The 55,028-nt window shown below is 67.2% G+C and carries 55 protein-coding genes (2 of these 55 only partly in view); 34 read left to right on the top strand and 21 right to left on the bottom strand.

The window, feature by feature from the left end; all coding sequences use genetic code 11:
* Nucleotides 1-351 carry the beginning of a haloacid dehalogenase-like hydrolase gene (locus ACP693_RS01715; protein ID WP_426019430.1) on the bottom strand. 504 nt of this gene lie to the left of the window's left edge, so only the first 351 of its 855 coding nucleotides appear in the window; it begins with the start codon at nucleotides 349-351; its stop codon lies off the left edge, out of view.
* 35 nt (nucleotides 352-386) lie between these two features.
* On the bottom strand, nucleotides 387-896 hold the full coding sequence (locus ACP693_RS01710; RefSeq protein ID WP_426019432.1) for an S-type pyocin family protein: 510 nt from the start codon (nucleotides 894-896) through the stop codon (nucleotides 387-389).
* Between the two features lie 102 nt (nucleotides 897-998).
* Between ACP693_RS01710 and coaBC the strand changes: the two genes are divergently transcribed.
* Together coaBC and dut are read left to right on the top strand one after the other, a co-directional pair.
* A complete protein-coding gene (gene coaBC / locus ACP693_RS01705; protein WP_426019433.1) occupies nucleotides 999-2,228 on the top strand; it encodes a bifunctional phosphopantothenoylcysteine decarboxylase/phosphopantothenate--cysteine ligase CoaBC in 1,230 nt (409 codons plus the stop codon).
* A complete protein-coding gene (gene dut / locus ACP693_RS01700) occupies nucleotides 2,225-2,680 on the top strand; it encodes a dUTP diphosphatase (protein ID WP_426019435.1) in 456 nt (151 codons plus the stop codon). Before coaBC ends, dut begins: the two co-directional genes overlap by 4 nt.
* 132 nt (nucleotides 2,681-2,812) lie before the next feature.
* Here the strand turns inward: dut and ACP693_RS01695 are convergent, their stop codons facing one another.
* The 3 genes from ACP693_RS01695 to secB form a co-directional block, all read right to left on the bottom strand.
* Nucleotides 2,813-3,655: a DUF3800 domain-containing protein gene (locus ACP693_RS01695; RefSeq protein WP_426019436.1), complete on the bottom strand. Its 843-nt coding sequence runs from the start codon at nucleotides 3,653-3,655 to the stop codon at nucleotides 2,813-2,815.
* A gap of 79 nt (nucleotides 3,656-3,734) precedes the next feature.
* Nucleotides 3,735-4,661, bottom strand: a complete 927-nt coding sequence (locus ACP693_RS01690; protein ID WP_426019437.1) for a DMT family transporter — start codon at nucleotides 4,659-4,661, stop codon at nucleotides 3,735-3,737.
* Nucleotides 4,662-4,721: 60 nt separating this feature from the next.
* Complete coding sequence (gene secB, locus ACP693_RS01685; protein WP_135194281.1) at nucleotides 4,722-5,234, bottom strand: protein-export chaperone SecB; 513 nt, start codon at nucleotides 5,232-5,234, stop codon at nucleotides 4,722-4,724.
* Nucleotides 5,235-5,434: 200 nt separating this feature from the next.
* Here secB and timA point away from each other — a divergent pair, with 200 nt between their 5' ends.
* A complete protein-coding gene (gene timA, locus ACP693_RS01680) occupies nucleotides 5,435-6,073 on the top strand; it encodes a TIM44-related membrane protein TimA (protein ID WP_426019646.1) in 639 nt (212 codons plus the stop codon).
* A complete protein-coding gene (locus tag ACP693_RS01675; protein WP_426019439.1) occupies nucleotides 6,073-7,194 on the top strand; it encodes an MltA domain-containing protein in 1,122 nt (373 codons plus the stop codon). The genes timA and ACP693_RS01675 overlap by 1 nt, the downstream gene beginning before the upstream one ends.
* Before the next feature lie 10 nt (nucleotides 7,195-7,204).
* Here the strand turns inward: ACP693_RS01675 and ACP693_RS01670 are convergent, their stop codons facing one another.
* Nucleotides 7,205-7,672 (bottom strand): universal stress protein, encoded by a 468-nt coding sequence (locus ACP693_RS01670; RefSeq protein ID WP_409717046.1) that lies wholly within the window; start codon nucleotides 7,670-7,672, stop codon nucleotides 7,205-7,207.
* Nucleotides 7,673-7,751: 79 nt separating this feature from the next.
* Entirely contained in the window at nucleotides 7,752-12,611 is a 4,860-nt protein-coding gene (locus ACP693_RS01665; protein WP_426019440.1) for an NAD-glutamate dehydrogenase, read from the bottom strand.
* Between the two features lie 438 nt (nucleotides 12,612-13,049).
* On the opposite strand from ACP693_RS01665, the gene ACP693_RS01660 reads away from it, so the two are divergent.
* Nucleotides 13,050-13,958: a hypothetical protein gene (locus ACP693_RS01660; RefSeq protein WP_426019441.1), complete on the top strand. Its 909-nt coding sequence runs from the start codon at nucleotides 13,050-13,052 to the stop codon at nucleotides 13,956-13,958.
* Here the strand turns inward: ACP693_RS01660 and ACP693_RS01655 are convergent, their stop codons facing one another.
* Both ACP693_RS01655 and secA read right to left on the bottom strand, forming a co-directional pair.
* Nucleotides 13,959-15,119 (bottom strand): aminotransferase class V-fold PLP-dependent enzyme, encoded by a 1,161-nt coding sequence (locus tag ACP693_RS01655; RefSeq protein WP_426019442.1) that lies wholly within the window; start codon nucleotides 15,117-15,119, stop codon nucleotides 13,959-13,961.
* A 92-nt stretch (nucleotides 15,120-15,211) separates the two neighbouring features.
* Entirely contained in the window at nucleotides 15,212-18,061 is a 2,850-nt protein-coding gene (gene secA, locus ACP693_RS01650) for a preprotein translocase subunit SecA (RefSeq protein ID WP_426019444.1), read from the bottom strand.
* A gap of 243 nt (nucleotides 18,062-18,304) precedes the next feature.
* Here secA and ACP693_RS01645 point away from each other — a divergent pair, with 243 nt between their 5' ends.
* From ACP693_RS01645 to ACP693_RS01630, 4 genes are read left to right on the top strand one after another with little or no spacing between them, the layout of a single operon-like run.
* Nucleotides 18,305-19,219: a peptidylprolyl isomerase gene (locus ACP693_RS01645; protein WP_426019445.1), complete on the top strand. Its 915-nt coding sequence runs from the start codon at nucleotides 18,305-18,307 to the stop codon at nucleotides 19,217-19,219.
* Nucleotide 19,220: 1 nt separating this feature from the next.
* On the top strand, nucleotides 19,221-20,615 hold the full coding sequence (argJ, locus tag ACP693_RS01640; protein WP_426019446.1) for a bifunctional glutamate N-acetyltransferase/amino-acid acetyltransferase ArgJ: 1,395 nt from the start codon (nucleotides 19,221-19,223) through the stop codon (nucleotides 20,613-20,615).
* Entirely contained in the window at nucleotides 20,612-21,025 is a 414-nt protein-coding gene (locus ACP693_RS01635) for a (deoxy)nucleoside triphosphate pyrophosphohydrolase (RefSeq protein ID WP_426019447.1), read from the top strand. Before argJ ends, ACP693_RS01635 begins: the two co-directional genes overlap by 4 nt.
* 25 nt (nucleotides 21,026-21,050) lie before the next feature.
* Nucleotides 21,051-21,242, top strand: a complete 192-nt coding sequence (locus ACP693_RS01630) for a Flp family type IVb pilin (protein ID WP_426019449.1) — start codon at nucleotides 21,051-21,053, stop codon at nucleotides 21,240-21,242.
* Here ACP693_RS01630 and ACP693_RS01625 read toward each other — a convergent pair.
* A complete protein-coding gene (locus ACP693_RS01625) occupies nucleotides 21,239-22,141 on the bottom strand; it encodes a methyltransferase domain-containing protein (RefSeq protein WP_426019450.1) in 903 nt (300 codons plus the stop codon). The genes ACP693_RS01630 and ACP693_RS01625 overlap by 4 nt on opposite strands.
* On the opposite strand from ACP693_RS01625, the gene ACP693_RS01620 reads away from it, so the two are divergent.
* From ACP693_RS01620 to ACP693_RS01590, 7 genes are all read left to right on the top strand, one after another.
* Nucleotides 22,140-22,934 (top strand): ComF family protein, encoded by a 795-nt coding sequence (locus tag ACP693_RS01620; RefSeq protein ID WP_426019452.1) that lies wholly within the window; start codon nucleotides 22,140-22,142, stop codon nucleotides 22,932-22,934. The genes ACP693_RS01625 and ACP693_RS01620 overlap by 2 nt on opposite strands.
* A 62-nt stretch (nucleotides 22,935-22,996) precedes the next feature.
* A complete protein-coding gene (grxC, locus tag ACP693_RS01615; protein ID WP_409717067.1) occupies nucleotides 22,997-23,254 on the top strand; it encodes a glutaredoxin 3 in 258 nt (85 codons plus the stop codon).
* Nucleotides 23,255-23,258: 4 nt separating this feature from the next.
* The gene (locus ACP693_RS01610) at nucleotides 23,259-24,098 is read left to right on the top strand and encodes a carbon-nitrogen hydrolase family protein (protein WP_426019454.1); all 840 of its coding nucleotides are present in this window, start codon (nucleotides 23,259-23,261) and stop codon (nucleotides 24,096-24,098) included.
* A 7-nt stretch (nucleotides 24,099-24,105) separates the two neighbouring features.
* Nucleotides 24,106-24,540 carry a DUF1178 family protein gene (locus ACP693_RS01605; protein WP_426019456.1) on the top strand — a complete coding sequence of 145 codons (435 nt, stop codon included), beginning with the start codon at nucleotides 24,106-24,108 and terminating at the stop codon, nucleotides 24,538-24,540.
* 1 nt (nucleotide 24,541) lies between these two features.
* Nucleotides 24,542-25,363 (top strand): DUF6597 domain-containing transcriptional factor, encoded by an 822-nt coding sequence (locus ACP693_RS01600; RefSeq protein ID WP_426019458.1) that lies wholly within the window; start codon nucleotides 24,542-24,544, stop codon nucleotides 25,361-25,363.
* Between the two features lie 33 nt (nucleotides 25,364-25,396).
* Nucleotides 25,397-25,873, top strand: a complete 477-nt coding sequence (locus ACP693_RS01595) for a DUF6265 family protein (RefSeq protein ID WP_426019460.1) — start codon at nucleotides 25,397-25,399, stop codon at nucleotides 25,871-25,873.
* The gene (locus ACP693_RS01590) at nucleotides 25,816-26,361 is read left to right on the top strand and encodes a GNAT family N-acetyltransferase (protein ID WP_426019461.1); all 546 of its coding nucleotides are present in this window, start codon (nucleotides 25,816-25,818) and stop codon (nucleotides 26,359-26,361) included. The genes ACP693_RS01595 and ACP693_RS01590 overlap by 58 nt, the downstream gene beginning before the upstream one ends.
* Here ACP693_RS01590 and ACP693_RS01585 read toward each other — a convergent pair.
* Nucleotides 26,358-26,657: a hypothetical protein gene (locus ACP693_RS01585; protein WP_426019463.1), complete on the bottom strand. Its 300-nt coding sequence runs from the start codon at nucleotides 26,655-26,657 to the stop codon at nucleotides 26,358-26,360. The genes ACP693_RS01590 and ACP693_RS01585 overlap by 4 nt on opposite strands.
* A 231-nt stretch (nucleotides 26,658-26,888) precedes the next feature.
* Here ACP693_RS01585 and typA point away from each other — a divergent pair, with 231 nt between their 5' ends.
* The 6 genes from typA to ACP693_RS01555 all read left to right on the top strand — a co-directional run bounded on the left by typA (nucleotide 26,889) and on the right by ACP693_RS01555 (nucleotide 35,245).
* Entirely contained in the window at nucleotides 26,889-28,721 is a 1,833-nt protein-coding gene (gene typA / locus ACP693_RS01580) for a translational GTPase TypA (RefSeq protein WP_135194301.1), read from the top strand.
* 44 nt (nucleotides 28,722-28,765) lie between these two features.
* Complete coding sequence (gene glnD, locus ACP693_RS01575; RefSeq protein WP_426019465.1) at nucleotides 28,766-31,468, top strand: [protein-PII] uridylyltransferase; 2,703 nt, start codon at nucleotides 28,766-28,768, stop codon at nucleotides 31,466-31,468.
* A gap of 36 nt (nucleotides 31,469-31,504) precedes the next feature.
* Nucleotides 31,505-33,100 carry a murein biosynthesis integral membrane protein MurJ gene (gene murJ, locus ACP693_RS01570; protein ID WP_426019467.1) on the top strand — a complete coding sequence of 532 codons (1,596 nt, stop codon included), beginning with the start codon at nucleotides 31,505-31,507 and terminating at the stop codon, nucleotides 33,098-33,100.
* A 125-nt stretch (nucleotides 33,101-33,225) separates the two neighbouring features.
* Nucleotides 33,226-34,269 (top strand): tryptophan--tRNA ligase, encoded by a 1,044-nt coding sequence (gene trpS, locus ACP693_RS01565; protein WP_426019469.1) that lies wholly within the window; start codon nucleotides 33,226-33,228, stop codon nucleotides 34,267-34,269.
* The gene (locus ACP693_RS01560) at nucleotides 34,269-34,733 is read left to right on the top strand and encodes an OsmC family protein (protein ID WP_426019470.1); all 465 of its coding nucleotides are present in this window, start codon (nucleotides 34,269-34,271) and stop codon (nucleotides 34,731-34,733) included. The genes trpS and ACP693_RS01560 overlap by 1 nt, the downstream gene beginning before the upstream one ends.
* A gap of 74 nt (nucleotides 34,734-34,807) precedes the next feature.
* A complete protein-coding gene (locus ACP693_RS01555; RefSeq protein WP_426019471.1) occupies nucleotides 34,808-35,245 on the top strand; it encodes an NINE protein in 438 nt (145 codons plus the stop codon).
* 3 nt (nucleotides 35,246-35,248) lie between these two features.
* Here the strand turns inward: ACP693_RS01555 and ACP693_RS01550 are convergent, their stop codons facing one another.
* The 3 genes from ACP693_RS01550 to ACP693_RS01540 are packed head-to-tail and all read right to left on the bottom strand — an operon-like array spanning nucleotide 35,249 to nucleotide 37,403.
* On the bottom strand, nucleotides 35,249-36,181 hold the full coding sequence (locus ACP693_RS01550) for an NAD(P)/FAD-dependent oxidoreductase (protein WP_426019473.1): 933 nt from the start codon (nucleotides 36,179-36,181) through the stop codon (nucleotides 35,249-35,251).
* A complete protein-coding gene (locus ACP693_RS01545; RefSeq protein ID WP_426019475.1) occupies nucleotides 36,159-36,638 on the bottom strand; it encodes an Rrf2 family transcriptional regulator in 480 nt (159 codons plus the stop codon). Before ACP693_RS01545 ends, ACP693_RS01550 begins: the two co-directional genes overlap by 23 nt.
* 57 nt (nucleotides 36,639-36,695) lie before the next feature.
* Nucleotides 36,696-37,403: a dienelactone hydrolase family protein gene (locus tag ACP693_RS01540; protein ID WP_426019476.1), complete on the bottom strand. Its 708-nt coding sequence runs from the start codon at nucleotides 37,401-37,403 to the stop codon at nucleotides 36,696-36,698.
* Nucleotides 37,404-37,553: 150 nt separating this feature from the next.
* Here ACP693_RS01540 and ACP693_RS01535 point away from each other — a divergent pair, with 150 nt between their 5' ends.
* Nucleotides 37,554-38,183, top strand: a complete 630-nt coding sequence (locus tag ACP693_RS01535; RefSeq protein ID WP_426019478.1) for a PadR family transcriptional regulator — start codon at nucleotides 37,554-37,556, stop codon at nucleotides 38,181-38,183.
* Nucleotides 38,180-38,980, top strand: a complete 801-nt coding sequence (locus ACP693_RS01530; protein WP_426019480.1) for a siderophore-interacting protein — start codon at nucleotides 38,180-38,182, stop codon at nucleotides 38,978-38,980. The genes ACP693_RS01535 and ACP693_RS01530 overlap by 4 nt, the downstream gene beginning before the upstream one ends.
* Nucleotides 38,981-38,983: 3 nt before the next feature.
* On the opposite strand, the gene ACP693_RS01525 is transcribed toward ACP693_RS01530, so the two are convergent.
* A complete protein-coding gene (locus tag ACP693_RS01525) occupies nucleotides 38,984-39,625 on the bottom strand; it encodes an alpha-ketoglutarate-dependent dioxygenase AlkB (RefSeq protein ID WP_426019481.1) in 642 nt (213 codons plus the stop codon).
* Nucleotides 39,588-39,959 (bottom strand): hypothetical protein, encoded by a 372-nt coding sequence (locus ACP693_RS01520; protein ID WP_426019483.1) that lies wholly within the window; start codon nucleotides 39,957-39,959, stop codon nucleotides 39,588-39,590. Before ACP693_RS01520 ends, ACP693_RS01525 begins: the two co-directional genes overlap by 38 nt.
* A gap of 291 nt (nucleotides 39,960-40,250) precedes the next feature.
* On the opposite strand from ACP693_RS01520, the gene dnaK reads away from it, so the two are divergent.
* From dnaK to dapB, 3 genes are all read left to right on the top strand, one after another.
* Nucleotides 40,251-42,158: a molecular chaperone DnaK gene (dnaK, locus tag ACP693_RS01515; RefSeq protein ID WP_426019485.1), complete on the top strand. Its 1,908-nt coding sequence runs from the start codon at nucleotides 40,251-40,253 to the stop codon at nucleotides 42,156-42,158.
* 173 nt (nucleotides 42,159-42,331) lie between these two features.
* Nucleotides 42,332-43,534: a molecular chaperone DnaJ gene (gene dnaJ / locus ACP693_RS01510; protein ID WP_426019486.1), complete on the top strand. Its 1,203-nt coding sequence runs from the start codon at nucleotides 42,332-42,334 to the stop codon at nucleotides 43,532-43,534.
* Nucleotides 43,531-44,280: a 4-hydroxy-tetrahydrodipicolinate reductase gene (dapB, locus tag ACP693_RS01505; protein ID WP_425987009.1), complete on the top strand. Its 750-nt coding sequence runs from the start codon at nucleotides 43,531-43,533 to the stop codon at nucleotides 44,278-44,280. Before dnaJ ends, dapB begins: the two co-directional genes overlap by 4 nt.
* 84 nt (nucleotides 44,281-44,364) lie before the next feature.
* Here the strand turns inward: dapB and dnaQ are convergent, their stop codons facing one another.
* The 5 genes from dnaQ to ACP693_RS01480 are packed head-to-tail and all read right to left on the bottom strand — an operon-like array spanning nucleotide 44,365 to nucleotide 48,030.
* Nucleotides 44,365-45,087: a DNA polymerase III subunit epsilon gene (gene dnaQ / locus ACP693_RS01500; protein ID WP_425987010.1), complete on the bottom strand. Its 723-nt coding sequence runs from the start codon at nucleotides 45,085-45,087 to the stop codon at nucleotides 44,365-44,367.
* A 24-nt stretch (nucleotides 45,088-45,111) separates the two neighbouring features.
* Entirely contained in the window at nucleotides 45,112-45,744 is a 633-nt protein-coding gene (gene coaE, locus ACP693_RS01495) for a dephospho-CoA kinase (protein WP_426019488.1), read from the bottom strand.
* The gene (locus ACP693_RS01490; RefSeq protein WP_426019490.1) at nucleotides 45,741-46,571 is read right to left on the bottom strand and encodes a shikimate dehydrogenase family protein; all 831 of its coding nucleotides are present in this window, start codon (nucleotides 46,569-46,571) and stop codon (nucleotides 45,741-45,743) included. The genes coaE and ACP693_RS01490 overlap by 4 nt, the downstream gene beginning before the upstream one ends.
* On the bottom strand, nucleotides 46,568-47,164 hold the full coding sequence (locus ACP693_RS01485; RefSeq protein ID WP_426019492.1) for a Maf family protein: 597 nt from the start codon (nucleotides 47,162-47,164) through the stop codon (nucleotides 46,568-46,570). Before ACP693_RS01485 ends, ACP693_RS01490 begins: the two co-directional genes overlap by 4 nt.
* Complete coding sequence (locus tag ACP693_RS01480; RefSeq protein ID WP_426019494.1) at nucleotides 47,161-48,030, bottom strand: pyruvate, water dikinase regulatory protein; 870 nt, start codon at nucleotides 48,028-48,030, stop codon at nucleotides 47,161-47,163. Before ACP693_RS01480 ends, ACP693_RS01485 begins: the two co-directional genes overlap by 4 nt.
* A gap of 450 nt (nucleotides 48,031-48,480) precedes the next feature.
* On the opposite strand from ACP693_RS01480, the gene hemE reads away from it, so the two are divergent.
* The 7 genes from hemE to mnmG all read left to right on the top strand — a co-directional run.
* Nucleotides 48,481-49,539, top strand: coding sequence for a uroporphyrinogen decarboxylase (gene hemE, locus ACP693_RS01475; RefSeq protein ID WP_426019496.1), 1,059 nt, complete (start codon nucleotides 48,481-48,483; stop codon nucleotides 49,537-49,539).
* On the top strand, nucleotides 49,536-50,597 hold the full coding sequence (hemH, locus tag ACP693_RS01470) for a ferrochelatase (protein ID WP_426019498.1): 1,062 nt from the start codon (nucleotides 49,536-49,538) through the stop codon (nucleotides 50,595-50,597). Before hemE ends, hemH begins: the two co-directional genes overlap by 4 nt.
* A complete protein-coding gene (locus ACP693_RS01465; protein ID WP_426019499.1) occupies nucleotides 50,594-51,061 on the top strand; it encodes a CopD family protein in 468 nt (155 codons plus the stop codon). Before hemH ends, ACP693_RS01465 begins: the two co-directional genes overlap by 4 nt.
* Before the next feature lie 694 nt (nucleotides 51,062-51,755).
* Complete coding sequence (gene rho, locus ACP693_RS01460; RefSeq protein ID WP_426019501.1) at nucleotides 51,756-53,180, top strand: transcription termination factor Rho; 1,425 nt, start codon at nucleotides 51,756-51,758, stop codon at nucleotides 53,178-53,180.
* A gap of 40 nt (nucleotides 53,181-53,220) precedes the next feature.
* The gene (locus tag ACP693_RS01455; RefSeq protein ID WP_425987021.1) at nucleotides 53,221-53,448 is read left to right on the top strand and encodes a DUF6489 family protein; all 228 of its coding nucleotides are present in this window, start codon (nucleotides 53,221-53,223) and stop codon (nucleotides 53,446-53,448) included.
* 42 nt (nucleotides 53,449-53,490) lie between these two features.
* Nucleotides 53,491-54,798 (top strand): tRNA uridine-5-carboxymethylaminomethyl(34) synthesis GTPase MnmE, encoded by a 1,308-nt coding sequence (gene mnmE / locus ACP693_RS01450; protein WP_426019503.1) that lies wholly within the window; start codon nucleotides 53,491-53,493, stop codon nucleotides 54,796-54,798.
* Nucleotides 54,799-54,881: 83 nt separating this feature from the next.
* Nucleotides 54,882-55,028, top strand: the start of a protein-coding gene (mnmG, locus tag ACP693_RS01445; protein ID WP_426019504.1) for a tRNA uridine-5-carboxymethylaminomethyl(34) synthesis enzyme MnmG. 1,734 nt of this gene lie beyond the right edge of the window; 147 of the gene's 1,881 nt are visible here — the first part of the coding sequence; its start codon is at nucleotides 54,882-54,884; the stop codon falls past the right edge of the window.

Here is a 55,028-nt window from a genome sequence, read left to right as displayed (position 1 = left end):
GTAGTGCTCGATCTCCAGCCCGTATTTGGCGCCGAAGGCGTTCATCCGGTCGAACCAGCTGAGGTCCTTCAGACCCTCGAACAGGGCCACGGCCTCGCCGTGCTGGCGCAGGGTCTCGCGCGTCACCGGGGCGCCGTTCTGGCGGGCGTGATGCAGCATCAGCTGCATGTACATCAGGATGCCGTCGCCGTCGGCGTCCTTGGTCAGGCGCTCGGCCTCCTCCCAGAAGGCGCCGATGCCCATGCCCACCGAGGGGATGAACGACACCTCCTGCATGTTGCCGCGCGCCAGGGTGCCGTCGAAATCATAGATCAGGGCGGTCTTCAGCAACGGGGTCTTGGGGTCGGACATGAGGGCGAGATCCTTGGTGGAACCCGCCCTCTATATCAGCCTGCCGCGCCCGTCGATTGGCGACGCTGGCCGAAGGTGGGGGCGGCGGCCTTCTGCTCGGCCCAGTAGTCCGCGCCTGTGGTCGGCTTGAACATGGTGCGCGGCGACCCATTGCGGGCCACGACGGCGAAGGTGTTGGTCGAGGCCTGATAGATCAGGGTGTCGCCGTTGGGCCGTTTCACCGTCTCGGCGTCGCTGGGCGGGCTGGAGGTGAAGGCCTTCACCTTGGCAATATAGTCTTGGGGCGACCGGGCGTCGAAGTCGGCGCCGTTGCGCTGAAAAAGACGCGCCGTCTTGGCGTCCATCGTCTCTGTTCGGGTAACCGTCAGGCCCGGCTTGATCTCCTGCGTCGTGGTGGTTTCGACCGTTTCAGACACGAAACCCTCAGCTGGCGCGGCTTCCGCCGTCCGGTCCCGTGTCTGGACCGCCGAACTGTTGTCGCAGGCGCTCAGCCCCAGCAGTCCACACAGGGCCAGCGCGGCCCCTCCCCTCGTCAGCGTTTTCATTCTTCCCTCCAGATACCCGCTGGGCGCGACGAAAGCACAACTTTATTGTTCGTGCAATGTTCTCGTCTCGACGGCGTCACGCGGGGCGGCTAGACGAAGGACATGGACAATCGCTCCCTTTCGAACCGCAAGATCCTGCTGATCGTCGGCGGCGGCATCGCGGCCTATAAGGCGCTGGAGCTGGTGCGGCTGATCGCCAAGGCGGGCGGACAGACGCGGGCAGTCCTGACCGAATCCGGGGCCGAGTTCGTGACGCCCCTGTCGCTGGCGGCGTTGAGCGGCCATCCGGTGCGCTCGGGCCTGTTCCATCCCGACGACGAGACCAGCATGGGCCACATCGAGCTGTCGCGCTGGGCCGATCTGGTGGTCGTGGCGCCGGCGACGGCGGGTCTGATCGCCAAGGCGGCCAACGGGATAGCCGACGACCTGGCTTCGACGACCCTGATCGCGACGGACAAGCGGGTGCTGCTGGCGCCGGCCATGAATGTGCGGATGTGGGAGCATCCGGCGGTTCAGGCCAATATGGAACGACTGAAGGCCTTTCCCGGCTTCCACGGCGTGGCGGTGGTGGGGCCGGACGAGGGCGAGATGGCCTGCGGCGAATACGGCTTCGGCCGAATGGCGGAACCGGCGGCGATCCTGGAAGCCATCGAGGGCCTGTTGGCTGGGGCGGAGGGACGACCGTTGGCGGGCAAGCGCGCCGTCGTTACGGCCGGGCCGACGTTCGAGCCGATCGACCCGGTGCGGGGCCTGACCAATCGCTCCAGCGGCAAACAGGGCTACGCCATCGCCGCCGCTTTGGCCGAGCTGGGGGCGGAGGTGACGCTGGTGTCCGGGCCAACGGCCCTGGGGGCGCCCACGGGCGTGACGCGGATCGACGTGGAGAGCGCGCTGGAGATGCAGGCGGCGACGCGGAGCGCCCTGCCCGCCGACATCGCCGTGCTGTCGGCCGCCGTCGCCGACTGGCGCGTGGACACCATCGCCGGCGGCAAGATCAAGAAGGGGCCGGGCGGCCCGCCGACCCTGGCCCTGATCGAGAACCCCGACATCCTGGCCGGGATCGCAGCGCCGGGACCAAACCGGCCGACCCTGGTGATCGGCTTCGCCGCCGAAACCACGGACCTGGAGGCCAATGCGCGGGCCAAGCTGTCGAAGAAGGGCTGCGACTGGATCATCGGCAACGACGTGTCCGATGATGTCTTCGGCTCTGACGGCAACGCCGTGCTGCTGGTCACCGCCGACCGGACCGAAACCTGGCCGCGCCAGTCCAAAGCCGCCATCGCCCGGGCCGTCGCCGCCCGTATCGCCGACCATTTCCAGGCCCCCGAATGACCGAGACCACGATCCAGATCCTGCGCCTGCCGCACTCCGAGGGCCTGCCCCTGCCGGCCTATGAGACGGCCGGGTCGGCGGGCATGGACCTGCGCGCGGCGGTGCCGGAAGACCAGCCGATGACGCTGGAGCCCGGACAACGAGCCCTTGTGCCCACGGGGCTGAAGATCGCCCTGCCGCTGGGCTACGAAGCCCAGGTACGGGCGCGCTCGGGCCTGGCGCTGAAACACGGCATCATCTGCCCCAATGCGCCGGGCACCATCGACAGCGACTATCGTGGCGAGTGCGGGGTGATCCTGGCCAACATCGGCGCCGAGCCGTTCGTCATCCGGCGAGGCGAACGCATCGCCCAGTTGGTGATCGCGAAACATGAGCGCGCCGACTGGGTCGAGGTCGAGACTCTGGACGAAACGACGCGTGGAATGGGCGGCTTCGGGTCGACGGGGCGGTAGGCGAATCCGGTGCGGACTCACTAAATCTCCCGTTGCAATTTTTCAATTCATGAGTTATACGCAGAGTCAAGTGGATTGGGGGTTCCCGGTCGGCGTTATGGCCTCGGTGGGTTCACCGGGGCCTTTCGCTTTTCAGGCCTCCGGGTAGATCAGATGCCCCACGCCTTCGTAGTCTTTTCCAACATTGGCTCTGCCGCCTCGACAGAAGAATTTCTTCTTCAAAAGGTCAAAGGCCCGATTGGCCTGACCACGGCGAACGACGCTGAGGCCTATAGGTCTCGCCACCAAATCCGCCAGTTGAAGACCGGAAGAGTTGGCCTTCTTGTCCGCAAATACGACCGAGAAAGGCAAAGGCGCCGCAAACCTGTTGGCGCCATCGCAAATCCGCCTGAACTCCAGCTCAAGCTCGGCGTCTTCCTTCTTTCCCCGACACTCGACCACGACGTGCGTCGTCCCGTCGAGCTGCCCCTTCTCACTCAGAAAATCACGCAGCTGTTCCAGGCAGAATTTCAGCGCGACATGATACGGGTTGCTTGCCGTCTGGCCGGTATCGAGCATGCGGCGCTTGTCGATGACGCACGCAACGAGCACGAATTTGCTGGCCTCTATGATCCGAGAAAGAGCGCCAATGAAACGGTTCTTTCCGGCTGCGTTCAAAAACCGGAACTGGCCGACTTCTTTGCGGATGTCTCTCTCGTGGAGAATGACGATGTCGTGGCCGAATTGGGAGAATTTGAACGCCTCAAGTGATGGCACGACAGCCCGCGCGTAATAGGCCTTCTGGAATATGCAGAGAGACAGCACGAACACGGGATAGGCGTCGTCTATGGCGACCATGCTGTGATCACCGCTTTCATCGACATAGACGATGTAGTCACTGAACCTGGGCTTCTCTGCCGCAGCCTCGCCGCCGAGGGTCTCGACGCCGGCGAAAAGAGGGAGTTGGTCGGCGTCGGACGGTGCGGATGCGTTCATGGTTGGGCTTGGGTTGGATTTCGCCTAAGCTATATATCCGTGAACGTGAGATTTTCGCTACTCCACAGCGAAAGCTATCCTAAACCGGCGGCGCCGTCGGCTGGATCAGGGCGGCCTTGCGGCGGACGTGTTCGCGCCAGGCGGTGTAGAGGCCGCTGGATCCGATCAGGGCGGCGCCGGCCACGGTGCTGAGGGTCGGGGTGGTGGACATCAGCCACCAGCCGAAGACGATGGCGCCGACGATCTGGAGATAGTCGAAGGGCGCGACCACAGCGACCGGGGCCTTTTGCAGCGAGGCCGTCATGAACAGCTGGGCCAGGCCGCCGGTCAGGCCCGAGGCGATCAGCAGGGCGAAGGTCACGGGCGAATGCATCTGGCCCACGAAGGGCAACAGGATCGCCCCCACGATCGACGAGCCGACGAAGAACCAGAAGACGATGGCGGCGACATGTTCGGTGTCGCGCAACTGGCGCAGGGTGATGGTGACGCCGGCCGTCAGCAGGGCAGCGACCAGGCCAAAGGCGATCCCCTCGACCGGCACGGCGTGGTCCGTAGCGCCGGGCCGCATGACGATGATCACGCCGATGAAGCCCACGGCGACGGCGGCCCAGCGGCGCGGGCCGACCGCCTCCTTCAGGATCAGGAAGGACAGCAGGGTGGCGAAGATGGGGGCGGTGAAGCTGAGGGTCGTGGCGTCGGCCAGAGGCAACAGCGTCAGGGTCTGAAAGACGCACAGGATGGAGACGATGCCCAGGGCGCTGCGGCCGACATGGGCCAGGGGGCGGCGCGTGGTCAGGCCCGCCAGGCCGCCCGGCTGGGTCACCACCCAGGCCAGCACCACCGGCAGGCCGAAGAAGGCGCGGTAGAACAGCATCTCGGGCGCGACCACGCCGTCCAGCGACGCCAGTTTCAGCACCGCCGCCATGACCGAAAAACAGCCCGCCGCCGCGATGCGCAGGGCGATGCCGCGCGCAATATCCTCGCCTGACTTGGCCGTCGCCGTCACTACTCTATCCGCGCCTTTCGATGCGGCCGGAACGCCCGAGGCGCCTGGCCGCCGTTCGGCTTACGCCTGGCCGGTTTCGACCGGCTGTTGGGCGATCTGCTGCTGGCGGGCGATGTAGATGGCGGCGAAGTCGATGGGGTCGAGCTGGAACGGGGGATAGAAGCCGCCGTCGGCCGTGGCGCCCGAGATGATCTCGCGGGCGAACGGGAACAGGTAGCGCGGGCATTCGATCAGCAGCAGCGGCTCGATGTCCTGCTCGCTGACATTGGCCAGCTGGAACAGGCCGCCATAGACCAGTTCGACGTGGAAGACGGGCTGGTTCTCGTGGGTCGCCTTGATCGACAGCTTCAGGTCCAGTTCGAACAGGCCGTCGGGGCGGCCCTGGGCGGCCATTTCGACGCCCAGGTCGATGGCCGGCTTGCCGTCGATGCGCAGGGATTCCGGGGCGCGCGGGTTCTCGAACGAGAAGTCACGGACGTATTGCGCCAGGATGCGGAAGCCGGGGCCGGCGGGCTGGCCCTGTTGGGCCTCGCCTTGCTGGGGCTGTTCGGCGGAGGGTGCGACGTCGGTCATGAAAGCGGTCTTTGAACGGATTTGAGGGTGATCGGGCCGGAATGTGGCGCCGCGATTACCATGCCGGGACGCTTGGCCGCAACGTCGCGCGCGCGATTGGGGGGCGCGCTTCGCCTTGCCTCGTCCTATATGACCCCGTAATCACGCCAGACATAGGTTTGGCGCGCCCGTCGTTCGCTACAGGAAATCTCCCCTTGAACCTGCCGGTCCAGTTCCAGATCGTCGTCTTCGCCTTCATCGCGGCCTTCGTGCTGTTCCAGCTTTACAATGTGCTGGGCAAGCGGGTCGGCCGCCAGCCGCAGGAGGACGCCAAGGTCGTCGTACCCGGCCCGAACCCGGCCGAGACGCCCAAGATCGCGGCGATCGATCCCGTCACCCTGGCCTCCATCGCCAGCCTGAAGGCCCGCGACCCGGCCTTCGATCCGGCGCGGTTCCTGGACGGGGCCCGTCAGGCGTACGAGACCATCGTGCGGGGCTATGCCGCCGGCGACCGGGCCGCGCTGAAGCCGCTGCTGAAGCCGAACGTCTTCGCCTCGTTCGACGCCGGCATCGCGGCGCGCGAGACGCGTGGCGAGACCGAAACCGTCGAGTTCCTGTTTCCGCCCCGCGCCGATCTGGAAGGCGCTGTCGCCGAGGGCGACCGGGCCGTGGCCAAGGTTCGCTTCCTGGGTGAACTGCGCAGCCGCGTGACCAAGGTCTCGGGCGAGCCCGCCGACGTCGAGACCGGGGAGCCGGTGATCGAGGAGCGCCGCACCGCCGAACACTGGACCTTCGAGCGCACCCTGGGCGCAGCCGATCCCAACTGGGTCCTGGCCCGTGTCGAGCCGGCCAACGCCTGATGTCTATCCTGCGGCAGGTCGGAGCCTGGCCGCTGACGCTGGCGAGCGTGCTGGCCGTCGCAGCCTGTTCGACGGGGCCCATGACGCCGGTCGCGCCGGCGGCCCCCCAGACGGGACCTGTTCCCTATACGCCGTCACCGACGCCCGGCGTGCCACAGCCCGCGCCGTCCAACGCGCTTAGTCCCGCCGTCTTGCCGGGATGGAGCGCGGAGGATCACCTGGCGGCCTTCCGCGCCTATCTCGACGGCTGCGGCGCGGCGCGCGATACGGCCGCGCGCGCCGTCTGCGGGCGGGCCAAGGCCATGGCGACGACCACCACCGTCACCCCGTCCGACGCCCGCGCCTTCTTCGAGGCCAGCTTCAGCGCGGTCCCGGCCGCGACGGCGGACGGGCCGCCGGGCCTGCTCACCTCCTATTTCGCGCCAGAATATCCGGCGCGACGCCGCCCGGACGCCGAGTTTTCGGCCCCCGTCCTGCCCAAGCCCGCCAACCCGCGCGGCGCCGGCGACCGGGCCTATATCGAATCTGCCGCGCGACCGGATCAGGCCCTGGCCTGGATGCGGGCCGAGGATCTGTTCTTCCTGCAGATTCAGGGCTCGGGCTATCTGACGTTCGAGGATGGGACGCGCGGCCGGGCCGCCTACGCCGCCGACAACGGCAAGCCCTTCGTCGGCATCGCCAGACCCATGGCCCAGCAGGGCCTGCTGCCCCAGAACGGCACCTCGGGCGACGCCATCCGCGGCTGGCTGGCGACCCATCGGGGCTATGAGGCGCAGGCCGTCATGGCGCTGAACCCGCGCTACATCTTCTTCCGGCTGGACGGGGACGACGACGGCCATCCGGCCGGCGCGGCGGGGATACCCCTGACCGAGCGGCGCGCCATCGCGGTCGATCCCGCGCACTGGCGCTATGGCGAACTGGTCTGGCTGGAGGCGGACGGCGGCAATCTGCGCGGCGCCACGGCCAGCTATCGCGGCCTGGCCATGGCGCTGGACACCGGATCGGCCATTCGCGGACCTGTGCGCGCCGACCTCTATATGGGGCGCGGCGACGCGGCGGGGGCCGAGGCCGGGACCGTGCGCCACCCGTTGCGGATGTGGCGCCTGGTTCCGAAGGGTTAGGCCCCTCCCTTCAGGCCAGGTCCTCGATCTCGTCCTCGGTCAGTTCGCCGGGGACGATGGTGACGGGCAGCTTTCGCCCTCCCAGCTGGGCGCCCTGTTTGATGATGGCCGAGACCAGGGGACCGGGGCCGCGCGAGCCGGTTCCGGCGGCCAGAACCAGAATCTTGATGTCGGGGTCGGCGGCGACAACCTTCTTGATCGCGGCTTGGGCCTCGCCCCGTTCGATCAGGAAGATGGGGGCGGCGCCGGAGCGGGCCATGGCCTCTTCGCCGAGCCGGTTCAGCAGGATTTCCGCCTCTTCGCGCTGCTGGCGCTCGATCTCTTCGCGCACGCCCGACCAGTGGGCGTCGCTGTCGGTGGGCAGGACGCGCAGCATGACCACGCGCCCGCCCGTCGATTTCGCCCGGCGCGAGGCGAACCGCAGGGCGGCCTCGAACTCGGGACTGTCGTCGACGACGACGAGGAATTTTCTCGGCATGGCGGCCTCCCCAGCCAGATTAACGACTGAAGAGGCCGTGAGACGCCCGCTTCGTCAAGCGGCGAAGACGATCGCGCCTCTATCCGTTCACCGCCGCCGTCGCCAGGTCGCGGATCGTGGCGTTGGCGATGGTCAGTTTGGCGAAGGTCCAGCCGGAGCCGGACTGTTCGATCTCGTCCACCGAGGCGCGCACGCCCTCGACCGCCGCCTGTTTGGAGCCGATCCAGGCGTCCACGGCGCCCTCGGCCGCATCCTCGCTGACGCCGACCGACGGATCGGAGGCGCGGGCGACGGCGCGGGTCAGGGTCGCCTGCTCGTTCATCAGATCCTCGATCAGGCGACGGACGGCCAGGCGATCGAAATGATCCGCAGACGGAATGGAGCCGGCGGCGGCGCGCAGACGGTCGAAGTCGAAGGCCGCCCCGACCTGGTGATACAGGCGCGCCATGGCCGCGACGGGCCAGTTCGCTTCCTGGGCCAGGTCGCCGATGTCGGAGGCGGCGACCAGCGGGCGCATGATGGCGATGCTGCGGGTCAGATCCTCGGGCGCGCCATGGTCGGCGAAGGTCTTGACCCGCGCGTCCAGACGCCCCTGTTCGAAGCGCGACAGGACGGCCGAACCCTCCGCCTGAAGGGCGTCGGCGATCGGGCGATAGCGGTCGATCAACGCCTGGACTGACAGGCCGCCCTTGGCGCGGCGGGCCAGCCAGAAGGTCTGGCGACGCAGGACCACGGCGATTTCCTGATAGAGGGCCGTCTGGGCCTCGGCCGAGATCTTCAGGTCCAGGGCCGAGACGGCGTCCCAGGCCTGGTCCAGGCGGAAGACGCGGCGGGCGGCCTCGAAGGCGATGATCAGGGCGGTGGTGTCGCATTCCGCCGAGCCGCGCAGGCGGTCGGGGAAGGTCGGGCCGCACATGTTGACGACTTCGTTAGCCATGACGGTGGCGATGATCTCGCGCCGCAGCCGGTGGCTCTTCATCTCCGGCTCGAACCGGGCCAGGGCGTCGGGGAAGTAGCGGACCAGGATCTGTTCGAAGAAGGGATCCTCGGGTGCTTGCGAGGCGACGATGTCGTCCGACAGCTCCAGCTTGGCGTAGGCCATCAGGACCGCGAGCTCGGGCCGGGCCAGCGGAACGCCCGCCGCCATCAGCTCCTTGACGCGGGCGTCGTTGGGCAGGCCCTCGACCTTGCGGTCCAGCTTGCCGCGCGCCGACAGGGTCTGCATGAACCGCTGCTGGGCGTCCAGGGCGCCGACGCCTTCGGCCTGTTGCAGGGTCAGGGCCAGGGTCTGGTCGTAGTTGTGGGCCAGAACCTTGAGGCCCACCTCGTCGGTCATGGAGGCCAGCAGGGCCGGACGCTCCTCGACCGGCAGTTCGCCGTTGGTCACAGCCGATCCGACCAGGATCTTGATGTTGACCTCATGGTCGGAGGTGTCGACGCCGGCGGAGTTGTCGATGGCGTCTGTGTTGATGCGACCGCCAGTTTGGCCGAAGCCGATGCGGCCCGCCTGGGTGAAGCCCAGGTTGGCGCCCTCGCCCACCACCTTGACCCGCAGTTCGTCGGCATTGATCCGCAGGGCGTCTGTGCCCTTGTCGCCGACCTGGGCATCGGTCTCGGCCGCCGATTTCACATAGGTGCCGATGCCGCCGAGATAGAGCAGCTCGGCCGGCGCCTTCAGGATGGCGCGGATCAGGCTGACGGGGTCCAGCACATCGTCGGTGATGTCCAGCGCGGCCTTGATCTGGGGCGTAAGTTCAATCGACTTGGCCGAGCGGGAGAAGACGCCGCCGCCTTCCGAGATCAGGGCCTTGTCATAGTCCTGCCAGGACGAGCGGGGCAGGTCGAACAGGCGCTTGCGTTCCGTCCAGCTGGTCACATGGTCCGGGTTCGGATCAATGAAGATGTCGCGGTGATCGAAGGCCGCGACCAGGCGCGTGGCCTTGGACAGAAGCGCGCCGTTGCCGAACACGTCGCCGGACATGTCGCCGACGCCGACCATGGTGAAGGGCTGGGTCTGGATGTCCTTGCCCATCTCGCGGAAGTGGCGCTTGACCGCCTCCCAGGCGCCGCGCGCCGTGATGCCCATGGCCTTGTGGTCGTAGCCGATGGAGCCGCCCGAGGCGAAGGCGTCGCCCAGCCAGAAGCCGTAGGAGGCCGAAACCCCGTTGGCGATGTCGGAGAAGGTCGCCGTGCCCTTGTCGGCCGCCACGACCAGATAGGGGTCGTCCCCCTCCCACGCGATCACATTGGCCGGATGGGTCACAGAACCGTCGGCCGCGATATTGTCGGTGATGTCCAGCAGGCCCGACAGGAAGGTGCGATAGGCGCGGATGGCCTCGCCCTGAATGGCCTCGCGGTCCGTCGTGCGGGGCAGTTGCTTGGGATAGAAGCCGCCCTTGGAGCCGACCGGCACGATGACGGCGTTCTTGACCTGCTGCGCCTTGACCAGGCCCAGCACCTCGGTGCGGAAATCGTCGCGACGGTCCGACCAGCGCAGGCCGCCGCGCGCGACGGGGCCGAAGCGCAGGTGGACGCCCTCGACGTGCGGCGCCCAGACGAAGATCTCGCGATAGGGTTTGGGCAGCGGCAGGTCCTCAAGCTCGCGCGAGGCGATCTTGATGGAGATGTGCGGCTTGGGCGCGCCGTCGGCGTCCAGCTGATAGTAGTTTGTGCGCTTGATCGCCCCGATCAGGGCGGCGATGCGGCGCAGGGCCCGGTCGTGATCCAGGCTCTTCACGTCCTGCAGCAGGGCGACGATCTTGTCGTTCAGCTCGGCGGCGGCAGGCGCGCGATCATCGGCAGAGCCGCCAGTCGGTTCGAACTTGGCCTTGAACAGCGACAACAGGGCGCGGGCCACGTCGGGATATTCGCGCAGGGCCTCTTCCTGCACCGTCTGCGACGGGTCCAGGCCGGTCTGCTGGCGATAGTGGGCCAGGGTGCGGATCAGGGCCGCCTCGCGCCATTCGACGCCCAGTTCGATCACCAGGCGGTTGAAGCCGTCGCTTTCGTTGCGGCCGGTCCAGACGGCGGCGAAGGCATCCTCGAACGGGCCCTTCACATCATCGAAGACCAGCGCCTCGCCGCGCGGATCCTCCATCAAAAACTCGTGGACATGGATCTCAGTCTCGCCCGCCGGCCGGATCGGATAGCCGTATTCCTCCAGCGTCTTCAGGCCCATGTCCGCCAGGATCGGCAGAACGTCGGACAGGGGCACGGCCGGACCGCGCCGATAGAGCTTGAAGCGGAATTGCAGGCGGCTATCGTCAGCGGAACGGAAGGCGCGCACGGCGACGGCCTTGCCTTCGCCCGGCAGACCGGTCTCGTTCAGCCGGTTCACATATTTCAGATCGATCGCGGCCTCGTCTGCGTCATAGCGATCGCGGTAGGCGGCGCCGAAGGCGCGGGCCCATTGGGCGCTCAGCGGCCCGACTGACACCTCTTCCACGCCCGAACGGCGCAGGGCGCCCTCGAACCGGTCCACCCAGCCGCGTCCGGCCTCAGCGACATCGGCCTCCAGCTGGACCGGATCGGGGATCGGATGTTCGCCCGGGTTCACGCCGATGATGTAGTGGACCCGTACCAGGGGCGCATCCGACAGTTGCGGATACCAAGCCGAGATCCGGCCGCCCCAGGCGCGGGCGACGATCTGGCCGATCCGTTCGCGCACGGCGGAATCGAACTTCTCGCGCGGGATGAAGCACAGGACCGAGACGAAGCGGTCGAACGGGTCCTGACGCGAGAACAGGCGGATACGCGGCCGGTCGTAAAGGTGAAGGATGCCCAGGGCGATGGACAGCAGCTCGTCCTCCGTGACCTGGAACAGCTCGTCGCGCGGATAATTCTCAAGGATATTCTTGAGGCGTTTTTCGTTGTGACTGCCCGGCGCCTTGTCGGCGCGGGCCAGGGCGTTGGCCACCTTGCGACGGAGCAGCGGCACCTCGGTCGCCAGTTGGTCGTAGGCCTCGGAGGTGAACAGGCCGACGAAACGAGTCTCACCCGTCGCCTTTCCGTCCGGGCCGTAACGCTTGACCCCGACGTAATCCATGTAGGCGCGACGATGCACGCGCGAGCGGGCGTTCGCCTTGGCCACCGTCACCGGCTCGCTGAGGTCCAGCTGACGGCGCATCTGACGCGTCAGGACCGCCGGCTCGGACGCGCGGCGCAGCACAGTGCGTTCCGGGTCGGCGAGAATGCCCAGGCCGTCGGTGGACTGGCCCAAGGGCGCCTCGGCCTCATAGTCGCCGTCGGCGTTCAGCGGATAGTCGTAGTCGCGGGCGCCCAGGAAGACGAAATGGTCGCTCTTCAACCATTTCAGGAAGGCGATGTTCTCGGCAAGCACGGCGGGATCGACCGACGGAGGGGTCACCTCCAGCCGCTCCACGGCCTGGCGCATCAGGGCCGTCATGGCCTCGTGGTCGGCGACGGCGGCGTGAACGTCCGACAGGCTCTGGGCCAGACCCTCGCCCAGGACGTCGCGACGTTCCTGCGGCACGCTGTCGATGACCAGCATGATGATCGACAGGCGACGGCCGTCCAGCTCGACCACCGGGTGAAACAGGGCGCGCACCGAAACACCGGCCTCAGCCAGGGCGCCCATGACGCTGTCGACCAGGAAAGGGGCGTCTTTCTGGACGATGCGAACCAGGTCGTAATCCAGCGCCTTGCCGTCCGCGCCCTGCATCGGGCCGACGGTGATGGCGGGCGCGGCGGCGTCCGCGGGGTAGGTCTTGGCGGCGGTCCAGGAGGCGGCGAGCAGGGCGGCCAAATCCTCGCCGTTCAGCTCGGGCGTCTCGTCGGCGGCATAGTCCTCGTGCGCCTGGGTCAGATAGGCCTGCTCCGCCGCGCCCGGTCCGGTTCCCACGATCCGGGCGAAGGCCGCCTCCAGCGCGGCCTTGGTGATCGGCTGAACGGAGGATTGGCGCAGATCGGGGACGGTCATGGACGAGCAGTCTCGAACGACGCGGCAGGGCCGCAAGGAATGCGGCGCGACGCGGCGCCACCTCCGCTGACTAGGCCAGGTCCGGTCGCTCGGGAAGCCCCTGGCGATCGATCGTTGTGATGATCAGTGATAAGGTTGGAATTATTGTGCAGCGCCACAAAGCAGAAAGCCGCCGAACTGGGGGAGTCCGGCGGCCTGCGCGAGCGGCGCCTGGAGGGGAGGGGAGGGCGCCGGTCTCGCTTCGCTGCGGTTCGGAGGGGGGAGTGTCCCGCAGCGTCGGAAACAGAAATGGGAAGCGCGTTTCTGCGTTCAAGAGCGCGCGCCGGGGATTCTTCGCGACATTTTGGCCTCTGTCTGACGCCGACCGCTGGCGTGAACAACGGATTTCGATGCTATGCGTTGTGTGGGGTCAAAGGTGAAGCTGGAGCACCCGATCATATGCGTCGCTTTCTTTTAGGATCGATCGTGGCCGCCGTGGTCGGCCTGTTGCTCGCGGGTGCGGGATACTGGGCCTATTGGAACTTCTATTCGCGGTTCCAGCCGGTCACGATCAGCCGCAATCAGGCCGAGGTCCAACAACTGCTGGACGAGGCGTCGTGGGTGTCGGACGGCAGCGGCGGGCAGGCCCTCTATATCGTCACCTATCGCGACAGCGCCTCGGCCCATCGCTACCAACGCGACGAGGTCGCCAAGCTTAAGGCCGCAGGGATCGAGACCCGGTTCATCCTGTTCGCTCGCCCCGATCTGGAAGGCGCGCCGCAATCGACGGCGGCGGAACGCGCCACGGTCGCCGAACTGTGGCTGACGCGCGACTGGCCGCTTTACGAACGCTGGATGGCCACCCCAGCGAACAGTTGGACCGCCGCCGGCGTCCCCCAGGCGGACGGCAATCTGGCGCGGACGGCCGTGGTCGAGGCCGGGCGCCGGTTCGACGAACGGCTGAGCCGGCTGCTGAAGGAATCCGGCGTCGAGATCAGCTATCCGCTGATCCTGTGGCGCGACCAGAACGGCTTCCTGAAAGCTTGCGGATGCGCCGACCGTCGCGCCTGGGCCTTCATCCGCGACGATGTCGGCGCGCCGGATCGGCTGGGAGCGTCCGAGGATGCGCCGCTCGCGCCCGATGCCGAGGCGCCGGTGCAGGACGGTCAACCCTCAGCCATGCCCTATCCGGCCTTGCCGACGATCCCGCCGGTCGATGCGCCGAACACAGGCGTGACGCCGACGCCGGGCTCGCCCCAGACTGGGGCCCAGACCCGACCCACGACGCCGCCCGCGTCGAACCGGCCGACCACCCCGCCACGCACTGCGCCGGCGCCGACCAAGCAGGACGACACGACCTTCTATTGATCAGAGGGTTCGGCAGGCGGCGATCAGGCGATCGACGTCCTCGGCGTCCTGATACAGGCCGAAGCCGAAGCGGATCACGTCGTCGCGAACATCGGCGACCACGTCCGCCTGACGCAGACCCGCGCACCAGGCCTGGGCGTCAGGATGGCGCAGGGCCAGGAAACGGGCGCGCGGCGCATCGCCGACCACCGGGTTGAGGAATTCCGCCTGGCCCAGCATGCCTGCGCGACCGTCCCGGACCGCCGCCTGGAAGCGGCCTGCCAGATCACGAGAGTGGGCGGCGACGGCGGCGGTGCCGAGCCCGTGATCGTCCAGCATCCGGCGCGCCGCGTTGAAACGATACAGCGCCGAACAGTCGAAGGTCGCACCCCAGAACCGGCCGCCATCGCTGCGGTACTGAACCGCGCCGGGCGGTCCCGACAGATCGCCGAATTCCGCGAACCAGCCGGTGATCACCGGGCGCGGGCAGAAGCCGGGCGGGGCGTGCAGGAAACAGGCGCCCTCGCCCGCCATGGCGTATTTGTAGCCGCCGGAAACGTAAAAGACCCGATCCGCCACCGCCGACAGGTCCGTCGGCGTCGCCATGAAGCCGTGATAGCCGTCGATCAGGACCCACGGCCCCTCGGGCCGGGCCAGGGCGGCGAGATCCTCGATCCGGTCGAACATACCGCCGGTGCGGAAGAAGACCTGACTGACCACGATCCAGTCGTAGCCCCCCTTGCTGGCCTCGGCCATGAACCGATCAGCAAAGGTGTCGAAGGGCGCCAGAGGCACGCGCGTCACCACCGCCGCGCCGATCTCCTCCCACCGCTCGGCCTGACGGCGGAAGGAGTGAAACTCGCCGTCCGTCGCCAGGATGCGGACAGGCGTCCGCTCCACGCCCGAGAACAGGCGCAGCAGGAAGTCGTGGGTGTTGGACGAGAAGACGACGCTGTCGGGCGAAGGCAGTCCAAGCTCGGCCGCGACATGGGCCTGAGCCTCGGGGATCACCTGACCGAAAACGAGATCCCACTTGTGGTCGGCGTGAAGATTGGCGTCCAGCCAGGTCTGTTGCTGCGCCTCGAAACTGGCGTCGGGCCACAGGTGATGGCTGTGCGCCGCGAAATGCAGCCGCTCCGGGGCCGCCGACAGGGCGCGGGAGAAGAGGGACTTGTAAGTCATCCCTTTTCTTACCGGCCTAACCGCCGTCGCGCCAAGCGCTCAAGCAGAGAGCCGCCGCGCGGCGAGCGATAGCGCCGCGCGTAGCGCGCCTCTTAAACGAGCGCCCCGTGGCAGTGTTTGAACTTGCGGCCCGAGCCGCAGGGGCAGGGGGAATTGCGGCCGGTCATTTCCCAGCCGGGGGGCAGCATTTCGATCGGCAGTTTGGAGCGATCGTCGCCGATCAGCGTGCCTTCCGGGTTCTGGGCCGACGGATTGGCCATCTCGTTCTCGCCGGTGCCGGGGTTCAGGTGGATTTCCTGGAACTCTGGCAGTTCGGGCGGGGCCTGGAAGCGGAACTCGACCGTCATCAACCAGCGCGTCACGTTGTGGCGCAGGTCGTAGAGCAGGCTTTCGAACAGGGAGAAGGCCTCGGTCTTGTATTCGTTCAGCGGGTCGCGCTGGCCATAGCCGCGCAGGCCGATGACGCCGCGCAGATGGTCCAGGTGGACCAGGTGCTCGCGCCACTGCATGTCGATCATCTGCAGCATGAACTGCTTTTCGAGGCCGCGTGTCTGGTCGGCGCCGATCTGTTCCAGGCGTTCGGCCGCGCGGGCGTCGGCGGCCGCCAGAAGCCGGTCCTCGATCTCCTCGTTCGACACGCCTTCCTCGGCGGCCCAGTCGTGCAGCGGCAGCTCCAGACCCAAAGTCGAGCGGACCTTTTCGTCCAGGCCGTCGATGTCCCACTGTTCGGCATAGGCCTTGGGCGGCATGTAGCGTTCGACCAGATCGGACACCACGTCGCGGCGGAAGTCGCCGACCAGTTCGGACAGGTCTTCGGAGTCCATGAACTCCTGGCGCTGTTCGAACACGGCCTTGCGCTGGTCGTTCACGACGTCGTCGTATTTCAGCAGGTTCTTGCGGATGTCGTAGTTGCGGGTTTCGACGCGCTTCTGGGCGGTCTCGATGGCGCGGTTCAGCCAGGGGTGGGTGATGGCCTCGCCTTCCGCCACGCCGAAGGTCTTCATGATCGAGTCGAGACGGTCGCCGGCGAAGATGCGCAGCAGGTCGTCCTCGCACGACAGGTAGAATTTCGAGGTGCCGGGGTCGCCCTGACGGCCCGTGCGGCCGCGCAGCTGATTGTCGATCCGGCGGCTCTCGTGGCGTTCGGTGCCCAGGACGAACAGGCCGCCGGCGTCCAGGGCGATCTTCTTCTGGACGGCGATGTCGGCCTTGAACTGGGCCTCTTGGGCCACTTCCATCTCGTGGGTGACCTCGACCGCCATGTTGCGCTGTTCGAGCATCCACTTCTGCATCTTCATTTCGAGGTTGCCCCCGAGCTGAATGTCGGTGCCGCGGCCGGCCATGTTGGTGGCGATGGTCACCACGCCCGGTAGACCGGCGTCGGCGACGATATAGGCCTCCTGCTCGTGCTGGCGCGCGTTCAGGACGCTGTGCGGAATGCCGCGCAGCTTGGTCTCGTAGGTGATGTCATAGGCGGCGTCGCCGATCTTCTCGGCTTCCTTGGCCTTGCCAGCATATTCCGGCTTGAGCGCGCGCGAGACCTCGACCTTGTATTCGAACTTGCTCAGCAGGTCCGACAGCTGTTCCGAACGCTCGATCGAGACCGTGCCGACCAGGATCGGCTGACCCGCCAGGTGACATTCGGCGATCTGTTTGGCGATGGCCTGGTTCTTTTCGGCGTGGGTCCGATAGACCTCGTCGTCATAGTCCTTGCGCTGGATCGGCCGGTTGGTCGGCACTTCCAGCACGTCCATCTTGTAGATGTCGCCGAATTCCTGGGCCTCGGTCGCGGCCGTGCCGGTCATGCCGGACAGTTTTTCGTACAGGCGGAAGTAGTTCTGGATCGTCACCGAGGCCAGAGTCTGGTTCTCGGGCTGGATCTTGACGTCTTCCTTGGCCTCGATGGCCTGGTGCAGGCCTTCGGACAGGCGGCGGCCGGTCATCATCCGGCCGGTGAATTCGTCGATCAGGACGATCTCGCCGCCCTTGATGATATAGTCCTTGTCGCGCTGATACAGGGTGTTGGCGCGCAGGGCCTGGTTGGCGTGGTGGACCAGGCTGATGTTGGCGGCGTCGTACAGACCGGTGGTGTCGGCGGCGAAGTGACCGCCCGCCTCCAGCGCCTCTTCGATCCGTTCCGAACCCAGTTCGGTCAGCAGGACCTGCTTCTGCTTCTCGTCGAGCTCGTAGGCGTCCTTGTCCTTGATCAGTTCCTTGATCAGGCCGTCGAGGATTTTGTACAGGTCCGACCGGTCCTCGGTCGGGCCGGAGATGATCAGCGGCGTGCGCGCCTCGTCGATCAGGATGGAGTCGACCTCGTCGACGATGGCGAAGTTGTGCGGGCGCTGCACCATCTCGCGCCGGTCATAGACCAGGTTGTCGCGCAGATAGTCGAAGCCGAACTCGTTGTTGGTGCCGTAGGTGACGTCGGCGTTGTAGGCCGCCTGGCGCTGGCCCTGAGACAGGCCGTTGACGATGACGCCGACCTCAAGACCCAGGAAGCGATAGACCTTGCCCATCGTCTCGGCGTCGCGGCGGGCCAGGTAGTCGTTCACGGTGATGACATGCACGCCCTTGCCGGGCAGGGCGTTCAGATAGACGGGCGCCACGGCGACCAGGGTCTTGCCCTCGCCGGTCCGCATCTCGGCGATGCCGCCTTCGTGCAGGATCATGCCGCCGGCCAGCTGAACGTCGTACTGACGCTGGCCCAGCACCCGCTTGGACGCCTCTCGCACCACGGCGAAGGCCTCGGGCAGGATCTTGTCCAGGGTCTCGCCATTGGCCACCCGGTCGCGGAAGGCGTCGGTCATCATCCGCAGTTCGTCGTCGGACAGGGCCGCGAACTTGGGCTCCAGCGCATTGATGCGCTGGGCGTGGTCCTGGAAGGCCTTGACCTTGCGGTCGTTGGAAGAGCCGAAAAGTTTCTTGGCGAAGCCGAGCATGTTGGATCCGGTAGCGGTCGAGCGTCTGCGAGCTGAGCGGCTCTGAAATCCCGTGAGGGGCGGCGATACGGACGCCGCGAGAGAGGCCCTGAACGATCACGGCCCCGGAGCGCCGCATCAGGCGCGCGCGAAGGGCCGCGCAGACGATCAAAACCCCTCGACTTGGGCGCAGGCGGGACTTAAGCACCGGCCTAACCCCTGTCAACGCGAGGGGCTTTCGGCCGCCTTCGACGGAGCGCCCCCTTGACCCCCTTCCGCCGACCTTCGAACCTCCTGACGACGGCGCTTTTGGCCGCTGTCCTTTCGACAGCCGCCTGTTCGCGATCCGGCGACGACCGGCCGCCTGAACAGGGCGATCAGGCCGTGGCGACGGTGCAGGACGAGACCATCTGGGCCTCGGACGTGAAGCGCGAGGCGGTGGCGCAAGGGTTGATCGGCGAGGGCGAGGCGCTGGATGCGACCTCGGATCTTTTCCGCCGCGTGCTGGACGAGGTGATCGATCAAAAGCTGCTGGCGGGCGAGGCGCAACGGCGGCGACTGGATTCCTCGCCCCTGGCGCAGCGGCGGCTGGAGGCGACCCGCGAGCGTATCCTGGGCGACATGCTGGTCGAGAGCGTGGTCAACAAGGCCGTGTCCGACCAGGCCGTGCAGACCCTTTATAATGAGCAGCTTCGGCTGGCGAAGACCTCCGAAGAGATCCGCGTGCGCCTGATCCTGTCGCGCACCAAGCCCGAGGCCGACGCGGTGATCGGCATCCTGGGCCAGGGCGCCGGGTTCGAGGCGGTGGCGGCGGAACGGTCGGTGGACGAGGCGACGCGCTTCTCCGGCGGGGATCTGGGCTATTCGACGCTGGACGTCATGCCGCAAGCCTATGCCGACGCCCTGCGCGACAAGCCGGCCGGATCGACCGTCGGGCCGTTCCAGACCGAGGGCGGCTGGGCCGTGCTGCGGGTCGAGGATCGGCGCAAGGAGAACCCGCCCACGCTGGAACAGGCGCGCCCCCAGATCGTGCGCTATCTGACCTATGAGGGTGTACGACAGTTGCTGGAACAGTTGCGCGGCAAGGCCAAGGTCGATGTGCGCCTGCCTGCACAGTCGCCGCCCGTCGCATCCGCGCCGGCCCCGTCGTCCACCCCGTCTCCCGCACCGGCCGCCTGACATGACCAAGCCCCCCTCCACGACCGGCCAGAAGATCGAGCATGCGTTCGAAAAGGCGCTGGACCCGTTCGCCACGGCCCTGAAGCGCGCGACGCGCACGCCTGGATCGGACGCGGCGGCCACGACGCCCGCGCCCGCGCCCGCCGCCGGCAAACCGGGACTGAAGATTTCGCCCCTGGCCGTGCCGTTTCCCACCATTCCGCCCATCGGCGGGGTCGAGATCGCCACAGCGCGGGCCGGCTTCTACAAGCACGAACGCGACGACCTGGTGGTGTTCCGCTTCGCGCGCGGCACCAGCTGCGCCGGGGTCTTCACCCGCCACAAGATCGGCTCGGCGCCGGTCGACTGGTGCAAGAAGCATCTGACAGGCCCTGATGGCGGCAAAGACGTGCGCGCCCTGGTGGTCAACGCCGGTTGCGCCAACGCCTTCACCGGCAAGGCCGGCGCCGACGCCGCGCGCCGCACAGCCTCGGAAGTCGCCAAACGTTTCGGCTGTCGCCAGCGCGACGTCATGCTGGCCTCGACCGGGGTGATCGGCGTGGTGCTGGACGAAAAGAAGATCGTCGCCAAACTGCCCGAGATCGAACAGGGACTCGATTCCGACGCCTGGGCCAGGGCCGGTCGGGGCATCATGACCACCGACACCTTCTCCAAGGGGTCGTATGCCGAGGCCGAGATCGAGGGATACAAGGTCCGTATCGCCGGGATCGCCAAGGGCTCCGGCATGATCGCGCCGGACATGGCGACCATGCTGGCCTTCATCGTCACCGACGCCGACATCCATCCCAATGTGCTTCAGGCGCTGCTGGGCCTGCACGTCCGCACCACCTTCAACAGCGTGACGGTGGACGGCGACACCTCGACCAATGACACGGCCTTGCTGTTCGCCACCGGAACCTCTGGCGCGCCGCGCATCGGGCGGGTGGGGGATCGCCGGCTGAAAAGCTTCTCGGCCGCCCTCGACAAGGTGATGCTGGACCTGGCGCACCAGTTGGTGCGCGACGGCGAGGGCGCGACCAAGTTCGTCAAGGTGACGGTGGACGGCGCAGCCAGCCCCGCCTCGGCCCGAAAACTGGCCAAGTCCATCGCCGACAGCCCCCTGGTCAAGACCGCGATCGCCGGCGAGGACGCCAACTGGGGCCGGGTCGTCATGGCGGTGGGCAAGACCGAGGAGCCGGTGGATCGCGACCGCCTGGGCATCAGGTTCGGCCCGAACGTCGCGGCCGTCGACGGCGCCCCGTCCGCCACCTACGACGAGGCGAAGATGAGCGCCTATATGAAGAACCCCGAGATCGACATCACCGTCGACGTCGGCGCTGGCCGGGCCTCGGCGACCGTCTGGACCTGCGACCTGACCAAGGGCTACATTGAGATCAACGGCGATTATCGCTCGTGACCGACACAACGCTTCCCACCGTCCTAGTCGTGGCCGTCGCTCTCATCGATGTGGACGGGCGGGTGCTGATCGCCAAGCGGCCTCAGGGCAAGAAGCTGGCCGGCCTGTGGGAGTTTCCGGGCGGCAAGGTCGAGCCGGGAGAACGGCCTGAGGAGGCCCTGATCCGCGAGCTGAAGGAAGAACTGGGTATCGACGTCAGCGAAAACTGTCTTTCGCCGTTCGTTTTCGCCAGCCACGCTTACGATTCGTTTCACCTGTTGATGCCATTGTATCTGTGCCGACGGTGGGACGGCGTGGTCACGGCGCGTGAGCACGACGGCTTGGCCTGGGTGAAGCCGAACAAGCTTTCGGACTATCCCATGCCCCCGGCGGACGAACCCCTGGTCGCCTGGTTGCGCGACCTGCTCTGATCACCGCCGACCAGGGAGGCCGGCCATGAGACGTCTTATCAGCCGGTTCCTGCGTGACGACGGCGGGGCCACCGCCATCGAATACGGCCTGATCTGCGCCCTGATCTTCCTGGCGATCGTCACCTCGATCGCTGCTTTGGGCAACAGCAACACGGGCGGCTTCGCCGTAACGGTGGACAGGCTGACCACCGCCATAAAGGCCGCCATCGGCGGCTAGTCCGACTCTTCGCCGGTCATTTCCTTTACGCCCAGCACATCGGCAAGCCGCGTCTTGGCCGATCCGCGCGGCAGGGGCTTCTGCTGGCTCTCGTGCGGTTTCCAGCCGGCCAGATGAATGATTTCGAACGTCGCCGGGATGCGACCGTCAGCCTGGGCGTGGCGTTCGGCGTACAAAGTGGCGGCGCGGGCGACGATGCGGCGGTTCAGCGGCCGGACCGAACCATGCAGCACATTGGTCTCGCCCATGGCGCGTAGGTCCCGGATCAGGGCGAACAGATCGGCATAGCGGACGGTGAACCGGTCTACGTCGGAGACGGGAAGGGCCAAACCCGCCCGCTGAAGCAGGGCCGCACCGTCATAGCCGTCGGCGAAGGGCGAGACCCGCGCCTGGGCGCCCCCGCGTTCCTCCAGCTCGACCTCGGTCAGGACCGCGCGTAACTCCTTCAGGGTGCCCGCGCCGAACAAGGTGCCGATGAACAGACCGTCCGGTTTCAGTGCGCGGCGAATTTGAGCCAGGGTGCCGGGCAGATCGTTGGCCCAATGCAGGGTCAGCAGCGACACGATCAGATCGGCCGATCCGTCCGCCAGCGGCAGGCCCTCCGCGCCCGAGGCCGCGCGCTGCGTCAGGGACAAGGGCGTCAGCATCGGACCCACACGACCGGCGGCGTCGCTGGACCGAACCGCGCGTTCGAACACCCCTGGATGGGCGGATAGATCGACCGCAACGGGAAAGTCGCGCAGTATGGCTTCCAGGCTCTCGGCGGCGTTGGCGGCGGCGCGGGCGTGCAGGAAGTCGGCCTGGTCGAACCGGGCGGCGGACCGCGCCAGCCGCGCCTGACGCCGGCTGGTGTCGAAGATGCGCGGGGGGCCTTCGGAAGGAGATTGGGGGGCGGTCATGGACGAACAGGATGGGGGATGGCGACGCGCCTGGGAAGGGGCGGGGCGACAGTTGCGTGGGGCGGGACGCGGCTTGGCGGACCTGATCCTGCCGCCGATGGCGCACGACAGCCGCGAGGCGACGGCCGCCGCAGGCCTGACGCCCGACGCCTGGAGCCGCATCCGGTTTCTGGAGGCTCCGGTCTGCGACGGCTGCGGGGCGGCGTTCGAATATGACGGCGGCGCCTTCGCCGAGGACCGCTGCGCGGCCTGCACCGCCCAGCCCTATGCTTTTCAGCGGGCGCGAGCGGCCTGTCTGTATGACGAGGCGTCGCGGGGGCTGATCCTGCGGTTCAAGCACGGGGACCAGCAGCAGTTCGCGCCCCTGTTTGCCCGCTGGATCGGCCGGTCCGCCGCCGATCTGGTCGAGACGGCCGATGCGGTCGCGCCCGTACCGCTGCATCCCTTTCGCCTGCTGTCGCGCCGCTTCAATCAGGCCGCCGAGATCGCCCGGCCGCTGGCCCGCGACGCAGGCCGCGACTATCTGCCCGACGCCCTGGTCCGCACGACCCACACCACCAGCCAGGGCGGCAAGAGCCAGCGCGGGCGGCGTCTGAACGTCAGGAAGGCCTTCGCCGTGACCGAGGCTGGGCGGCGTCGGATCCGGGGGCGGCGCATCCTTCTGATCGACGACGTGTTGACCACGGGCGCGACCGGAGAGGCCTGCGCGCGCGCCCTGCTCGACGCCGGAGCGCGCGGCGTGGACCTGGCCGTCATCGCGCGGGTGCGAAACGCCCGTGAACTGACTATGTAACCCCTATCGCTCCCCGCGCGGCGGCTCGCTGCTTGAGGGACATATTATTCTGGAGACCTGATTTGGCCGACGTCGTCATCTACACCAAGCCCGGCTGCCCCTATTGCTACAGCGCCATGGCGCTGCTGAAGAAGAAGGGCGTCGACTACACCGAGATCGTCGCCTCGAACGATCCCGCCAAGAAGGCCGAGATGGTCGAGAAGTCCGGCGGCCGCATGACCTTCCCGCAGGTCTTCATCGGCGGCCAGCATGTCGGCGGTTCCGACGACGTCCACGCCCTGGATCGCGACGGCAAGCTCGACGCGCTTCTGGCGGCCTGATCCCATGAGCGGCGGGCTCGACATCGCCCTGATCCAGACCCGCACGCCGGCGACGGCGGAAGCGGCCCTGGCCCATGTCGAGCCCCTGTTCCGCGAAGCGGCGGCGGGCGGAGCGAAATTCGTCCTGACGCCGGAAGGGACCAATGTCTTGGAGCAGCGTCGCGACCGTCGCGACGCCGCCATCACGACCGAGGACGCCGATGTCGTCGTGCTGGGTCTGCGCCGTCTGGCGGCGGAACTGGGCGTATGGCTTCTGATCGGATCGGCCATCGTCAAGTCGGGTCATGCAGGAGACGGCCGCGCCGCCAATCGGTCCCTGGTGATCGATGCCTCAGGCGGGATTGTCGCCCGCTACGACAAGCTGCATGTCTTCGACGTGAACCTGCCGAACGGCGAGACCTATCGCGAGAGCGCGACGGTGCGGCCGGGCGACGGAGCGGCGATCGCGGACACGCCCTGGGGTCGGCTGGGGCTGACCATTTGCTACGATATCCGCTTTCCTCATCTGTATCGTCAGTTGGCCAAGGCGGGAGCGGCGATGATCGCGGTTCCCGCCGCCTTCACCGCCCCGACGGGCGAGGCGCATTGGGAAACCCTGCTGCGGGCGCGCGCCATCGAGACCGGCGCCTTCGTCCTGGCCCCGGCGCAAGGCGGCCTGCACGAGGACGGTCGCCGCACCTGGGGCCGGTCCACCGTCGTCGGACCCTGGGGCGAGATCATCGCCAAGACGGATCACGACGACCCTTGCATCGTGAAGGCGAAGCTGGACATTGAGGCGGTGGCCCGCGCGCGCGCGGCCGTGCCCGCCCTGACCCACGACCGCGATTTCCTGCCCGCCGTTTGATTGTCCCATGATCCGCTACGCCCTGAAATGCGACCAGGCCCACGACTTTGAGGCCTGGTTCGGCTCCTCGTCCGACTTTGACGATCAGGCGGGGCGCGGCTTGGTGGAATGCCCCTTCTGCGGCTCGCGATCGGTCCAGAAGGCGATCATGGCCCCGGCCGTCAGCGGCGCGCGCAAGTCCGATCCCGCATCGGACGTCGCCGCCAAAATGCAGAGCGTGATGATGGCCGCCGCCCGCGAGGTGCGCGCCCATGTCGAGGCCAATTTCGACTATGTCGGCGACAGCTTCGCCCGCGAGGCCCGCGACATCCACGAAGGGAAGTCCGAGAAGCGGGAAATCTACGGCGAGGCCACGCCCGCCGAGGTCAGGAAGCTGAAGGACGACGGCGTGCCGGTCTCGGCCATGCCCGACGCCCCGCCGGACCCGTCCAAGGTCAACTGAGGTGGCCTCGGGGGAGGAACGGTATCATGAGTTCGCGCCGCCGCCGGCCTTGCGGCCCTTCGTCCGCGTGATCTGGACCTATGCCGCCCCCGATCCCTCGCCGACCATCCAACGCATTGCGCCCGATGGCTGTCCCGAACTGATTTTCGACCTGGGCGCCCCCTATGCCGAACAGGATGATGACGGCCTGTTCCGCCTGCAGCCCTCGGCCCTGTTCGCGGGGCAGATGACCCGGCCCCTGGTCATGCGGCCGACCGGCCCGACCGAACTGGTCGCCGTTCGGTTCGAGCCGGATGGCGCGCGCGGCTTTCTGGGACGGCCGCTGAGCGAGGCGACCGACCGGCGGTTGGACATGGTCGAGCGCCTGGCCGGGTTCGTCGCTCCGGCCGGGGATCCGACGGGGCAGGTCGCGGCCATCGCCCGCTGGCTGGACGCGCAGAGGCGTGGCGCGGACTGGACCATCGATCCGGCGATCCGCGCCGAGATCGAAGACGCTGCAGCCGAGCGCTCGGCGCCGGCACGATCGCCGTCCGAGCAACGCGCCCTTCAGCGCCGGTTCGCGGATCGGGTCGGGGTGCCGCCGCGCCTGCTGCGTTCGATCTTTCGCTTTCGCCGGGTGTTCGATCATGCAGCCGACCCGGACAGGGCCGAGAGCTGGCTCGCGGCGGGGCTTGAGGCCGGCTATTTCGATCAGCCGCAGATGGCGCGCGACTTCCGCCGCTTCCTGGGCTGCACCGCCACCGAATGGGCGCGCGAGCAGCATGAACTGGCCCGCGCCATCGCGTCGCAAACCTACAAGCCGTCGGAACCGCACCCCGCCTAGTCTGGACGCATCGACCGGAGAGGGAAGACGACGATGCTGACCCCGCTGCTATTCGCCGCTGCGCTTCACGCGGACCTGCGACCCGACCTGGGCTGGATGTCCGGCTACTGGCTATCGTGCGAGGGCGGACGCGAGGTCGGCGAGACCTGGAGCGATCCCCGTCTGGGCCTGATGCTGGGAACCTCGTTGACGGTGCGCGACGGCCGGGCGGGGTGGGAACTGTCCCGCATCGGCCCCCTCGATCCGACCCCGGCCGCGCGCCTGGCCTATTTCGCCCACCCGGAAGGCCTGGCCGTCACCGTGTTTCCAGTGATCGACGCCGGTCCGAGCCGCGTCGTTTTCGAACAGGCCGCCGACGACGACTTTCCCAAGCGCGTCGTCTATGAACGCGAGGGCGATTTCCTGAACGCCCGGATCGAAGGCGTGATGGACGGTCAGGAAAGGATCATCCGATGGCGCTTCCAGAAGACGGAACTGAACGCGCGCTGCCCCAGCCCACAGCCGGGCTAGACTGGCGGCCCATGCGGCCTGACGACATTGATGCGGTGGTCGAGGTCGCCCGCCTGTCCTTCCCCGACCATTTCGAGGATCGCGCCTGTTTCCAGAACCGGCTGGCGCTGTATCCGCGCGGCTGTTTCGTGCTGGCGGAGGGCGACGCTGCGCCCAAAGGCTATCTGATCGCCTATCCGTGGAAGGCCGAGAGCGCGCCGCCGCTGAACACGGTGATCGAGGGCCTGCCCGCCGAACCGGCCCTGATCTATCTGCACGACCTGGCCGTGCATCCCCAGGCGAGAGGCGGCGGGGTCACCGGCGCGATCGTCGGGCGTCTGGCGGAACAGGCGACCGAGGACGGCTGGCCCGCCATCGCCCTGGTCGCGGTCAACGACGCGGTCCGCTTCTGGGCCCGGCACGGTTTCGTGGAGGAGGCGGCCGAAGGGATGGCGGCGAAACTGGCCAGCTACGGGTCCGACGCGCGCTATATGACGAGACTGCTCTAGGGCCGGTTGAGGGCGGTCTGCCCACCCGCTCTCACAAAATTTGTGCGGTGGGGCTGCGGCAGGGCGTTGTAGGCCCGGCGTCTCATCTCGCGTTCGCAGACCAGCGGATCGCCCATAGAGTCGGGCGTCAGGACGGTGCGATGCGCGGCGCACCATTCATGGCTGGCCACCCGGATACGCCCCGCAAGGATCAAGGCTTCGCCCGGTCGAGCCATGTGCAGACCCTGAGCATCGACGCGCATGTCCGGCGCGTCGCCAGCGAGCAGCGCAGCCGCAAGCATAAGTCCCAACATCATCATCTCCGCTTTGAAACCGAGCCTGGATCAGGCTTTTCATGCAGAAGAGACGATGGCGGATGTCATCGGATGCGGCTGAGCAGATGAAATATCGGTAAGCCGGCAATCACAGCTGTGAACGCCCGCTCTGGTGTTTCTGTCCACATGCCTGTAAGAGGCGCGCGCCTCCCGCATGCCTTTTCATGACCAGCGGCCGCCCGTATGCCGGCCGCGCCTTTTCGCGATTATCAAATGAACCTGCGCAACGTCGCCATCATCGCCCACGTCGACCACGGTAAGACGACCCTGGTGGACCAACTGCTCGCCCAGTCCGGCGTCTTCCGAGCCAACGAGGCGCAGACCGAGCGCGCGATGGACTCCAACGACCAGGAAAAAGAGCGCGGCATCACCATTCTGGCCAAGTGCACCTCGGTGCTCTGGAACGGCAAGGCCGGTGAAACCCGCATCAACATCATCGACACCCCCGGCCACGCCGACTTTGGGGGCGAGGTCGAACGCATCCTGGGCATGGTGGACGGCTGCGTCATCCTGGTCGACGCCGAAGAAGGCGTCATGCCCCAGACCAAGTTCGTGCTGACCAAGGCGCTGAAGATGGGGCTGAAGCCCATCCTGTGCATCAACAAGGTCGACCGCGCCCACGCCGATCCCGACCGGGTCCACAACGAGGCCTTCGACCTGTTCGCCGCCATCGGCGCGACGGACGAACAGCTGGACTTCCCCCACATCTACGCCTCGGGCCGCAACGGCTGGGCCACGATGGATCTGAATGTCCCGAACGACAACCTGGCCCCGCTGTTCGACCTGATCGTCGACCACGTGCCTGCCCCCAAGGTGCAGGACAACCGCGACAAGCCGTTCCAGATGCTGAACGTGCTGATCGAGTCCGACCCCTTCCTGGGCCGGATCCTGACCGGCCGGATCGAGAGCGGCAAGGCCGTTCCCGGCATGGCGATCCACGCCCTGGACCGTGAAGGTAAGGAAATCGAGCGCGGCCGCATCACCAAGGTGCTCGCCTTCCGCGGCCTGAAGCGTCAGGCCCTGGACGAAGGTTCGGAAGCGGGCGACATCGTCGCCATCGCCGGCATGTCCAAGGCGACCGTGGCCGACACCCTGTGCGCCATGGAAGTGACCGACGCGCTTCCCGCCCAGCCGATCGATCCGCCGACCATCTCCATGACCGTCTCGGTCAACGACAGCCCGCTCGCCGGCCGCGAAGGCGACAAGGTCCAGTCGCGCGTCATTCGTGACCGACTGCTGAAGGAAGCCGAGGCCAACGTCGCCATCCGCGTCACCACCACCGAGGGCGGCGACGCCTATGAGGTCGCCGGCCGTGGCGAACTGCAGCTGGGCGTTCTGATCGAAAACATGCGTCGCGAAGGCTTCGAGGTCTCAATCTCGCGTCCGCGCGTGGTCTTCCAGGAAGGCCCGAACGGCGAGAAGATGGAGCCCATCGAAGACGTCATGATCGACGTGGACGACGAGTTCTCGGGCATCGTCATCGAGAAGCTGTCGGCCCGTAAGGCCGAGATGACCGACATGGGCCCGTCGGGCGCCGGCAAGACCCGCATCAGCCTGAAATGCCCGTCGCGCTCGCTGATCGGTTATCAGGGCGAGTTCCTGACCGACACGCGCGGGTCGGGCGTGCTGAACCGGGTCTTCAGCCACTACGAAGAATACAAGGGCGCGATCGCCGGTCGTCTGAAGGGCGTGCTGATCTCGAACTCGGACGGCGACACGGCGGCCTTCGCCCTGTGGAACCTGGAAGATCGCGGCGTCATGTTCGTCGGCGCCGGCGAGAAGACCTACCAGGGCATGATCATCGGCGAGAACGCGCGCTGGGACGACCTGGACGTCAACCCGATCAAGGGCAAGCAACTGACCAACGTCCGCGCCTCCGGCAAGGACGAGGCCGTGCGCCTGACCCCGCCGCGCCAGATGTCGCTGGAACAGGCCATCGCCTATATCGACGACGACGAGCTGGTCGAGGTCACGCCGAAGTCCATCCGCCTGCGCAAGCAGACGCTGAACCCGTCGTTCCGCAAGAAGCGCGTTCGCCCCGAGTAATCCCTCACTGACGCGAAGGGGGATGCGGCCTATAGAAGGCTGACATGATCGCTTCGCCCAGTCTGGATGACCGCCTTGACGAGGCCGCCCGCGCGGGAGATCCGCGCGCGGCGGTCTCTGTCGTTTTGCGCGAGACCTATGACGCCGCCCGCGCCCGCGCCGAGCGCAAGCTGGACGGCGGCATGAAGGGGCGCGATGTCGCCCGCCTCTACGCCACAGCCGCCGACGACATGCTGGCGAGCCTGTGGCGGGTCGCCACCCAGGTCCTGTTCCCCGTCTCCGCCGTCGAGAGCGAACGGCTGTCCCTGGTGGCGGTCGGAGGTTACGGCCGGGGCGTGCTCGCGCCCTTTTCCGATCTGGACCTGCTGTTCCTGCGCCCGGCCAAGGCCACGCCGCGCGGGGAGAGCGTCATCCAGTTCGTCCTCTATGTGCTATGGGATCTGGGCATCAAGGTCGGGCCGGCGGTGCGCTCGGTCGAAGAATGCCTGACCCTGTCGCGCGCCGACATGACGGTGCGGACCACACTGCTGGAGGTCCGGCATCTGGCGGGGGACGAGCGGCTGTCGGACCTGATGATCGGCCGGTTCCGCGACATGGTCTCCAAGTCCGACCCGCGCCCCTTCATCGCCGCCAAGCTGGAAGAGCGGGCCGTCCGGCACCAGAAGGCGGGCGTGACGCGCTACAAGGTCGAACCCAACGTCAAGGACGGCAAGGGCGGGCTTCGCGACCTGAACACCCTGTACTGGATCGCGCGCTCCCTGGCGCCCGACAGCCGGCTGGGCGCGACGGTGATGGACGAGATGTTCACCTCGCGCGAGCGACGCGCCTCCGACGACGCCTTCGACTTCCTGTGGCGCGTGCGGATTCATCTGCACCTGATCGCGGGCCGGGCCGAGGAGAAGCTGACGTTCGACATGCAGCCCGAGGTCGCCCGCCGCATGGGCTGGCAGGGGCGCGGCGACGAGCCGGCGGTCGAGCGGTTCATGCGCCGCTATTTCCTGGTCGCCCGCGATGTCGGCGCCCTGACCCGCGCCATGTCGGCCAAGCTGGAGGCGCGACATCAGAAGACGGCGCAGGGCCTGTCGCGGCTGATGACCCCGTTCCGGCCCGCCCGCCGCAAGATGGAGGTCGAGGGGTTCTGGGTCGATCAGGGCCGGCTGTCGGTCGAAGGACCGGAGGTGTTCGCCGCCGACCCGGTCAAGCTGCTGACCCTGTTCGTCTGTGCAGATCGTCACGACCTGGACCTGCACCCCGACGCCTTTTCGGCCGTGACCCGGTCGCTGTCTCTGGTCACGCCGCGGCTGAGACGCGATCCGGCGGCGACGCGGGCCTTTCTGGACATTCTGGCGCATGGCCAGCGGCCCTATCGTGTCCTGACGATCATGAACGAGACGGGCCTGCTGGGGCGGTTCCTGCCCGAGTGGGGGCGGATCGTCGGCCAGACCCAGTTCAACATGTACCACGCCTACACGGTGGACGAGCACACGCTCCAGGCCATCGGCATCATCAACGACATCGCGCGTGGCAAGCTGAAGGACGACCACCCGCTGGCCACCGAGATCGTGCAACTGATCTCGGACATGGAAGCCCTGATGCTGGGCATGCTGTTGCACGACGTGGGCAAGGGCGGGGAGCGGGGACAGCTGGAGGACGGCGCCATCGCCGCACGCCGGGCCTGCGAGCGGCTGGGCGTCGATCCGCGCCGTATCGAACTGGTCGTCTGGCTGGTGCGCAGCCATCTGGCGCTCAGCGACTATGCCCAAAAGCGCGACCTGTCGGACCCCGCCACCATCCGCGCCTTCGCCGAGCTGGTGGGCGATCCCGAACGGTTGCGGATGCTGCTGGTGCTGACCGTCGCCGACATCCGGGCGGTGGGGCCGGGGGTGTGGAACGGCTGGAAGGGTCAGCTGATGCGCACCCTCTACAACCAGGTCGCCGGCCTTTTCCGGGGCGAGGACGTGGCGCGTGAAGACCCGCTTTCGGAGCACCCGGCCCTGGTCGAACGTGCGCGCCAGACGGGCGCCGCCGCCGAGGCCGCGCCGACCGCGCCCGTCGCGGGGCTGGCAGTCCAGACCACCGAGATTTCCATCGCCGCCGCCGACCGGCCGGGCCTGTTCGCGGACCTGGCCCAGACCATGGCGGCCCTGGGCGCCGACGTGACCGACGCGCGGGTGGCGACGCTGGACGGCGTGGTGCTGGACGTCTTTCGCGTTCAGGACGGGGCGGGTCTGCCCTATGGCCAGGCCGAACCGCGTCGGCTCAAGACCCTGGTCGAGGCGCTGGAGAAGGCGGCGCGCGGCGACGGCCGCATCGGCCAGGCGCCAGACCCGACCGGCAACGCCAGAAAGGCCGCCTTCGAGGTCCGGCCCGTGGTCATGGTCGATCACCACGCCAGCGAGGTCGCCACCGTGGTCGAGGTGTCCTGCGCCGACCGGCCCGGCTTGCTGGCGGCCCTGTCGCGCGTGTTCAACGACGAAGGCCTGAACATCCGCTCGGCCCACGTCGCCTCCTATGGCGAGCGGGCGGTCGACAGCTTCTATGTGGTGGATGGCAAGGGTCGAAAGATCACCTCGGAACAGCGGATCGCCGAACTGCGCACCGCTCTGGAGGCCGTACTGGACAGCCGCGCGCCCGCGCCGGCCGGTCGCAAGGTCGCCTCGGCCCGCGCCAGCGCCCGCGACGTCTCCGACCTGGGCCGTCGCAGTCCGCGCGTGAAGCCCGTATCGCCCAGCGAGCAAGCGCGCTAAGCGAAAGCCTTCCTCCGCGCCCTGTCGAATGTCCGCATGAGCCTCGCCCGCAATACCCTGGTGCAGTCGACCCTGACGCTGGGCAGCCGCCTGCTGGGCTTCGGCCGCGATCTGGCCCTGTCGGCGAACTTCGGCCAAGGCGCGCTGATGGACGTCTGGTCCACGGCCCTGATGCTGCCCAACATGTTCCGTCGCCTGTTCGCCGAGGGCGCCTTCGCCCAGGCCTTCGTACCCGTCTATGGCGGGGTCAAGACGCGCGAGGGCGACGAAGCCGCAGCCGTCACGGCCTCCGAGGCCATGTCCTTCATGTTCGCCGTGGTCGCGGCCTTCTGCATCCTGTTGCAGGTCGCCATGCCGTGGATCGTGCCCCTGCTGCTGTCGGCGTGGAAGGACGACGCCGAGGTGATGCGCGTCGGGGTGATCGCCACACAGTTGGCCATGCCCTATCTGGCCTGCATGACCATCGCCTCCCTGTTGTCGGGGGTGCTGAACACCGGCGGTCGGTTCGCCCTGTCGGCGGCGGTGCCGGTCTTTCTGAATCTGTGCACTCTGGCGCCGCTGTTGGGCGGCTTCTTGTTGCCGGTCTCGCCCGCCATGGTGTTGCTGGCCACCAGTGCGGCGGTCACCGTCTCGGGAGTGATCCAGGCCGGCCTCCTGTGGTGGGGCGTGCGGCGTCTGGGCGTGAAGCTGAAGCTGGGCCTGCCGCGCCTGACCCCGAACGTGAAGCGCGCCCTGGCCCTGGCCGTTCCCGGCGCTATGGCCGGCGGGGCCATGCAGGTGAACTCGGTCGTGTCACAGGTTCTGGCCGGGTCGGACGCCGGCGCCCGTTCGGTGCTGTACAACGCCGACCGCCTTTACCAGCTGCCGCTGGGTCTGGTCGGGGTCGCCATCGGTCTGGCCCTGGTACCGCGCCTGACCCGGGCCTTTGTTTCCGGCGATCATGAGGGCGGGCAGAAGACGCTGGACGACGGGATCAACCTGGCCATGGCCTTCACCCTGCCGGCCGCCGTCGCCCTTTTCGTCATTCCCTTCTTCATCATCGACGCCACGGTGACGCGCGGCGCCTTCACCAGCGCCGACGCCGCCCGCACCGCCGACGTGCTGCGCCAGTTCGCCTGGGGCGTGCCGGCCTTCGTCCTGGCCAAGGTCCTGACCCCGCCGTTCTTCGCGCGCGAAGACACCCGCCGGCCGATGTATTTCGCGGTCACCGCCGTGGTCATCACCGTCGTCCTGGGGTCCGGCCTATTCTTCTGGTTCCGCGCCCAGGGCTGGGACGGGGTGCTGGGTCTGGCCATCGCCACCAGCGTCTCGGCCTGGGTCAATGTCGGCCTGCTGGCCGGTGTCCTGATCCACGAGAACGCCTGGAGACCTTCGCCCGCCTTCGTCTCGCGCATCGCCCGTGTCCTGGCCGCCAGCGCGGTTATGGCCGGTCTGCTGCTGCTGGCCAGCATCAACTACGGGCTTCTGAGCCGGATCTTGCTGGCCAAGGAGATCGCCGTCCTCGTCGTCTGCGGCCTGGGCGCCGCCGCCTATGGCGTCTGCCTCTTCGCCTTCCGCGCCGTCACCCTGTCTGAGCTGAAGGCGACGCTGCGGCGCGAGCCGGGCGGCGGCGCGGTCTCCGGTCTGGACTGACGGACGGTGAAACGATAAGCGCGAGGCCATGACGACCTCGGGCCTGATTTCCGACCGGCGATGGCGCGGCTGAACCGCCGCCGCCTTCACCACGCCTGCCTTTCGACCTTCCGAGACCCGACCCCATGACCGACCAGACCCCAGCCGTTGCGACATACGACGGCCCGCGCCGCATCCTGTCCGGCATCCAGGCCTCCGGCGCGCTTCACCTGGGCAACTATCTCGGCGCCCTGAAACGATTCGTCGAGCTTCAGGACCAGGGCGCGCCGGTCTTCGTCTTCGTCGCCGACATGCACGCCATCACCGTCTGGCAGGACCCGGCCAAGCTGGCCGCCCAGACGCGCGAGATCGCCGCCGCCTATCTCGCCTCGGGCCTGGATCCCGCCAAGTCGATCATCTTCCCGCAGTCCGCGGTGCGCGCCCACGCCGAACTGGCCTGGATCTTCAACTGCGTCGCCCGCCTCGGCTGGCTGGACCGGATGACCCAGTTCAAGGAGAAGTCGGGCAAGCACAAGGAGCGGGCCTCGGTCGGCCTCTACACCTATCCCGTGCTCCAGGCCGCCGACATCCTGCTGTACAAGGCGACCGAGGTGCCGGTCGGCGAGGACCAGAAGCAGCATCTGGAACTGACCCGCGACATCGCCGCCAAGTTCAACAACGACTTCGGCGCGCCCGGCTATTTCCCGGTGCCCGAACCAATCATCCAGGGACCGGCGACGCGCGTCATGTCCCTGCGCGACGGGGCGGCCAAGATGTCCAAGTCGGACCCGTCCGACAACAGCCGCATCAATCTGACCGACGACGCGGACGCCATCGCCTCCAAGATCAAGCGCGCCAAGACCGACCCGGAGCCGCTGCCGGAAACCCTGGACGGTCTGAACGACCGGCCCGAGGCCAAGAATCTGGTCGCCATCTACGCCGCCCTGGCCGGCCTGACCCGCGAACAGGTGATCGCCCAGTTCGGCGGCCAGGGCTTCGGCGCCTTCAAGCCGGCCCTGGCGGACCTTGCCGTCTCTTCGCTAGCTCCGGTCACGGCCGAGATGCGTCGCCTGATGGACGATCCGGCCGAGATCGACCGCGTGCTGAAGGACGGCGCCGAACGCGCCGCCGCCGTCGCCGATCCGGTGGTGGACGATGTCAAGAAGATCGTCGGCTTCTGGAGGGCGTGATGGGCGTGTACGAGGCCAGGATCGCCTGGAGCCGGGGCGATCAGCCCTTCCTCGACAAGCGCTACAGCCGCGCCCACTCCTGGACCTTCGACGGCGGCGCCGTCGTGCCGGGCTCGTCGGCGCCGTCCAGCGTGCCCTTGCCGATGTCCGACGCCTCGGCGGTCGATCCTGAGGAGGCGATGATCGCCTCCTTGTCCAGCTGTCACATGCTGTGGTTCCTGGCCTTCGCCGCCAACGCCGGCCTGGTGGTCGATACCTATGTCGACGAGGCCTCGGGCAAGATGGGCAAGGACGAGAACGGCAAACGCTACCTCGCCGAGGTGACGCTGCGCCCCTTCACCAGCTTCTCCGGTCGCGAACCAGATCAGGCCGAGATCGACGCCCTGCACCACCAGGCCCATGAGCATTGCGAAATGGCCCATTCTGTCCGCGCGGCCATCACGGTCGAGGCGACCATCGGCTGAGCCTGATACAAGGCTGGAGCGCCTTGACTCTACGCGCTTCGGTTGAGAAAGACACTTCCTTCGGGGGAAGTAATATGTCCAATCAAAGCGGCCTGAGCGCCGACACTCAAGCCTTGATGGCGTTCGAAGCCAGCAAGAAGTCTGCTGGCGTCGCCTATCTGCTCTGGTTCTTCACCGGAAGCGTTGGCGGGCATCGGTTCTACCTTGGCCGCACAGGGTCCGCCGTGGCCCAACTCACTCTCTGTCTGACCGGCATATTGCTCGCTGTGGTGATCGTCGGGTTCTTCTTGATCGCCATTCTGGCGGTTTGGCTGCTGATCGATCTGTTCACCATCGGCGGCATGGTCGAGGAACAAAATCGAAAGCTGATGGACCGCCTAAATGTAGGCACGAAGCCCCAAGAGTCCGTCGTTGATGAACTGGCCAAGTTTGCGACGTTGCGGGATAGCGGCGCCATTTCGCAGGACGAATATGAAGCGCAGAAGCGACGCCTGATCGGCGCCCCAGTCTGACACCTATCTCGTCTCCTCCTCGACCAGCGAGCGGAACAGGCCGTGGGCGGCGATCATGCCGTCCGATGTGGCCAGGGTGATGTTGGACGCCGCCCGCGCCAGATCGCCGGCGGCGAAGACGCCCGGCTGGGTCGTCGCCTGCATGGCGTCCACCTTGATCACCCGGCCCATCGGCGTGTCGGTCATCTCGCAGCCCAGATGTTCGGCGAACGGGCTGGCCACGCGGACGCTGGCCCCGACGAAGATGGCCTTCAGCTCCACGAACCGCCCGTCAGTCAACCGCGCGCCGGTCAGTGTCGGGGCTTCGCCCTCCAGCCGGGCGATGGGGCTGGTCTCGATAGTCACGCCGCGCCGATACAGCAGATGGGCGTCCTCGGGCGACAGGCCGACGTCCAGACCCATGAATAGGGTGACTTGGCCCCATTCCGCGACGGTCGCAGCATACTGGACCGCATGGTCGCCGCGCCCCAGCACCCCGATAGGACCGCCCCCGATCTCGTAGCCGTGGCACCAGGGACAGTGCAGGGCGGTGCGGCCCCAGCGTTCCTTCACGCCCGGAATATCGGGCAGCACGTCCTCGACCCCATGCGACAGCAGAAGCCGGCGGCCCCGGGTCCGCGTACCGTCGGCGAAGGCGACCGAGAATCCGCCGTCGATCCGCTCGACTGCAACCGCCTCGGCCATGCGGAAGGCGGCGGTGGGATAGGCCGCGACCTGGGACCGCGCCGTCGCCGTGATCTCCGCACCCGGTCGGCCGTCGTTGGCCAGGACGCCATGGGCGCGGGCGGCGAAGCGGTTGCGCGGCCTTCCGTCGTCGATGACCAGCACCCGGCGACGGGCGCGCACCAGCTGCTGGGCGGCGGACAGGCCGGCGTAGGAACCGCCGATGATCAGGGCGTCGTGCGGCATGGGTTCAGCCTTCGTGGCGGTGGGCATGGAACAGATCTCTCTTTGGGTGTTCGGCCATCCGGCGCGAGAAGTCCGCCGCCAGATCGGCCAGGGTGATGTCATTCAACCGCGCGACCAGCAGGGCGCGGGCGGCGGCGTAGGTCTCGCCCAGGGCGTCGTTGACCGCCGCCTCGACCAGGCAGCCGTCGGCCTCGACCGGCGGGGTTTCGGGAAACAGGCCGGGCTCGCCCAAGGCCGTATTGACCTGGCCCAGGGTCACCTGGTCCAGCGGCCGGGCCAGCCGCCATCCGCCGCCATGGCCCTTTTCCGAGGCCACCAGCCCCTGTTCGCGCAGGCCGGCCATGGTCCGGCGCACCACGACCGGATTGGTCGACAGGCAGACGGCCAGCTGGTCCGAGGTCATCGGCGCCCCGGTCCGCGTCTCGTGCTCGGCCATGTGCAGCAGAGCGTGCAGGATGTTGGAGAGGCGGGAATCTCTTTTCATGTAACTTCAATTGTTACGTGAAGGGCTGCGCGTCAAGACGGGCCTGCGAGATTCTTTTCAGGCGTGAGGGGCGACGTCGGTCAGGAAGGCGCGGAAGCGGCGCAGGGCCTCTTCGGTCAGGTCCGGGTCGTGGCGCATCGGACCGTTGTTGGTCGGCTCGTCGAAGGCGTGGGTGCCGACGGCGATCCAGCTTTCGACCTCGGCGCCGCAGTTGCGGATCATGGCGTTGACCTGTTCGGCGTTGCGCTGCGTCGTCAGGTGATCGCGCTTGCAGGTGACGGCCAGCACCTTGGGGCAGTGCCGCCAGGGCTTCATCCGGTTGAAGGCGAACGGGCCGATGTAGGGATACATCAGCCAGACGGCGCGGACGCCCGAGAGGTCTGCGTCGCCGGGGTTCGTGACGCCCATCGTGTTGGGCAGCGGCGCGGCGCTCATCATCTCCATGATCGACCAGCCGCCGTGGCTCCAACCGCCCAGGGTCAGCTGGGTTTCGTCCACGTCCGGCCGGGCCGAGATGCCTTGGATCGCCGCCAGCACATCCCCGGCCCGCTCGTAACCTCGGAAGGACAGGCCGGTGCAGACCGCCGTCAAGGTGAAGGCTCGCCCCCAACCGCGCGGGGCATAAGAATCGATGATAAAGGCCCGCCAGCCCGCCGCCTTGGCCGCTGCGGCGTAGCGGGGCAGGTGGTCGCGCAGGCCGCCGCAGCCGTGGAACAGCAGCACAGCCGGCCGGGGCCGGTCGTCGTCAGGGCCCACGACGGTCATGTGGGGTTCGAGGCGGGCCCAACGGCGCTTGAGGTCTTCCATCCCCGATTTACGCCGCAGCTTGCGCCCGAACGCCAGCCCCTCTTGCGGATTTCGTTATTCAGATATATCTAATCACTTGTGAATAGATATATCGAAAAGGAATCGATCATGAGGTCCAAAGGGATTTTTCAGGGACGCCGCGACGGATGCGGTGAAAAACACGGTCGTCACGGCGGGTTCGCCTTCGGGCGTGGTATGCGCGGTGGACGCGGCGCCGACTTCGGTCCCGGCTGGGAAGGCGGCGAGGGGCGCGGTCACGGCCACAAGCACGGACGGCGCGGCGGCGGGCGTTTGTTCGACCACGGCACGCTGCGTTGGGTGCTGTTGTCGCTGATCGCGGAGAAGCCCAGCCACGGCTATGAGCTGATCAAGGCCGTCGAGACTCGGCTGGGCGGCGCCTACTCGCCCAGCCCTGGCGTGATCTATCCGAGTCTTACGCTGCTGGAGGAAATGGGCGCCCTGAGTTCTCAGGCCGAAGGCGGCAAGAAGCTGTATTCCATCACCGACGAGGGTCGGGCGCTGCTGGTCGAGAACGCCGAGGTTTTGCGCGGCGCCGAGGCGACGATGGACAAGTTCGCCGCACGCGCCCTGCGCCCAGCCGCGATCCAGGACGCCATCGGCCGCCTGCGCCACACGATCCATGGTCGTCTGACGAGCGAGACGGCGCTGACCGACGATCAGGTTCAGGCCATCGCCGCCATCCTGGCCGAGGCCGCCGACAGGGTCGAAAAGGCATGAGCGTGCGTGAAGCTCGCCGGGTGCGACACGAACTGAAGTTCCGCACCCTTTCGGTGGTCTCGATCGAGGCCCTGACCCCGACGCTGAAACGGATCGTGCTGGGCGGCGACGACCTGACCGGTTTCGTCAGCGCCGGGTTCGACGACCATGTGAAGATCTTTCCCGTGCGGGACGGAGAGGCCGCGGTTCTGCCGACGCCAGGGCCGGACGGGCCGGTCTTTCCCGAGCCCAGGCCGGTCGCGCGCGACTATACGCCCCGCGCCTATGATCCCGCGACCAACCGGCTGACGATCGACTTCGTCATCGGCCATGGCGGACCGGCGACGGAGTGGGCCGAGGCGGCGACGGTGGGAAGCGTCTTGGGCGTCGGCGGGCCGCGCGGCTCCTTCGTCGTGCCGACCGACTATGCCGATCATGTGCTGATCGGCGACGAGACGGCGCTGCCGGCCATCGCACGGCGGCTGGAGGAGCTGCCTGCCGGTGTGCGGGTCCTGACGGTGGTCGAGGTCGAAGACGCGGCCTCGCGTCTGGCCTTCACGACCCGCACGGACCTGACCCAGATCTGGGTCGAGCGGACAGGCGCTCGCGGACAGACCGACGCCCTGATCAAGGCCGTGTCTGCAGCGGCGGCCGGGGTCTCACGCGACGACGCCTATGTCTGGATCGCGGCGGAATCCCAGGTCGCCAAGGCCTTGCGTGTGACCCTGATCGCTCTGGGCTTCGATCCGAAGGCGATGAAGGCGGCGGGCTACTGGCGGCTAGGCGATGTCGGCGCCCATGAGGTGATCGACGGCTGAGGCTCAAGCCCCCGCGCAGCGCAGGGTCAGATTCAGACGCCCGCCATCGGGGATCAGGCGCGACGACCCCTCCAGCACGCGGTCGATCCCGTGCCGGGCCAGCCGCGCCGGTCCCGTCAGGGCGCAGACGTCGCCGCTTTCCAGCTTCAGCGTCGTGGTGCGCCCGCCCTCGGCTGCGCCGATGCGAAACATCGCCGTATCCCCCAGCGACACCGACAGGACCGGCGCGCCCAGGTCGGCCTCGTCCTTGTCCTGGTGCAGGCCCATCTTCGCACTCTCGCGATACAGATTGACCAGACAGGCGTCCGGCGGTTCGGGCCAGCCGACCGTGGCGTCCCACAGGTCCAGAAGAGCCTGCGGGATCGCGGGCCAGGGCCGGGCCGTTTCGGGATGTGTCGCCTGATAGCGATAACCGCCACGATCCGAGACCCAGCCCAGCGGACCGAAATTGGCCATCCGCACCGAGAAGGGCCGTCCGCCCGGCGTGGTCGGTCGGTAGAGCGGAGCCTGATCCAGCCGCGCGAACACCTCGGCGACCAGATCGGCCTGCGCCGCCGCATCGAGCGCCCCCGGCCACAGCCGAAAGCCCTCGACGGCGGTCTTCACCTCAGCGGGTGTAGCTGTATTCGCCGATTTCGCAGACATTGATGCGTGAACGGATCAGCTCCTCGCCGTTGGTGAACTCGGCCTTGAAGTCATAGATGCAGGCGCCCGAGCCGTCATCGATATTGATGCGAACGTTCTGCCCGTTTTCCAGCACGTCGTCGCCCAGAATGTCCTCTTCCCAGTCGTCCTTGCGCGAGTCCGACGCATAGAAGCGCAGCATGGTCCAGCCGGTGCGGTTCTTGATGGTGACGTGGCGGTCGTAACCGTCGCGCGACTGAACCATCGGCGCCGTCGCGGGCGGCGGTGCGGCCGCAGCGCCTGCTCCGATCAGAACGGCCATGACGACCGCTGCCTTGAGCATGGTCTTGATCATTGTTTCCTCTCCCTTCATCGATCGCGATCCCCTGAGCGCGACGAAAATTCTTATGCCGCACAATCACGGACCTCGCATCTTCGAATTTCATCGTTCTGCGAAAGGGGTTGAATCGCAGAACGCCCTTGCAGGCGGGGGGGATTTTCCCATATCGGGGCCAGCTTCGGAGAAACCCCGCGAAACTTGGGGCTATCCAGCCTGATCCACGCCAACCCAACCGGGGGCGGTCACGCGCGGCGCTTCTTCGAAGGCCGCCGCATCGCCCGCTGAACGAGAGAGACTGAAGAGCACATGGCCAAGATTATCGGCATCGACCTCGGCACCACCAACTCCTGCGTGGCGGCCATGGACGGCAAGACCCCCAAGGTCATCGAGAACGCCGAGGGCAACCGCACGACCCCGTCGGTCGTGGCGATTCAGGACGGCGCAGAAGTGCTGGTGGGTCAGCCCGCCAAGCGCCAGGCCGTCACCAACCCGTCCAACACCTTCTTCGCGATCAAGCGCCTGATCGGCCGCAGCTTCGATGATCCCGTGGTCGCCAAGGACAAGGGCATGGTGCCCTATGAGATCGTCAAGGGTCCGAACGGCGACGCCTGGGTGCGCGCCTTCGGCAAGGACTATTCCCCCCAGCAGATCTCTGCCTTCATCCTGCAGAAGATGAAGGAATCGGCCGAGGCCTTCCTGGGCGACAAGGTGACCCAAGCCGTCATCACCGTTCCCGCATATTTCAACGACAGCCAGCGTCAGGCCACCAAGGACGCCGGCAAGATCGCCGGCCTGGAAGTGCTGCGCATCATCAACGAGCCGACCGCAGCGGCCCTGGCCTATGGTCTTGAAAAGAACGACGGTCAGAAGATCGCTGTCTATGACCTGGGCGGCGGCACCTTCGACGTCTCGGTCCTGGAAATCGGCGACGGCGTCTTCGAGGTGAAATCCACCAACGGCGACACCTTCCTGGGTGGCGAGGACTTCGACCTGCGCCTGGTCGATTACCTGGCTGACGAGTTCAAGAAGGAACAGAGCGTCGATCTGCGCCAGGACAAGCTGGCCCTGCAGCGCCTGAAGGAAGAGGCCGAAAAGGCCAAGAAGGAGCTGTCGACCACGACCCAGTACGAGGTCAACCTGCCGTTCATCACCATGAACGCGTCCGGTCCGCTGCACCTGAACATCAAGCTGACGCGCGCCAAGCTGGAATCCCTGGTCGAGGACTTGGTCCAGCGCACCATCGAGCCGTGCCGCAAGGCGCTGGCCGACGCCGGCCTGAAGGCGTCGGACATCGACGAAGTCGTGCTGGTCGGCGGCATGACCCGCATGCCCAAGGTCGTGGAAGCCGTGAAGGCCTTCTTCGGCAAGGAGCCGCACAAGGGCGTGAACCCTGACGAGGTCGTGGCCTTGGGCGCCGCCGTTCAGGCCGGCGTCCTGCAAGGCGACGTCAAGGACGTGCTGCTGCTGGACGTGACGCCGCTGACCCTGGGCATCGAGACCCTTGGCGGCGTCTTCACGCCCCTGATCGAGCGCAACACCACGATCCCGACCAAGAAGAGCCAGACCTTCTCGACCGCCGATGACAACCAGTCGGCCGTGACGATCCGGGTCTTCCAGGGCGAGCGCCCGATGGCGTCTGACAACAAGATGCTGGGTCAGTTCGACCTGATGGGCATCCCGCCGTCGCCGCGCGGCATGCCGCAGATCGAGGTCGCCTTCGACATCGACGCCAACGGCATCGTCAACGTCTCGGCCAAGGACAAGGCGACCAACAAGGAACAGTCGATCCGCATTCAGGCGAACGGCGGCCTTTCGGACGCCGACATCGATAAGATGGTCAAGGAAGCCGAGGCCAACGCCGCCTCCGACAAGATCCGCAAGGATCTGGTCGAGGCCCAGAACGCCGCCGACAGCCTGATCAACTCGACCGAGAAGGCCCTGGCCGAACACGGCGACAAGGTGGGCGCGGAAGAGAAGACGGCCATCGAAACGGGCCTGGCCGAGCTGAAGACCGCACGCGAAGGCACGGACGCGGAAGACATCCGCGCCAAGACCAACACCCTGGTCCAGGCCTCGATGAAGCTGGGCGAGGCCATGTACGCCCAGCAGCAGGGCGCAGGCGAAGGTGACGCCGCCCCGGCCGACGACGGCGTGGTGGACGCCGAGTTCGAGGAAGTCTCGGACACGGACGGCGACGACAAGAAGAGCGCCTGATCCGCCACAGTGCGCTGAAATGATACGGCCCCGCTTGTCTTGCGATAGGCGGGGCCTTTTTCTGAAACTTGCATCGTTCGTCCCGGCCCCCATGTCAGCCGGGACACCGTTTTCCTCCAGGGTCCGCAGAGATCCGGGGCGAACGGCAGGGGAAGTATGAGGACGGACGCCCGATGGCGCGTGATTATTACGAGGTTCTTGGCGTCGAACGCACGATCGACGCCCCTGGTCTGAAGGCCGCCTACCGCAAGCTGGCGATGATCCATCACCCCGACCGCAACGGCGGTTCCGAAGAGTCGATGGCCCAGTTCAAGGAAATCTCCGAGGCCTATACGGTTCTGTCGGACGAGCAGAAGCGGGCCGCCTACGACCGGTTCGGCCATGCGGGCGTGAACGGCGGCGCAGGCGGCGGCTTTGGCCAGGGCCAGCAGGGCTTTTCGGACATCAACGACATCTTCTCGCAGGTGTTCGGCGATGCGTTCGGGGACGCGTTCGGCGGCCGCCAGCAGGGTCGGGGCCAGCAGGGCGGACCGCGTCGCGGCTCGGACCTGCGCTACGATCTGGAGATCACGCTGGAGCAGGCCTACAAGGGCGAGGATGTCGATCTCGACATCCCCTCGACCATGACCTGCGACACCTGCGAGGGGTCCGGCGCCAAGCCGGGCACCAAGCCCGTCACCTGCACCACCTGCCAGGGCGCCGGTCGCGTGCGCCAGGCCAACGGCTTCTTCCAGGTCGAGCGCACCTGCCCCCGCTGCCACGGCCAGGGCCAGATGATCGCCGATCCCTGCACGACCTGCCACGGTCACGGCCAGGTCCGCAAAAACCGCACCCTGAACCTCAAGATTCCGGCCGGCGTCGACGACGGCTCGCGCATCCGTCTGTCGGGCGAGGGCGATGCCGGTCAGCGCGGCGGACCGCGCGGCGATCTCTATGTCTTCATCTCGGTGACGCCGCACGACCTGTTCGAACGCGACAACCTGGACCTGCTGGTCACCGTGCCCGTGCCGATGACGGTGGCGGCTCTGGGCGGCGAGATCGATGCGCCCTGCCTGGTGTCGGCCGCCTGCGACGGCAAGTGCAGGGCCGCCGTCACCGTGCCGGCCGGCGCCCAGACCGGCAAGACCGTCCGCATCAAGGGCAAGGGCATGCCCCATCTGAACGGCCGCAACCGGGGCGACCTGGTCGTCGAGCTGTTCGTCGAGACGCCCACCGATCTGACCGCGCGCCAGCGTGAGTTGCTGGAAGAGCTTGCCCTGTCGTTCGGCGAGGGGCAGAACCCTCGCAACTCCAGCTTCGCCGGAAAGGCGAAGCGCTTCTGGGCAGACATCCTGGGCAATCAGGATGCGGACGGATCGAAAGAAAACGCAGTTTGAGCGCAATCTTCCACGCCGGCATTTCCGGCTATCGCGGCCGGATGGGTCGCGCGGTTTCGCAGGTGCTGGACGCCCGCGAGGACGTGGTCGTCGCCGCCCGTTTCGACTGGGGCGAGACGGCCGACATCTCTCTGTGCGACGTGATCATCGACTTCTCGACCCCCGACGCCTCGGTCGCCCTGGCGCAGGCGGCGGCGGAACGCGGCGGTCCGGCCCTGGTCATCGGCTCCACCGGCTTTACGGCCGAGCAGGAGGCCGAGCTGATGAAGGCCGCCGAGAAGATCGCCATCGTCAAGAGCGGCAACTTCTCGCTGGGCGTGAACATCCTGATCGGCCTGGTCCAGCACGCGGCCCAGCGCCTGGACGCCCAGGACTGGGACATCGAGATCACCGAGGCCCACCACCGGCGCAAGGTGGATTCGCCGTCAGGCACAGCGCTGATGTTAGGCGAGGCCGCCGCCGAGGGCCGGTTCACTGATCTGTCCGAGATTCAATCCAAACCCTATGATGGGGTTCAGGGCGAACGCGAAAGCGGCAAGATCGGTTTCTCCTCCATCCGCGCCGGCGGCATCATCGGCGAACATACGGTGCTGTTCGCCTCGGAGGACGAGGTCCTGACCCTCAGCCACTCGGCCATTGATCGCAGCCTGTTCGCCAAGGGCGCCGTCGCCGCCGCCGCTTGGGTGCGAACCCGCAAGACCGGCCTCTATGACATGCAGGACGTGCTTGGCTTTCGCCAAGCTTGATGCCTGGGGCGCTGACGCGCCGCGCTATGTTCGCGACGCGGTCGCTCACGACTTGAGCGCCTCCGGCGTCTGCTGGCTCAGCGACTAAGCCGCATCTTCCTGCGCCGGCAGGCCATAGGCCTCCCACAGCGAGCGATCCTTCAGCGCCTTGGCCAGGAAGGCGACGTGGGCCGCCTGTTCCTCGGGCGTGGAGCGCAGCGCCAGCGGGCGCGGACGCTGGCCATAGGCGGCGATTTCCAACGCGCCGCCGGGTCCGCGGCCGACCGGGCCGGACGACAGGTCCAGCACCCGCTCCTTGCCGCCGCGAAGCTCCAGATAGACTTCCGCCAGCAGACGGGCGTCGATCAGTGCGCCGTGCAACGTCCGCTCGACCAGCGACACCTTGTAGCGTTTGCACAGGGCGTCCAGCGAGTTGGGCATGCCCGGAAACCGGGTCTGGGCCAGTTTCAGCGTGTCGATCCAGCGCGCCTCGCCCGTGATCGGCCGGCCGCACAGCTTGTACTCATGGTCGATGAAGTTGCGGTCGAAGGCGGCGTTGTGCGCGATCATTTGCGCGTCGCCGATGAATTCGATCAGGTCGTCGGCGATCTCGGCGAACTTCGGCGCATCCTTGACCTTGTCGTCGGTGATGCCGTGGACCCGGATCGCATCGGGCGGGATCAGCCGCTCGGGATTGACGAAACGGTGGAAGGTGCGGCCGGTCGGCAGCAGGTCCTGGATCTCGATACAGCCGACCTCGATCAGCCGATCGCCCGTCTTGGGGTCGAAGCCGGTGGTCTCGGTATCCAGAACGATTTCGCGCGCCATGTCCCCTTAATGGAGACATTCGCCTCAGTGCGAAAGGCCAGCCGCGCCTTGCCGGGGAGATATCCACGACGGCTCCAGAACGGTGGCGACGATCGCCTCCACATCCGCTCGTGCCGCGTCGAGGCCACGGCCGGTGTCGATCACGAAATCTGCACGGGCGCGCTTTTCGGCGTCCGGCATCTGGCGCGCGAGGATGGCGTCGAACCGTTCGCGCGTCATGCCGGGACGGGCCAGGACACGCTCGGCCTGGATCGCGGGATCGGCGGTGACGACCACCACGGCGTCGACGGCCTTATCGCCCCCGGTCTCGAACAGCAGAGGGATGTCGAGGACCGCCAGCCGGGTTCCCGCAGCGCGCGCCGCCTCAAGATCCTCTGCCCGACCTTGGGCGACCAGCGGATGGACGACGGTTTCCAGCCGACGAAAGGCGGTCTCGTCGCGGCCCAGCGCCTCGGCCAGGCGGGTTCTGTCCACGGCGCCATTGACGACCACGCCGGGGAAGGCCTCTCCTACGGGCTCAACCGCCGCGCCGCCGGGGGCATAGAGGCGATGCACCGCGTCGTCGGCGTTCCAGACGACCGCGCCCAGATCGGCGAACATGGCCGTCGTCGTCGACTTGCCCATGCCGATGGAGCCGGTGAGACCGAGCAGGATCATGCCGACTCGCCCAGATGCGCCATCAACAGGGCGCGCAGGTCCAGCGGTGGAGGAGGGCGACGAAACAGGGCCTGGAACGACGGCGCCGCCTGGCCGATCAGCATGGCCAGACCATCCACCGTCGGCAATCCACGCGCCCGCGCCGCCGTCAGGAAGGGGGTGGCCAGCGGCTTGTAGGTCATGTCCATCACCACCGTGCCCGGCGCGATCGATGCGAAGTCGATCTGTGGCGACACACTGAGCGCATTGACGACCAGGGCCGCGCCGTCGAAAGCGTCCGCCGCCGCCATGACCCGCACGGAAGGACCGAGATCGGCGGCCAGGGCCTGAGCCCGTTCCGGCGACCGATTGACGATGCGAACCACCGCCCCGGCCTCGACCAGCGCCCCCGACCCGGCGCGCGCCGCACCGCCGGCGCCCAGCACGACCACCGGCCGGCCGGCGACGTCCAAATCCGGCGCCTGTTCCTTCAGACCCCGCATCAGTCCGATCCCGTCGGAGCTGTCAGCGGATACGCGGCCGTCGTCGAACCTCAGGATGTTGGCCGAGCATGTCAGCCGCGCCGCCGGCGTCGCTGTGTCGGCCAGGGCGAAGGCCTGTTCCTTGAAGGGCGCGGTGACGTTCAGGCCCATAATGAGGCCCGCGCGCCCGGCCGCGACCAAGGCCTCGAAACCGGCTGCATCGGCGGGGGCGAAGGGGACATAGGCGCCGTCGATGTCGCCCGCCGCCAGCCAGGCATTGTGGATCACCGGACTGAGCGAATGGGCCACCGGATTGCCGGCGATCCCGGCGACCATGGCTGCGCCGGTAATGCGATTGACGCTCATGCCGCGATCACTCCCGCCCGCCGCAGTTCGGCCAGAACGGGCCACAGGGGCAGGCCCAGGACGGTGAAATAATCGCCGTCCACCGCCTCGAACAGCTGCGACCCCAGACCCTCAAGCCGGTAGGAGCCGACACAGGACAACAGGGCCTCACCTTCTGTCGCCAGATAGGCGTCGAGGAAGGCGTCGGAGAAATCTCGCATCCGCATCTCGACCGTATCGACGCCGGACCAGACGATCTGGCCCTTTGTCGCCAAGGCGGCGCCGGAATTGAGCTGGTGCGACTTGCCGCGCATGGATTTCAGCCGCTCACGCGCGGCGTCCAGCGACTTGGCCTTGGACACCAGGCCGCCATCGAAGGCCAGGGTCTGATCCGAACCCAGCACCCAGGCGGTTTCGTCGTCGCGCGACACGGTCAGAGCCTTGGCCTCGGCAAGACGCACCGCCAGGGCCGCCGCATCCAGATCGCCGGAGACGGCCTTGATCGCATCCTCGTCCACATCGGCGACACGCACTTCGAAGGCGACGCCGGCGTTTTCCAGCATGGCGCGACGGGCGGCGCTCTTGGAGGCTAAGATGAGACTTTCTGATTTCACCACGTCGTCCCGATCTTGTGGTTGCGATGTTCGCTGAGCAGGTTGGTGATCGCCGCCGCTGTTTCCTCGACCGAGCGACGGGTCACGTCGATGGTGGGCCAGCCGCGCCGCTCGAACGCGCGCCGGGCCTTGATCGTCTCGTCTCGAACGGCGTCCTGGTCGGTGTAGTTGGACGACTGGTTGGCGTTCAGATTGTCGATGCGGTTGCGGCGGATCTGCACCAGCCGGTCGGGTGACACCGTCAGGCCGATCACCAGCGGCTTCTTCAGCTTCGTCAGCCGCTCGCCGTCCTCCTGGCCCGGCACCAGCGGCACGTTGGCCGCCCGGATGCCGCGGTGGGCCAGATAGATGCAGGTCGGGGTCTTGGACGTGCGGCTGACCCCGCACAGTACGACATCGGCGCCCTCCAGTTGCTCCAGCGAGCCCTGGCCGTCGTCATAGGCCATGGCGAAGTCCAGCGCCGCTATGCGGTTGAAATAGTCGTGGTCAAGCGCGTGCTGGGCGCCGACACGGGTCGACAGCGCCGCGCCCAGATAGCGCGACATGGCGCCGACCAGGGGATCCAAGGCCCCGATCTGCGGCATGTCCAGCCGGCGGCAGCCTTCCTCAAGCTGTTCGCGCAGATCGCGATCGACCAGGGTGTGCAGCACCACGCCCGGCGCGGCCGCGACCTCGTGCAGCACCCGGTCCATCTGCTTGGCCGAACGGACAAGGGCGTAGATGTGCTCGATGGGGATGACGCCGTCGAAGCGGGCCGTCACCGCCTTGGCCATGGCGTTCAGCGTCTCGCCGGTGGAATCCGACACCAGATGCACATGGAAATAGGTGGCCAGACGGGCCGGTCCCGAAGGTCTCGCAGGGCTCATGGGACTGTCGGTCTCCCTGTTGAAAGTTGGGGGACGGCGTTGGACCGTCAGGGCGCCGTTTTCCTTAGCCCCTCCTCGCCCGGCCCGCGAGCGGGGATGACGGTGGATGGCGGTCCCCATCCGAGGGCGGATCATCCCAAGGCGGAAAACCGGTTTCTCCATCGCTGTGGAAAATCCTAACGAAGGGTTAACGACGCTTAACCGTGCTCACAGGCGCAAGTCCCCGCAAACCCCTGCCTGTTAAGGTTTCGTTAGGGATTGTCCACCGGCGGGATTGTCGCCCATGGCGTCCCCGTTAAGGATGCGCGGGGCGTGGATATCTGCTTTTGTTCCGCCGGCTGTCTTGAAGTCATCCCCGCCATTCCACCGCCCTACCTGCCACTTCGAATCTTTTAATTCTTAATCTGATTAGGGATTGAGAGCGGGGGGCTGTGACCTTAATCGTCCAGCATGACCGATCCGACCCAGAACGCCGATCAGACGCCCTTGATGATCCGGGCTCTCCGAGGAGAGACGTTGGAGCGTCCGCCGGTCTGGTTCATGCGCCAGGCGGGGCGTTACCTGCCGGAATATCGCCGACTGCGGGCCGAGGCGCCCCACTTCATCGCCTTCTGCCTCAACCCCGAAATGGCGGCCGAGGCGACGCTTCAGCCAATGCGGCGGTTTGGCTTCGATGCGGCCATCGTCTTCGCCGATATCCTGCTGATCCCCCGCGCCCTGGGCCAGGACGTCTGGTTCGAGACGGGAGAGGGCCCGCGTCTGGGCGAGATGCCGATCCCAGGTCGGATGGCCGAACTGGCGCCGGGGGCGGGCGAGTATCTGTCGTCCGTGGGCGAGACCCTGTCGATCGTGCGTGCGGCCCTGGAGCCCGAGCGGGCCCTGATCGGGTTCGCCGGCGCGCCCTGGACCGTGGCGACCTATATGCTGGACGGCGAGCACCGCACCATCGGCAAGGGCGAACGCGCCCAGGCCCGGACCTACGCCTATGCCGACCCCAGGCGGGTCGACGAGACGCTGGAGGTTCTGGTCGAGGCCACGGCCCGGTATCTGAAGATGCAGGCCGACGCCGGCGCCCAGGTTCTGAAGATCTTCGAGAGCTGGGCCGAGGGCCTGCCGGACGATCTGTTCGAAAGACTGGTCCTGAAGCCCCACCAGGCGCTTGTGAAGCGCACGCGGGAGCTGGGCGTCACCGTGCCGCTGATCGGCTTCCCACGAGGCTCTGCGGCGCTTGCAGAGCGGTATGCCCAGGAGGTCGAGGTCGACGCCGTCGCCCTGGACACCGCGTGTCCGCTGGAGGTCGGCAAACGGGTGCAGCAGATCAAGCCGATCCAGGGCGCGCTGGACCCTCTGTTGCTACGCGCCGGCGGCGACTTGCTGGCCCGCCGCGTGGATCAGCTGATGGAGGCCTGGGGGCAGGGGCCGTGGATCTTCAACCTGGGCCATGGCATCCTGCCCGACGTGCCCATCGATCACGTCGAACAGGTTCTGAAACGGATCGGCGCCCAATGACCGAAGCGACCCAAGGCCGCCGCATCGCGGTGGTGCTGTTCAATCTGGGCGGGCCGGACGACCAGGCCTCGGTCAAGCCGTTCCTGTTCAACCTGTTCAACGACCCGGCGATCATCGGCCTGCCGGGGATCGTGCGTACGCCGCTGGCCAAGCTGATTTCCAGCCGACGCGAGACCAGCGCCCAGGCCAACTACGCCCTGATGGGCGGGGGATCGCCCCTGCTGCCTGAAACCCGCCGTCAGGCCGGGGCGCTGGAGGCGGTGCTGAACGCCCGGTTGTCGGGCGACGCGGTGCGGGTCTTCATCGCCATGCGCTACTGGAACCCGCTGACCGAGGAGACGGCCGCCGAGGTCGCCGCCTACGGGCCGGACGAGGTGGTGCTGCTGCCGCTGTATCCGCAGTTCTCGACCACGACGACGCAGTCTTCGCTCAAGGCCTGGAACGCAGCCTACAGAGGCTCGGGCATCAGCCGCGCCGTCTGCTGCTATCCGGCTGCGGCGGGTTGGGTCGAGGCTCAGGCCCAGGCCATCGGCGAAAAGCTGGATGAGGCGGTGGGCCAGCCGGTGCGCGTGCTGTTCTCCGCCCACGGCATCCCCGAGAAGCTGGTGACGGGCAAGGGCGATCCCTATCAGGAACAGATCGAGACGACCGTCGCCGCCGTGGTCGCCGCCATTGAGGCGCGTCGCGGACCCATCGACTACGCCATCTGCTATCAGAGCCGCGTGGGGCCGATGAAATGGTTGGGCCCCTCGACGCCCGAGGCCATCGAGAAGGCGGCCAGGGACGGGGTGGGCGTGGTCATAACCCCCATCGCCTTCGTCTCCGAACATATCGAGACCCTGGTCGAGCTGGATATCGAATACGGCGAACTGGCCCATGAAAAAGGGGCCAGTCCCTATCTGCGGGCGCCGGCGGTCGGGATCGAACCCCTGTTCATCGACGCCTTGGCCGATGCGGCGGTCAGCGCCCTGTCTCGCACTGGCGTCGCGCCCTTCGGCCAGGGGTGCAAGGCGGACTGGAAGGCCTGTCCGCATCGCAACGGGAGACAGGCGGCATGAATACCTACGACCTGGCGCGTGGACTGCACATCCTGGCCGTCATCGCCTGGATGGCGGGGCTGCTGTTCCTGCCCCGCCTCTATGCCTATGACGCCGAACAGCAGTCCAAGCCTGAGCCGCTGAAAAGCGAGATGCAGGGCCTGTTGCGTCTGTGGCAGACGCGCCTGCTTCGCATCATTTTGAACCCGGCGATGATCCTGTCCTGGGTGTTCGGGTTGTGGCTGATCCACATCGATGTCTCTGCGCGCGGCGCGGGCGTCCTGGCCGAGCCGTGGATGATCGCCAAGCTGATCGGCGTCTTCCTGCTCAGCGGCTGGCATGGTTTCCTTTCGGCGCAGAGGAAGAAGATCGCGGCGGGGACGTCGAAATATTCCGGCAAGTTCTGGCGTATGACCAATGAGGTTCCCTTCGTCCTCGCCATAGTGATGGTGTTGTCGGTGACGACGGAGTGGACGTTCGGTTAAAGCCTCTCTTTCATTGGAAGAGGCGAGCGAGAGGTTCTGGGGGAGGTCCTGTGATAGCTGGCCTGTTGTCGCTGCTGATGCTCGGAGGTTCGCCTCAAGCTCATGCTGGAGCATGGCTGGATGACACAACGACTCCGCAGGGCCAGGTCCGACGCCTCGGTGAGAGCGAGATAGCGACCTATGTCGTCAATCACGGCATCTGGCCTGCTGGGCTCGTGGGAGAACTGGGTGAAATCTTTCGTCCAAACGGAACCTACTCCAGTGCTTCCCGTGGATCGCGGGTTGGGACCTATAATGTCGGGAACGACAGGCTCTGCGTAAGCGTCTCAATGCGGGAGAGATGCCGTGCTCTATACATCGACGAGGTTGGAGTCGTTTTCGCTGCAGCGGTCACCGGGGACGGGCAGGAAGGTGTTCTGCGTCCGCTCGAAGCTGACTGGTTGGAGAGATGACGATAGAAGTCAGGACGCGCCATTAATACCGCCGCTTGACCTGACCCACCGCCTGTGGTTCCGGTGGCGGTGAACCGTTCGGTGCGAAGTCTTTCGCTTCGACCGCCGGTCCCTCTCTCTTCGTGACGCCTGCAGGCCTTGAGCCAGCGGGAGCCCGTCGCGCCTCCCTTCGGCCTTACGGCCAGACATTTCCAGAGATCTGACGCCGTGCGGTTCCGTGCGCGCGTCCGCGAGCCTGTATCATGACCGACGTCACCGATAACACCCCCGAGACCGAAAACACCGAGGCGCAAGCCCCGACCCATCACGGCGCCGAGCACGAAGCCGGTGAAGTCGCAGGCGCCGACTCCGGCGTGGACACCACGGCCGACGACGATGACGACGGCGAACCCGTCGTCGCCAACGGCCGCATCACGCTGGCGGAACTGAACGAGAAGACGCCGGCCGACCTGGTCGCCTTCGCCGAACAGCTGGAGGTCGAGAACGCCTCGAACCTGCGCAAACAGGACCTGCTGTTCGCCATCCTCAAGGCCCTGGCCGACGAGGAAGTCGAGATCATCGCCGACGGCGTGCTGGAGATCCTGCCCGACGGCTTCGGCTTCCTGCGCAGTTCGGACGCCAACTATCTGCCGGGTCCGGACGACGTCTATGTGTCGCCGTCGCAGATCCGCCGCTTCGGCCTGCGTTCGGGCGACACCGTCCACGGCGCCGTGCGGGCGCCGCGCGAAGGCGAGCGCTATTTCGCCCTGCTCAAGGTCGACACGATCAATCTCGAAGACCCCGAGATGGTCAAGACCAAGGTCCTGTTCGACAACCTGACGCCCCTCTATCCCGAGGAGCGGCTGCACATGGAAATCCAGGATCCGACGCTGAAGGATCGTTCGGGTCGGGTCATCGACATCGTCGCCCCCCTGGGCAAGGGCCAGCGCTGCCTGATCGTGGCGCCGCCGCGCGTCGGCAAGACGGTGATGCTGCAAAACATCGCCAAGTCGATCGAGAAGAACCACCCGGAAGTCATCCTGATCGTCCTGCTGATCGACGAACGGCCGGAAGAAGTCACTGACATGCAGCGCACCGTGAAGGGCGAGGTTGTGGCCTCGACCTTCGACGAGCCGGCCACGCGCCACGTCGCCGTCGCCGAAATGGTGATCGAAAAGGCCAAGCGCCTGGTCGAGCACAAGAAGGATGTCGTGATCCTGCTGGACTCCATCACCCGCCTGGGCCGCGCCTACAACGCCACCGTCCCCTCGTCGGGCAAGGTGCTGACCGGCGGTGTGGACGCCAACGCCCTGCAACGGCCCAAACGCTTCTTTGGCGCCGCGCGGAATGTTGAGCAGGGCGGTTCGCTGACCATCATCGCCACGGCCCTGATCGACACCGGCAGCCGGATGGACGAGGTGATCTTCGAAGAATTCAAGGGCACCGGCAACTCGGAAATCGTGCTGGACCGCAAGGTCGCCGACAAGCGCATCTTCCCCGCCATCGACGTGCTGAAGTCGGGCACCCGCAAGGAAGACCTGATCACGCCGAAGGACCAGCTAGCCAAGACCTATGTCCTGCGCCGCATCCTGAACCCCATGGGTCCGCAGGACGCGATCGAATTCCTGCTCGACAAACTGCGTCAATCGAAGAACAACTCGGACTTCTTCCAGTCGATGAACACCTGATCCGTCTTCGGACGTTTCACGTGAAACAGGAGACGGTGTGATGAAGGTCAATGTCGAAGTGGAGTGCACCCCGGCGGAGGCGCGCGCCTTCCTGGGGTTGCCTGACGTGACCCCGCTGAACGAGGCCATGGTCGCCGAGATGCAGAAGCGGATGGAGACCAATGTCGCCGCCATGCAGCCTGAAGAGCTGATGAAGACCTGGACCAGTTTCGGCCTTCAGGCCCAGGACCAGTTCCGTCGTCTGATGGAAGCGGCCGTCAAGCCATGACCCGCCTGTCTCCCCAAGACATGGGGAGCGGACTTTGAGATTATGACCGATACTATCTTCGCCCTCGCGACGCCGCCTGGCCGAGGGGCCATCGCGGTCATTCGTCTGTCGGGGCCGGCGGTTGAACCGAGCCTGACGGCGCTCGGCGCGACAAGGCTGAAGCCGCGAATGGCTGCGGTTCGCGATCTGACCCACGATGGCGATCACATCGATCAGGCCCTCGTCCTGCGCTTCGTCGCGCCAAACTCCTACACCGGCGAGGACTCCGCCGAACTGCATCTGCACGGCGGTCGCGCCGTGGTCGAGGCCGCCAGCCGCGCCTTGATCGCGCTCGGCGTTCGTCCGGCCGAACCCGGCGAGTTCACTCGCCGCGCCTTCCAGAACGGTCGCATGGACCTGGCCCAGGCCGAGGCGGTCGCGGACCTGATCGACGCCGAGACCAGCGCCCAGGCCAGGCAGGCCCTGGGGCAGCTGGATGGAAAGCTCAGTGAGACCTATGCCGGTTTCCGCCGCGACCTGCTTCACGCCCTGGCTCTGGTCGAGGCGGAGATCGACTTCCCCGACGAAGAGGTGCCGGACAATCTGGCGCGCACCGCCGGGCCGGTGCTGGATCGTCTCGCCGACGATTTGCGCCGTGCGATCGATACCGGGCGACGGGGCGAGCGGGTGCGGGACGGCTATCGCATCGTCCTGATCGGCGAGACGAACGCCGGCAAGTCGTCGCTGTTCAACGCCCTCGTCGCACGAGAGGCGGCCATTGTGACGCCGATCGCCGGCACCACCCGCGATGTGCTCGACGCCGATCTGGTGATCGGCGGTTACGCCGTGACCCTGTCCGACACGGCGGGGCTGAGAGAAAGCGACGATCCGGTCGAGGCCGAAGGCGTTCGCCGCGCGCGACTACGGGCGGAACAGGCGGACCTACGTCTGTGGGTCCGCGCGCCCGGCGATCCGGACGGGGTGGCGGCTGACTATGCTCGACCGAGTGACTTGGTGGTCGCCAACAAGTCTGACCTTGGAGGCATTCACACCACAAGCGGTTTGGAGGTCTTGTCGGTCAGCACCGAAAGCGGGCAGGGCCTGCCAGAGCTTCACGACTGGATCGCCGCACGGCTGTCCGCCGATCTGGCGGGGGCGGATTTTCCCGCGATCACGCGTGAGCGCCACCGGCTTCGGTTGACCGAGGCGCTGTCGGCGGTAACCGCGGCACGCGTCGCCCTGGATGTCGCGCCGGAGATGGCAGGCGACGATTTGCGGCGGGCGGCAGATGCCTTGGCGCGGGTCACCGGCGCCATTGGGGTCGAGGATATATTGGGGCAGGTCTTTTCGACCTTCTGCATCGGAAAATAGGACCGGCGTTCCACGTGAAACATCGGCGGTTCCTCCAAAGCCTGAAGGTGGCGAAGTGGAGCCAATTGGACTATGTGCCCAGCATGAGTTCTTCCACCGATCTTTACTTCGACGTCGTCATCATCGGCGGCGGCCACGCCGGCTGTGAGGCCGCAGCAGCGTCCGCCCGTGCGGGCGCACGCACCGTGCTGCTGACCCAAAAGCTGGAAACCATCGGCGAGATGTCGTGC

The organism is Brevundimonas sp. TWP1-3, assembly GCF_049896085.1.
Taxonomy (GTDB): domain Bacteria; phylum Pseudomonadota; class Alphaproteobacteria; order Caulobacterales; family Caulobacteraceae; genus Brevundimonas.
Note: the sequence above shows the minus strand (reverse complement) of the source record. Positions and strands in the feature narration are given on the sequence as shown.

What these genes read in the sequence shown, in the direction of transcription:
- ACP693_RS01535 (WP_426019478.1), top strand. Translation starts at nt 37,554, where the DNA reads ATGAGGTCCAAAGGGATTTTTCAGGGACGCCGCGACGGATGCGGTGAA.
- ACP693_RS01560 (WP_426019470.1), top strand. Translation starts at nt 34,269, where the DNA reads ATGGGCGTGTACGAGGCCAGGATCGCCTGGAGCCGGGGCGATCAGCCC.
- coaBC (WP_426019433.1), top strand. Translation starts at nt 999, where the DNA reads ATGGACAATCGCTCCCTTTCGAACCGCAAGATCCTGCTGATCGTCGGC.
- hemE (WP_426019496.1), top strand. Translation starts at nt 48,481, where the DNA reads ATGACCGATCCGACCCAGAACGCCGATCAGACGCCCTTGATGATCCGG.
- mnmE (WP_426019503.1), top strand. Translation starts at nt 53,491, where the DNA reads ATGACCGATACTATCTTCGCCCTCGCGACGCCGCCTGGCCGAGGGGCC.
- hemH (WP_426019498.1), top strand. Translation starts at nt 49,536, where the DNA reads ATGACCGAAGCGACCCAAGGCCGCCGCATCGCGGTGGTGCTGTTCAAT.
- ACP693_RS01455 (WP_425987021.1), top strand. Translation starts at nt 53,221, where the DNA reads ATGAAGGTCAATGTCGAAGTGGAGTGCACCCCGGCGGAGGCGCGCGCC.
- ACP693_RS01595 (WP_426019460.1), top strand. Translation starts at nt 25,397, where the DNA reads ATGCTGACCCCGCTGCTATTCGCCGCTGCGCTTCACGCGGACCTGCGA.
- ACP693_RS01655 (WP_426019442.1), bottom strand. Translation starts at nt 15,119, where the DNA reads ATGACTTACAAGTCCCTCTTCTCCCGCGCCCTGTCGGCGGCCCCGGAG.
- ACP693_RS01540 (WP_426019476.1), bottom strand. Translation starts at nt 37,403, where the DNA reads ATGACCGTCGTGGGCCCTGACGACGACCGGCCCCGGCCGGCTGTGCTG.
- murJ (WP_426019467.1), top strand. Translation starts at nt 31,505, where the DNA reads ATGAGCCTCGCCCGCAATACCCTGGTGCAGTCGACCCTGACGCTGGGC.
- ACP693_RS01695 (WP_426019436.1), bottom strand. Translation starts at nt 3,655, where the DNA reads ATGAACGCATCCGCACCGTCCGACGCCGACCAACTCCCTCTTTTCGCC.
- glnD (WP_426019465.1), top strand. Translation starts at nt 28,766, where the DNA reads ATGATCGCTTCGCCCAGTCTGGATGACCGCCTTGACGAGGCCGCCCGC.
- secA (WP_426019444.1), bottom strand. Translation starts at nt 18,061, where the DNA reads ATGCTCGGCTTCGCCAAGAAACTTTTCGGCTCTTCCAACGACCGCAAG.
- dnaK (WP_426019485.1), top strand. Translation starts at nt 40,251, where the DNA reads ATGGCCAAGATTATCGGCATCGACCTCGGCACCACCAACTCCTGCGTG.
- secB (WP_135194281.1), bottom strand. Translation starts at nt 5,234, where the DNA reads ATGACCGACGTCGCACCCTCCGCCGAACAGCCCCAGCAAGGCGAGGCC.
- ACP693_RS01530 (WP_426019480.1), top strand. Translation starts at nt 38,180, where the DNA reads ATGAGCGTGCGTGAAGCTCGCCGGGTGCGACACGAACTGAAGTTCCGC.
- ACP693_RS01480 (WP_426019494.1), bottom strand. Translation starts at nt 48,030, where the DNA reads ATGAGCCCTGCGAGACCTTCGGGACCGGCCCGTCTGGCCACCTATTTC.
- ACP693_RS01585 (WP_426019463.1), bottom strand. Translation starts at nt 26,657, where the DNA reads ATGATGTTGGGACTTATGCTTGCGGCTGCGCTGCTCGCTGGCGACGCG.
- ACP693_RS01605 (WP_426019456.1), top strand. Translation starts at nt 24,106, where the DNA reads ATGATCCGCTACGCCCTGAAATGCGACCAGGCCCACGACTTTGAGGCC.
- coaE (WP_426019488.1), bottom strand. Translation starts at nt 45,744, where the DNA reads ATGATCCTGCTCGGTCTCACCGGCTCCATCGGCATGGGCAAGTCGACG.
- ACP693_RS01550 (WP_426019473.1), bottom strand. Translation starts at nt 36,181, where the DNA reads ATGCCCACCGCCACGAAGGCTGAACCCATGCCGCACGACGCCCTGATC.
- ACP693_RS01670 (WP_409717046.1), bottom strand. Translation starts at nt 7,672, where the DNA reads ATGCCGAGAAAATTCCTCGTCGTCGTCGACGACAGTCCCGAGTTCGAG.
- ACP693_RS01630 (WP_426019449.1), top strand. Translation starts at nt 21,051, where the DNA reads ATGAGACGTCTTATCAGCCGGTTCCTGCGTGACGACGGCGGGGCCACC.
- ACP693_RS01620 (WP_426019452.1), top strand. Translation starts at nt 22,140, where the DNA reads ATGGACGAACAGGATGGGGGATGGCGACGCGCCTGGGAAGGGGCGGGG.
- dnaJ (WP_426019486.1), top strand. Translation starts at nt 42,332, where the DNA reads ATGGCGCGTGATTATTACGAGGTTCTTGGCGTCGAACGCACGATCGAC.
- argJ (WP_426019446.1), top strand. Translation starts at nt 19,221, where the DNA reads ATGACCAAGCCCCCCTCCACGACCGGCCAGAAGATCGAGCATGCGTTC.
- ACP693_RS01625 (WP_426019450.1), bottom strand. Translation starts at nt 22,141, where the DNA reads ATGACCGCCCCCCAATCTCCTTCCGAAGGCCCCCCGCGCATCTTCGAC.
- rho (WP_426019501.1), top strand. Translation starts at nt 51,756, where the DNA reads ATGACCGACGTCACCGATAACACCCCCGAGACCGAAAACACCGAGGCG.
- ACP693_RS01525 (WP_426019481.1), bottom strand. Translation starts at nt 39,625, where the DNA reads ATGTCTGCGAAATCGGCGAATACAGCTACACCCGCTGAGGTGAAGACC.
- ACP693_RS01590 (WP_426019461.1), top strand. Translation starts at nt 25,816, where the DNA reads ATGGCGCTTCCAGAAGACGGAACTGAACGCGCGCTGCCCCAGCCCACA.
- trpS (WP_426019469.1), top strand. Translation starts at nt 33,226, where the DNA reads ATGACCGACCAGACCCCAGCCGTTGCGACATACGACGGCCCGCGCCGC.
- dut (WP_426019435.1), top strand. Translation starts at nt 2,225, where the DNA reads ATGACCGAGACCACGATCCAGATCCTGCGCCTGCCGCACTCCGAGGGC.
- ACP693_RS01520 (WP_426019483.1), bottom strand. Translation starts at nt 39,959, where the DNA reads ATGATCAAGACCATGCTCAAGGCAGCGGTCGTCATGGCCGTTCTGATC.
- ACP693_RS01490 (WP_426019490.1), bottom strand. Translation starts at nt 46,571, where the DNA reads ATGAGCGTCAATCGCATTACCGGCGCAGCCATGGTCGCCGGGATCGCC.
- ACP693_RS01660 (WP_426019441.1), top strand. Translation starts at nt 13,050, where the DNA reads ATGCGTCGCTTTCTTTTAGGATCGATCGTGGCCGCCGTGGTCGGCCTG.
- ACP693_RS01555 (WP_426019471.1), top strand. Translation starts at nt 34,808, where the DNA reads ATGTCCAATCAAAGCGGCCTGAGCGCCGACACTCAAGCCTTGATGGCG.
- dnaQ (WP_425987010.1), bottom strand. Translation starts at nt 45,087, where the DNA reads ATGGCGCGCGAAATCGTTCTGGATACCGAGACCACCGGCTTCGACCCC.
- ACP693_RS01465 (WP_426019499.1), top strand. Translation starts at nt 50,594, where the DNA reads ATGAATACCTACGACCTGGCGCGTGGACTGCACATCCTGGCCGTCATC.
- ACP693_RS01665 (WP_426019440.1), bottom strand. Translation starts at nt 12,611, where the DNA reads ATGACCGTCCCCGATCTGCGCCAATCCTCCGTTCAGCCGATCACCAAG.
- ACP693_RS01545 (WP_426019475.1), bottom strand. Translation starts at nt 36,638, where the DNA reads ATGAAAAGAGATTCCCGCCTCTCCAACATCCTGCACGCTCTGCTGCAC.
- ACP693_RS01710 (WP_426019432.1), bottom strand. Translation starts at nt 896, where the DNA reads ATGAAAACGCTGACGAGGGGAGGGGCCGCGCTGGCCCTGTGTGGACTG.
- typA (WP_135194301.1), top strand. Translation starts at nt 26,889, where the DNA reads ATGAACCTGCGCAACGTCGCCATCATCGCCCACGTCGACCACGGTAAG.
- ACP693_RS01675 (WP_426019439.1), top strand. Translation starts at nt 6,073, where the DNA reads ATGTCTATCCTGCGGCAGGTCGGAGCCTGGCCGCTGACGCTGGCGAGC.
- ACP693_RS01610 (WP_426019454.1), top strand. Translation starts at nt 23,259, where the DNA reads ATGAGCGGCGGGCTCGACATCGCCCTGATCCAGACCCGCACGCCGGCG.